At 35.3% G+C, this 57,671-nt stretch carries 55 protein-coding genes, 1 pseudogene and 1 other annotated feature (1 of these 57 running past the window's edge); of the genes and pseudogenes, 32 read left to right on the forward strand and 24 right to left on the reverse strand.

From position 1 onward, the window contains the following. Positions 1-386 precede the first annotated feature (386 nt). From croR to RV15_RS14850, 4 genes are all read left to right on the forward strand, one after another. Entirely contained in the window at positions 387-1,076 is a 690-nt protein-coding gene (gene croR, locus RV15_RS14835) for a response regulator transcription factor CroR (protein ID WP_083429209.1), read from the forward strand. Continuing rightward, complete coding sequence (gene croS / locus RV15_RS14840; protein ID WP_071878798.1) at positions 1,066-2,217, forward strand: sensor histidine kinase CroS; 1,152 nt, start codon at positions 1,066-1,068, stop codon at positions 2,215-2,217. The genes croR and croS overlap by 11 nt, the downstream gene beginning before the upstream one ends. A 37-nt stretch (positions 2,218-2,254) precedes the next feature. Further along, positions 2,255-2,467 (forward strand) — a binding site (T-box leader). A 92-nt stretch (positions 2,468-2,559) separates the two neighbouring features. After that, positions 2,560-3,831: a serine--tRNA ligase gene (serS, locus tag RV15_RS14845; protein WP_071878799.1), complete on the forward strand. Its 1,272-nt coding sequence runs from the start codon at positions 2,560-2,562 to the stop codon at positions 3,829-3,831. 108 nt (positions 3,832-3,939) lie between these two features. Beyond that, positions 3,940-5,430 (forward strand): polysaccharide deacetylase family protein, encoded by a 1,491-nt coding sequence (locus tag RV15_RS14850; RefSeq protein WP_071878800.1) that lies wholly within the window; start codon positions 3,940-3,942, stop codon positions 5,428-5,430. A gap of 48 nt (positions 5,431-5,478) precedes the next feature. Here RV15_RS14850 and guaB read toward each other — a convergent pair whose 3' ends face one another. From guaB to RV15_RS18655, 5 genes are all read right to left on the reverse strand, one after another. After that, a complete protein-coding gene (guaB, locus tag RV15_RS14855) occupies positions 5,479-6,963 on the reverse strand; it encodes an IMP dehydrogenase (protein WP_071878801.1) in 1,485 nt (494 codons plus the stop codon). A gap of 152 nt (positions 6,964-7,115) precedes the next feature. Next, a complete protein-coding gene (locus RV15_RS14860; RefSeq protein WP_071878802.1) occupies positions 7,116-8,798 on the reverse strand; it encodes a 6-pyruvoyl-tetrahydropterin synthase-related protein in 1,683 nt (560 codons plus the stop codon). Between the two features lie 224 nt (positions 8,799-9,022). After that, positions 9,023-9,706 carry a DUF1129 domain-containing protein gene (locus tag RV15_RS14865; RefSeq protein WP_071878803.1) on the reverse strand — a complete coding sequence of 228 codons (684 nt, stop codon included), beginning with the start codon at positions 9,704-9,706 and terminating at the stop codon, positions 9,023-9,025. Between the two features lie 101 nt (positions 9,707-9,807). Next, the gene (gene ychF, locus RV15_RS14870; RefSeq protein WP_071878804.1) at positions 9,808-10,908 is read right to left on the reverse strand and encodes a redox-regulated ATPase YchF; all 1,101 of its coding nucleotides are present in this window, start codon (positions 10,906-10,908) and stop codon (positions 9,808-9,810) included. Between the two features lie 3 nt (positions 10,909-10,911). Further along, on the reverse strand, positions 10,912-11,109 hold the full coding sequence (locus tag RV15_RS18655) for a DUF951 domain-containing protein (protein WP_025870734.1): 198 nt from the start codon (positions 11,107-11,109) through the stop codon (positions 10,912-10,914). 341 nt (positions 11,110-11,450) lie between these two features. On the opposite strand from RV15_RS18655, the gene RV15_RS14880 reads away from it, so the two are divergent. Continuing rightward, on the forward strand, positions 11,451-12,962 hold the full coding sequence (locus tag RV15_RS14880) for an AcpB/EbpR/MafR family transcriptional regulator (protein ID WP_071878805.1): 1,512 nt from the start codon (positions 11,451-11,453) through the stop codon (positions 12,960-12,962). Positions 12,963-13,088: 126 nt separating this feature from the next. Here the strand turns inward: RV15_RS14880 and RV15_RS14885 are convergent, their stop codons facing one another. The 14 genes from RV15_RS14885 to RV15_RS14950 all read right to left on the reverse strand — a co-directional run bounded on the left by RV15_RS14885 (position 13,089) and on the right by RV15_RS14950 (position 27,128). Continuing rightward, entirely contained in the window at positions 13,089-14,192 is a 1,104-nt protein-coding gene (locus tag RV15_RS14885; RefSeq protein ID WP_071878847.1) for a tyrosine-type recombinase/integrase, read from the reverse strand. 378 nt (positions 14,193-14,570) lie between these two features. Beyond that, on the reverse strand, positions 14,571-15,806 hold the full coding sequence (locus tag RV15_RS14890; RefSeq protein ID WP_071878806.1) for a hypothetical protein: 1,236 nt from the start codon (positions 15,804-15,806) through the stop codon (positions 14,571-14,573). A gap of 106 nt (positions 15,807-15,912) precedes the next feature. Then, complete coding sequence (locus RV15_RS14895) at positions 15,913-17,100, reverse strand: WxLIP family cell surface protein (protein ID WP_071878807.1); 1,188 nt, start codon at positions 17,098-17,100, stop codon at positions 15,913-15,915. Between the two features lie 235 nt (positions 17,101-17,335). Next, positions 17,336-18,445 (reverse strand): hypothetical protein, encoded by a 1,110-nt coding sequence (locus tag RV15_RS14900; protein ID WP_245791392.1) that lies wholly within the window; start codon positions 18,443-18,445, stop codon positions 17,336-17,338. 35 nt (positions 18,446-18,480) lie between these two features. After that, positions 18,481-19,269, reverse strand: coding sequence for a hypothetical protein (locus RV15_RS14905; protein WP_071878809.1), 789 nt, complete (start codon positions 19,267-19,269; stop codon positions 18,481-18,483). Between the two features lie 39 nt (positions 19,270-19,308). Further along, positions 19,309-20,136: a helix-turn-helix domain-containing protein gene (locus tag RV15_RS14910; protein WP_071878810.1), complete on the reverse strand. Its 828-nt coding sequence runs from the start codon at positions 20,134-20,136 to the stop codon at positions 19,309-19,311. Between the two features lie 1,034 nt (positions 20,137-21,170). Beyond that, a complete protein-coding gene (locus tag RV15_RS14915) occupies positions 21,171-22,064 on the reverse strand; it encodes a ParB/RepB/Spo0J family partition protein (protein ID WP_071878811.1) in 894 nt (297 codons plus the stop codon). Further along, positions 22,057-22,818 carry a ParA family protein gene (locus RV15_RS14920; RefSeq protein ID WP_010762166.1) on the reverse strand — a complete coding sequence of 254 codons (762 nt, stop codon included), beginning with the start codon at positions 22,816-22,818 and terminating at the stop codon, positions 22,057-22,059. Before RV15_RS14920 ends, RV15_RS14915 begins: the two co-directional genes overlap by 8 nt. A gap of 15 nt (positions 22,819-22,833) precedes the next feature. Next, the gene (gene rsmG / locus RV15_RS14925) at positions 22,834-23,550 is read right to left on the reverse strand and encodes a 16S rRNA (guanine(527)-N(7))-methyltransferase RsmG (RefSeq protein WP_071878812.1); all 717 of its coding nucleotides are present in this window, start codon (positions 23,548-23,550) and stop codon (positions 22,834-22,836) included. Positions 23,551-23,857: 307 nt separating this feature from the next. Next, positions 23,858-24,616 carry a class II aldolase/adducin family protein gene (locus tag RV15_RS14930; RefSeq protein WP_071878813.1) on the reverse strand — a complete coding sequence of 253 codons (759 nt, stop codon included), beginning with the start codon at positions 24,614-24,616 and terminating at the stop codon, positions 23,858-23,860. Positions 24,617-24,622: 6 nt separating this feature from the next. Next, positions 24,623-24,925, reverse strand: a complete 303-nt coding sequence (locus tag RV15_RS14935; protein WP_245791393.1) for a hypothetical protein — start codon at positions 24,923-24,925, stop codon at positions 24,623-24,625. Next, entirely contained in the window at positions 24,906-26,261 is a 1,356-nt protein-coding gene (locus RV15_RS14940; protein WP_071878814.1) for a PTS galactitol transporter subunit IIC, read from the reverse strand. Before RV15_RS14940 ends, RV15_RS14935 begins: the two co-directional genes overlap by 20 nt. A 95-nt stretch (positions 26,262-26,356) precedes the next feature. Beyond that, complete coding sequence (locus RV15_RS14945) at positions 26,357-26,659, reverse strand: PTS sugar transporter subunit IIB (protein ID WP_071878815.1); 303 nt, start codon at positions 26,657-26,659, stop codon at positions 26,357-26,359. Next, positions 26,652-27,128: a PTS sugar transporter subunit IIA gene (locus tag RV15_RS14950; RefSeq protein WP_071878816.1), complete on the reverse strand. Its 477-nt coding sequence runs from the start codon at positions 27,126-27,128 to the stop codon at positions 26,652-26,654. Before RV15_RS14950 ends, RV15_RS14945 begins: the two co-directional genes overlap by 8 nt. Before the next feature lie 193 nt (positions 27,129-27,321). Between RV15_RS14950 and RV15_RS14955 the strand changes: the two genes are divergently transcribed. Next, a complete protein-coding gene (locus RV15_RS14955) occupies positions 27,322-28,080 on the forward strand; it encodes a DeoR/GlpR family DNA-binding transcription regulator (RefSeq protein ID WP_071878817.1) in 759 nt (252 codons plus the stop codon). Positions 28,081-28,142: 62 nt separating this feature from the next. Beyond that, entirely contained in the window at positions 28,143-29,108 is a 966-nt protein-coding gene (locus RV15_RS14960) for a 1-phosphofructokinase family hexose kinase (RefSeq protein WP_071878818.1), read from the forward strand. A gap of 77 nt (positions 29,109-29,185) precedes the next feature. Here the strand turns inward: RV15_RS14960 and RV15_RS14965 are convergent, their stop codons facing one another. Both RV15_RS14965 and RV15_RS14970 read right to left on the reverse strand, forming a co-directional pair. Continuing rightward, a complete protein-coding gene (locus RV15_RS14965) occupies positions 29,186-30,580 on the reverse strand; it encodes a M24 family metallopeptidase (RefSeq protein WP_071878819.1) in 1,395 nt (464 codons plus the stop codon). Between the two features lie 24 nt (positions 30,581-30,604). Then, on the reverse strand, positions 30,605-31,324 hold the full coding sequence (locus tag RV15_RS14970; protein WP_071878820.1) for a GNAT family N-acetyltransferase: 720 nt from the start codon (positions 31,322-31,324) through the stop codon (positions 30,605-30,607). Between the two features lie 259 nt (positions 31,325-31,583). Here RV15_RS14970 and RV15_RS14975 point away from each other — a divergent pair, with 259 nt between their 5' ends. From RV15_RS14975 to RV15_RS15065, 19 genes are all read left to right on the forward strand, one after another. Further along, positions 31,584-32,324 (forward strand): LytR/AlgR family response regulator transcription factor, encoded by a 741-nt coding sequence (locus RV15_RS14975; protein WP_083429210.1) that lies wholly within the window; start codon positions 31,584-31,586, stop codon positions 32,322-32,324. Positions 32,325-32,617: 293 nt separating this feature from the next. Further along, entirely contained in the window at positions 32,618-32,920 is a 303-nt protein-coding gene (locus RV15_RS14980) for a WXG100 family type VII secretion target (protein WP_025870697.1), read from the forward strand. Between the two features lie 70 nt (positions 32,921-32,990). Then, positions 32,991-36,314: a type VII secretion protein EsaA gene (esaA, locus tag RV15_RS14985; protein WP_071878821.1), complete on the forward strand. Its 3,324-nt coding sequence runs from the start codon at positions 32,991-32,993 to the stop codon at positions 36,312-36,314. Further along, the gene (locus RV15_RS14990; RefSeq protein WP_071878822.1) at positions 36,311-36,781 is read left to right on the forward strand and encodes a type VII secretion EssA family protein; all 471 of its coding nucleotides are present in this window, start codon (positions 36,311-36,313) and stop codon (positions 36,779-36,781) included. The genes esaA and RV15_RS14990 overlap by 4 nt, the downstream gene beginning before the upstream one ends. Next, positions 36,771-37,028 (forward strand): EsaB/YukD family protein, encoded by a 258-nt coding sequence (locus RV15_RS14995; RefSeq protein WP_071878823.1) that lies wholly within the window; start codon positions 36,771-36,773, stop codon positions 37,026-37,028. The genes RV15_RS14990 and RV15_RS14995 overlap by 11 nt, the downstream gene beginning before the upstream one ends. Before the next feature lie 3 nt (positions 37,029-37,031). Beyond that, complete coding sequence (essB, locus tag RV15_RS15000) at positions 37,032-38,264, forward strand: type VII secretion protein EssB (RefSeq protein WP_071878850.1); 1,233 nt, start codon at positions 37,032-37,034, stop codon at positions 38,262-38,264. Beyond that, positions 38,265-42,719, forward strand: coding sequence for a type VII secretion protein EssC (gene essC / locus RV15_RS15005; RefSeq protein ID WP_071878824.1), 4,455 nt, complete (start codon positions 38,265-38,267; stop codon positions 42,717-42,719). Between the two features lie 72 nt (positions 42,720-42,791). Then, positions 42,792-43,199 (forward strand): hypothetical protein, encoded by a 408-nt coding sequence (locus tag RV15_RS15010; protein ID WP_071878825.1) that lies wholly within the window; start codon positions 42,792-42,794, stop codon positions 43,197-43,199. Beyond that, complete coding sequence (locus RV15_RS15015) at positions 43,177-43,479, forward strand: WXG100 family type VII secretion target (RefSeq protein ID WP_071878826.1); 303 nt, start codon at positions 43,177-43,179, stop codon at positions 43,477-43,479. The genes RV15_RS15010 and RV15_RS15015 overlap by 23 nt, the downstream gene beginning before the upstream one ends. Before the next feature lie 5 nt (positions 43,480-43,484). After that, on the forward strand, positions 43,485-44,156 hold the full coding sequence (locus RV15_RS15020; RefSeq protein WP_071878827.1) for a DUF5081 family protein: 672 nt from the start codon (positions 43,485-43,487) through the stop codon (positions 44,154-44,156). Beyond that, complete coding sequence (locus RV15_RS15025) at positions 44,149-44,475, forward strand: hypothetical protein (protein WP_071878828.1); 327 nt, start codon at positions 44,149-44,151, stop codon at positions 44,473-44,475. Before RV15_RS15020 ends, RV15_RS15025 begins: the two co-directional genes overlap by 8 nt. Then, entirely contained in the window at positions 44,475-45,737 is a 1,263-nt protein-coding gene (locus tag RV15_RS15030; protein ID WP_071878829.1) for a hypothetical protein, read from the forward strand. The genes RV15_RS15025 and RV15_RS15030 overlap by 1 nt, the downstream gene beginning before the upstream one ends. Continuing rightward, positions 45,722-46,036 carry a hypothetical protein gene (locus RV15_RS15035; protein WP_071878830.1) on the forward strand — a complete coding sequence of 105 codons (315 nt, stop codon included), beginning with the start codon at positions 45,722-45,724 and terminating at the stop codon, positions 46,034-46,036. Before RV15_RS15030 ends, RV15_RS15035 begins: the two co-directional genes overlap by 16 nt. Continuing rightward, entirely contained in the window at positions 46,033-46,755 is a 723-nt protein-coding gene (locus RV15_RS15040) for an enhanced serine sensitivity protein SseB (RefSeq protein ID WP_071878831.1), read from the forward strand. Before RV15_RS15035 ends, RV15_RS15040 begins: the two co-directional genes overlap by 4 nt. A 411-nt stretch (positions 46,756-47,166) precedes the next feature. Then, positions 47,167-47,409, forward strand: a complete 243-nt coding sequence (locus RV15_RS15045; protein WP_071878832.1) for a hypothetical protein — start codon at positions 47,167-47,169, stop codon at positions 47,407-47,409. A 15-nt stretch (positions 47,410-47,424) separates the two neighbouring features. Further along, entirely contained in the window at positions 47,425-47,730 is a 306-nt protein-coding gene (locus RV15_RS15050) for a hypothetical protein (RefSeq protein ID WP_071878833.1), read from the forward strand. Between the two features lie 385 nt (positions 47,731-48,115). Beyond that, positions 48,116-48,442, forward strand: coding sequence for a hypothetical protein (locus RV15_RS15055; RefSeq protein ID WP_139243048.1), 327 nt, complete (start codon positions 48,116-48,118; stop codon positions 48,440-48,442). A gap of 297 nt (positions 48,443-48,739) precedes the next feature. Beyond that, positions 48,740-49,381 (forward strand): hypothetical protein, encoded by a 642-nt coding sequence (locus RV15_RS15060; protein WP_071878835.1) that lies wholly within the window; start codon positions 48,740-48,742, stop codon positions 49,379-49,381. Positions 49,382-49,539: 158 nt separating this feature from the next. Beyond that, complete coding sequence (locus RV15_RS15065) at positions 49,540-50,079, forward strand: hypothetical protein (RefSeq protein ID WP_071878836.1); 540 nt, start codon at positions 49,540-49,542, stop codon at positions 50,077-50,079. Between the two features lie 68 nt (positions 50,080-50,147). Here the strand turns inward: RV15_RS15065 and RV15_RS15070 are convergent, their stop codons facing one another. Beyond that, a complete protein-coding gene (locus RV15_RS15070; RefSeq protein ID WP_083429212.1) occupies positions 50,148-50,630 on the reverse strand; it encodes a helix-turn-helix domain-containing protein in 483 nt (160 codons plus the stop codon). Positions 50,631-50,997: 367 nt separating this feature from the next. Here RV15_RS15070 and RV15_RS15075 point away from each other — a divergent pair, with 367 nt between their 5' ends. The 6 genes and pseudogenes from RV15_RS15075 (at position 50,998) to RV15_RS15100 (ending at position 56,195) form a co-directional block, all read left to right on the forward strand. Next, positions 50,998-51,303 carry a hypothetical protein gene (locus RV15_RS15075; protein WP_071878838.1) on the forward strand — a complete coding sequence of 102 codons (306 nt, stop codon included), beginning with the start codon at positions 50,998-51,000 and terminating at the stop codon, positions 51,301-51,303. 228 nt (positions 51,304-51,531) lie between these two features. Next, positions 51,532-51,822: pseudogene (locus RV15_RS15080) on the forward strand (T7SS effector LXG polymorphic toxin); the annotation flags it as partial. A gap of 174 nt (positions 51,823-51,996) precedes the next feature. After that, positions 51,997-52,776, forward strand: a complete 780-nt coding sequence (locus RV15_RS15085) for a hypothetical protein (protein WP_071878840.1) — start codon at positions 51,997-51,999, stop codon at positions 52,774-52,776. A 102-nt stretch (positions 52,777-52,878) separates the two neighbouring features. Next, on the forward strand, positions 52,879-53,556 hold the full coding sequence (locus RV15_RS15090) for a hypothetical protein (protein ID WP_071878841.1): 678 nt from the start codon (positions 52,879-52,881) through the stop codon (positions 53,554-53,556). 31 nt (positions 53,557-53,587) lie between these two features. Further along, the gene (locus tag RV15_RS15095) at positions 53,588-54,352 is read left to right on the forward strand and encodes a hypothetical protein (protein ID WP_071878842.1); all 765 of its coding nucleotides are present in this window, start codon (positions 53,588-53,590) and stop codon (positions 54,350-54,352) included. 214 nt (positions 54,353-54,566) lie between these two features. After that, positions 54,567-56,195 (forward strand): TPM domain-containing protein, encoded by a 1,629-nt coding sequence (locus RV15_RS15100; protein WP_071878843.1) that lies wholly within the window; start codon positions 54,567-54,569, stop codon positions 56,193-56,195. 65 nt (positions 56,196-56,260) lie between these two features. Here RV15_RS15100 and RV15_RS15105 read toward each other — a convergent pair whose 3' ends face one another. Both RV15_RS15105 and RV15_RS15110 read right to left on the reverse strand, forming a co-directional pair. Continuing rightward, complete coding sequence (locus RV15_RS15105; RefSeq protein ID WP_071878844.1) at positions 56,261-57,310, reverse strand: bifunctional transcriptional activator/DNA repair enzyme AdaA; 1,050 nt, start codon at positions 57,308-57,310, stop codon at positions 56,261-56,263. Positions 57,311-57,325: 15 nt separating this feature from the next. Further along, on the reverse strand, positions 57,326-57,671 hold the end of the coding sequence (locus RV15_RS15110; protein WP_071878845.1) for an isocitrate lyase/PEP mutase family protein. 482 nt of this gene lie beyond the right edge of the window; 346 of the gene's 828 nt are visible here — the last part of the coding sequence; its start codon lies off the right edge, out of view; it ends in the stop codon at positions 57,326-57,328.

Raw genomic sequence — 57,671 nt, forward strand, 5'->3', positions numbered from 1 at the left:
CTAGTTTATCAGGATAGTCATTGTTTGTCAATAACTTTTTTCTGATTTCCAAAGTTTTTTTCAACCATTGGATTGTTATCTTATGCTTGTCGTTCAGCGTGTTCCATCAGTGCCTTGCGACAAGATATAATATACCAAGATTCTGGGCTTAGGTCAACTAAAATTTGCACTTTTTTTGAAGTTTTTTTCGTTACCGATTGTTTCGTTACTTTTGTTCTTTATTGTTCGTTTTTAAGCGAAAATCAGAACTTTTTCATCCTATTTCTTAATTTTTAGTAACATATTCTAAATTTCCCGTAACTTCTCTTTGTTTTTGTCAATTTTTCCATTTTTTTGTTAGAATAAAGAAGAAGAATTCTACTATATATATGGAGGAAATGAATGATATGAAAATTTTAGTTGCTGATGATGATAAAGAAATCGTAGAACTACTGAGTATTTATATTCATAATGAAGGCTATGAAGTGATTAAAGCTTATGATGGAAAAGAGGCGTTATCAAAGATTCGGACAATATCAGATATTGATTTACTTATCTTAGATATTATGATGCCAATTATGGATGGGATGCAAGTCGTTAAAGAATTAAGGAAAGAGTCTCAAATTCCCATTATTATGCTGACTGCTAAAACAACTGATATGGATAAAATCAAAGGTTTAGTTGCTGGAGCTGATGATTATGTTACAAAACCATTTAATCCATTAGAAGTCATGGCTCGTGTAAAATCAATTTTAAGACGTAGCCAAATGCAGCTTAAAGCAGATGAACCTGATGTACTTGAAATTGGCTCATTGATTATTAACAAAGATTCACATGAAGTTAAAACTGTTGACGGAAAAGAAATTCAACTAACTGCCTTGGAATTTGGTATCTTATACCTGCTGGCTAGCCATCCTAATCGTGTGTTTAGTGCTGACGAAATTTTTGAACGGGTCTGGCAACAAGAAAGTATTGTTTCAGCAAAAACTGTCATGGTTCACGTCAGTCACTTAAGAGATAAGATAGAAGAAGCAACTGGTGGAGAAAAAGTCATTCAAACAGTTTGGGGAGTTGGATATAAAATCGATGCTCGTTAGACAAAAGAAAATCGAAAAGCAAAAACGAATTACCTTAACATCTAAAGAAATCAGTGAATTACTTGCTGAGGGAATTGTGACAATTATCCTGTTACTTCTATTAAATGTCTCAATTACGGTTTTACTTAGCGGCAGCCAGACACTCCAAGGAATCATTTGGGCAACTAAGGGTGCTTTCGCCAAAGAATTGAATACGGATTTATTTTGGAGCTTGAGTAAGTTTGTCATTCCAATATTTTTTATAGTTGATGTTGGTGTGTTGTACTGGCGCTTGATTCGTCGTTATCGTCAAATGCAGCTACGTCATATCATTAGTGAACTTCATTATATCGCTAATGGAAACTACGACCATCGTATTCCCTTCGAATTAAGTGGTGATTTAGCAAGAGTTGTTACCAGTATCAATGGTTTGGTTGATAGTACAGTTGCAGCGATTGAAGACGAACGCAAAATAGAAAAATCGAAAGATGAGCTGATTACAAATGTCAGTCACGATATTAGAACTCCTTTAACTTCTATTATAGGTTATTTAGGTTTGATTGAAGATCGGCAATTTCATAATCAGGAAGATTTGTTGAAATACACGCATACGGCTTATGTAAAAGCTAAACAAATGAAACTACTTGTTGATGACCTTTTTGAATATACAAAGGTTCGCCAACCAGCTGTCCCTGTCAATACTATCAGTTTCGATATGACCCAGTTGATTGAGCAACTTGCTGCTGATTTTGAACTAGAAGCAACTAAAAATGATATGACGATCCAAGTCAATGCTAATCCAGCATCAATCAAGATGGATGGAGATACTGAAAAACTAGTGCGTGTTTTCAATAATCTATTATCAAATGCACTAAAATACGGCAAAGGCGGTAAAAATATCGTCATCGACGTGGAAAAAGTTGGAACTGAAGTTGTAATCGCTGTTAGAAATGATGGCCCGTCGATCCCTAAAAAATCTTTAGATCAACTATTTGATCGATTCTATCGTGTGGAAGAATCTCGTTCACAGGAAACAGGTGGAACAGGTCTTGGTTTAGCTATCGCACAGAGTATCATTGCTTTGCATGGTGGTTATATCTATGCAACTTCTGATAATCATTGGACATCTTTTATTATTCATCTGCCTTTAAAGAGAAATTGATTGGGCAAGGTTGACATCCAGACAAAAGTTTTGTATCCTAATGACAAGCAAAGAGAAAAAGTATTTATAGTGCCGAATCTAAGAGAGTTTGCGTTGGTGAGAGCAAATATTCTACTATAAAGAAATCCATCTCTAGTACATGCGTTTGACGAAATAAGTCAAACCGGTGGCAGCCGTTATCTGCATTACAAGTGCAGCGTTACGCTGAACTTGGGTGGTACCGCGAAATCCAAGTCATTTCGTCCCAAGATTTTTTTCTGGGGATGGAGTGGCTTTTTATTTTGCCCCAATGTTATTTAGCTTCAAGAGCTCTTTCAGCTTTTAAAATAAGGAGGAATAATTATGTTAGATGTAAAAATGATCCGTCAAAATTTCGATGAAGTTCAAGCAAAATTGAAAACACGTGGTGTAAAAGAAGAAGTATTAGTAGAGTTTTTACGCTTAGATGAAAGTCGCCGGAACTTATTAGTGAAGTCAGAAGAACTGAAAAAATATCGTAATGATGTTTCAGCAGAAATTGCACAACTAAAACGGGCTAAAGAAGATGCTGCTGACAAGATCGCTGAAATGAAAGAAGTTGGCGGCAATATCAAAGCAATGGACACTGAAATTGAAGCCATCGACGCTAAACTTCAAGAAATTTCTACAACCTTACCAAATCTCCCTCATGACTCAGTGCCAGTAGGAGCAGATGAAGATGATAATGTTGAGGTCCGCCGTTGGAGTGAACCTAGAAATTTTGCTTTTGAGCCAAAACCACATTGGGATGTAGCTGAAAATCTTGATATTCTTGATTTTGAACGCGGAGCAAAAGTTTCTGGTAGTCGTTTTGTTTATTACAAAGGGTTAGGTGCTCGATTAGAACGAGCATTATACAACTTTATGCTTGATATGCATGTTTATGATCATGGTTATACTGAGATGATGACACCTTATATCGTCAACAGTAATTCTATGTTCGGAACGGGTCAATTCCCTAAATTCAAAGAAGATGTTTTTCAATTGGAAGGAACAGATATGACGCTGATCCCAACTGCAGAGGTGCCTTTAACAAATTATTACAACAATGAAATCTTGGATAGCAAAGATTTACCGATCTATTTTACAGCACTTAGCCCTTCTTTCCGTTCTGAAGCTGGCAGTGCTGGTCGTGATACCCGTGGATTGATTCGCCTACATCAATTCAACAAAGTAGAAATGGTGAAATTTAGTGATGCGGAGCATTCTTATGAAGAATTAGAAAAAATGACAGCCAATGCGGAAGATATTTTGCAAAAACTAAATCTTCCTTATCGTGTCATGTCACTAGCTACAGGCGATATGGGCTTCTCAGCTGCTAAAACATATGACTTGGAAGTCTGGATCCCAGCACAAAATGCTTATCGTGAAATCAGTTCTTGTTCAAACTGTGAAGATTTCCAGGCCCGCCGTGCAATGATTCGTTACCGTGATGACAATGACAAAGTCCAATATGCTCATACATTAAACGGATCTGGCCTTGCTGTTGGGCGGACTGTTGCTGCAGTTTTGGAAAACTATCAAAATGAAGACGGAACTGTGACCATTCCAGAAGTTTTAGTTCCTTACATGGGTAATTTGAAATTAATTAAATAAATAGAAAGAATCACTAATTTAGCAGGATGTTTGTTGAAAGTGCTATTTAACCATGATACATTTGGGTTACCGTACACAATCAAATTTATAAATTAGAGGGATAATGTTATGAACAGAAAGAATCACCCACGGGGAACCCGAAACAGCCGGCGAGAAAAAAAACAGCATCGCTTTTCCAGAAAATTAACTTTTGCAGCACTCTTTGCTATTTCTTTTATCTTGATCTGTGGAAGTGTCTACGCAACCTACGCTATGCAGCACCCACCAAAAGAAGCAAGCAACTTGGAAGATGATGATTACCAGCAAAAAGAAATAGCTTTGTTGGAGCAGATTCGAGAATCACAAAAGCAAGCGAAACTTGAGAATACTGAGCAAGAAAAAACGGACGGCAATGTTCAGACCCTACTTTATGAACCAACCGTAACTAACTCTATCCCTCAATTTCAAGCATTAAAAGTGGCCTTAACAGCTTTAATAGATACTGCTCAAAAAAATAGCCCGAAAGAGACACCCCTCAAACTCGTTGGTTATATAAAAATAATTAAAGCCAATGAACAGGTGATTGGGTACCAACCTGTTGTTGAAAGCTATACTTGGAATCAAACAAACGAAGAGTGGACTGAACAAACCGAAGTGAGTAAAGATACAGCATTCGTCAATCAAAAAACAAACCAGCCCTTGACTCTTCAAGATCTTTTCACGAGTGAAGCAAATATTCTAGCCATTCAACAAGTTATTCAGCAAAAATTACTTGCTGAGAGTCCTGATGCTAACACTATCATTGACAATGTCCTAAACATGCCTAGTATTTCTTTGGACCAAACAGCCTTCACCTATTATTCAGATAAAATCAGTTTAGGTCTACCAGACAACGCAACTGGGAAAAAAGAAATCACGTTATCTTATAAAGAGATTGCCGGCTACGTGAATCCTGAATATATTGACCCTGATTCTATCAAAGATGCGTTACCTGCTCCACTGGATCCAAACAAAAAATACATCTCACTGACTTTTGATGATGGACCGAATCCTGAAACAACGCCAAGACTTTTGAACATCTTAAAGGAAAAAAACGTCAAGGCCACATTCTTTATGTTGGGTCAAAATGTTGTCAAAAATGAAGCTTTGGTAAAACGGGTAGCTGATGAAGGACACGAGGTAGCGAGTCATTCTTATTCACATCCTCAATTAACCGGAGTTGATCTACAACGAGTAAAAGACGAGGTTCAAAAAACAGATAAAGCCATATATCATGCAATCGGGAAGCTACCAACTGATTTCAGACCGCCTTATGGCGCTGTAAACAAGGACGTAGCGACAATTATTGGTAAACCGATCATACAATGGTCTGTAGATTCTCAAGACTGGCAAAGTCATAATGCACAAGCGATCATCAAGCGGATTGACGAAACTGCCTATAATGACACGATCGTTTTAATGCATGATATCCATCCGGAAACTGTTGATGCTGTAGCTACCGTAATCGATCGGTTACGTGGGGAAGGTTATGAAATTCTACCTTCTAAAGAATTATTAGGTAACAAGGCTAAACCTTTGCATATGTATTACGGTTCTAAAGATGAGCGTCCTGTACAATAAAGATAAAGAAACTCCGAGGTCATAATCGACTTCGGAGTTTCTTTATCTTTATTGTTCTACAGAATAATTAGGTGCTTCTTTCGTAATTTGAACATCATGAGGGTGAGATTCTTTTAAACCATTCCCGCTCATTTGAATAAATTGCGCTTCGTCACGTAATTGTTTTAAGTTTGCCGCACCGACATAGCCCATACCTGATTTTAAACCACCGATCATTTGGAATACGATGTCTGATACACTGCCTTTATAAGCAACACGACCTTCAATACCTTCTGGAACTAATTTATTTGCTTCGTTGACTCCGCCTTGGAAATAACGATCACTTGACCCTTTTTCCATGGCACCTAGTGAACCCATACCACGATATGTTTTAAAGCGACGGCCTTGATAGATTTCAAATTCGCCTGGTGATTCATCTGTACCAGCTAGCATACTGCCTAACATAACGGCATGTCCACCAGCTGCTAAAGCCTTGACGATATCTCCTGAATACTTGATTCCACCATCAGCAATAATAGCCTTACCGTATTTACGGGCCACGGAAGCTGCATCATAAATTGCTGTTAATTGAGGCACACCAACTCCAGCTACAACACGAGTTGTACAAATAGAACCAGGTCCGATCCCAACTTTAACCACATCCACACCTACATCGTAAAGAGCTTTAGCTCCTTCTGCTGTTGCGATATTTCCAGCAATAAGCGTTGCTTCCGGGAAGGTATCACGAATTTCTTTGATTTTACGAATCACACCAGCACTATGACCATGTGCCGTATCGATAATGATCGCATCTACTCCTGCTTCTAATAAAGCTTCGGCACGTTCAAAGGTATCACTGGTAACACCCACAGCCGCAGCTGCTAGTAAACGACCATGTTCATCTTTTGCTGCATTCGGAAATTCAATTACTTTTTCAATATCTTTGATTGTAATCAACCCACTCAAACGGTTGTTTTCATCAACGATTGGTAATTTTTCAATTTTATGTTTTTGTAAAATCTTTTCAGCGTCTTTTAGAGAAGTACCAACTGGGGCAGTGACTAAATTATCTTTTGTCATGACTTCGTCAATCTTCATTTGATAATCTGTTACAAAACGCATGTCGCGGTTCGTAATGATACCAACCAATTTACGATTATCCATCGTTTCTACGATTGGCACTCCACTGATACGGTATTTACTCATCAGATTTTCTGCATCTGCTACTAAATTCGTTGGTGTTAAGAAAAATGGGTCAATGATTACGCCACTTTCAGAACGTTTTACTTTACGAACTTCATCTGCTTGTTGCGCGATGCTCATATTTTTATGAATAACACCTAAACCACCTTGACGAGCCATTGAAATGGCCATTTTACTATCCGTTACTGTGTCCATACTTGCACTGATCAGAGGGATATTCAACTTAATATTTTTTGCTAGTTGGATACTCATATCCACTTCATTAGGCAACACGTGACTTTCTGCTGGAATCAATAAAACATCATCAAATGTAAGACCTTTTTTCACGAATTTTGTTTCCCAGTTAGACATTTTTCAGACCACTCCTCTATTTAATTTTATATAAGAAAATAACAGATAATAAAAGGTAAGTCAACCGCATTTCCTTGTTTGCAGAGATTTTCTCTTATTTTTCCAAAACATGAGTATTTTCTCATCCGCTTCTTATCATTTTGAAAGGGTAACTAAGGGTTCTTCTTTGATTTCAACCTAGTTGAGATCATCGGTACTACTTGCCATACGACACAGATCAAAAAGGTAAAAACTGAGACACACGCTGAAATTTTTTGAGCCCATGTGGCCTGATAAGAAATAGATACACTTCCTTTTTCTGATAACTGAATATCTACTAATCCGTTATGCTCATTTAATGAAGCTGGAACAACTGTTTCTTTTCCGTTGCTTACGATCTTAGCTTTATAGCCATAATAATAAATAAATGGAATTGTCACCGTCGCTTTTTGCGTATTTTTAGTATGATAGTCAAATGACACTGAGTCAAACGTCATTTTAACAGCCTTTATTACTATTTCATCATGGCTATAAACTACTGTGCGTTTTTTATTTTTCTTAATAGTGGAATAGTCCACTTTATCCGGCAAATATTCATGCCCAGCGCCAATGTAATAACTATTCGTTCGATCATAAGACTGGTGGGATAAAATCCGTTTTCCTTCAGTATCGATACTTTCCTTTTCATACAGCCCTACACCAAGTAAAACAACCATAGCTAAGATTATCTGACTACTTGGAAATTTTTTAAATAATCCCAGATCATCATTTGCGATAAGAAACGCTAGCAACAAAGTCACAATCGATAAAAAGCGCCAAGGAAACTGAATTGTATTAAGCGGCGTATTGTCAAAAAGCTTCCAAGGAAATAGGTCTGTCGTCATAAACATAAATAGCAAAGCAAGAATGACCCACTCACGATTGGACGAATTTCGCTTAAAAAACATTACTGTGTAAATCACCAAACCAAATAACAGGATGACACCTATATTCGCTGAGGATGCATGAAATACGCTATTTTTAAAGCTGTTGGCTACTAGTTCACTCAAAAAGTAGCTCCGATCTGAAATCAACGTCAATGGATTGGACGTCACCTGAAACGTAACATGCCTCATCTGCTCAAAAACGGGGACTAAATAGAAAGCCAGCAGCAAAATAGTAACTCCTGCGGCCTTTAATATCGCAACAAGAACTTTTTTCTTTAAAAAGTGCTTCATATTTAAAAGAATATACAGCCCTATAAAAATGCTGACGATTTCCAATGAAATAAAATGAGCTAATCCAATCCCTGTCATAGCGACTGTCAACAATAGCCATTTCTTCTCTTTCCCATTTTTCAATAAATATAAACTTGCTAGAACTAATGGAAAAAAGCCCATTGCTAAAAGTTCTCCAATAGCTTGGCGGTTAAAAAAGTCCTGTAAACGATAAATCGATAACGTATACAATAATGAAAATAAGTAACTTTTTACTTTCGTTAACGCCATGTACCTTCCAGATACATATGATAAAATAAATGTAGCAAAGTTGATCCCAATAGAAAAAATAACAAAACTAGACGCTAATGAAAAACCGAAAACACGTAGAATTGCCGGAAAATACAGGTAAAAATCTGGATAAAACAAACTAGATGCATACCCATATCCTCCAATAAAAAAGTAACTCACTTTTGGCAACAATATACCATGCCTTAAAGATTCAGCTAGGCCTTCGATCCGATTTTGATGGAAATGATAATCGTCACCAATCATGATATGACCGTTTTGAAGATAAACGATATATAAAGACAGTATACTTAATATAAAAAAACTCAAAAAAATCAGGAAATGACTCTGTTGTTTGATCCATGTTTTCATTGATCCACCTCCTCATAATGAAAATTAATTGTAAATTTCATTCTTAGTTTCTATCGTAGCGCGCTGAGGCTTTTCTTTCAAACATGAACCCTTTTAGTTTGAATTTATTTATCAATATTTAACGATCCTATATTAGCTGAATTTTTGACTTCGTTCATTGGTAAAAAAAGAGACTTAAACAAAACTATTGTTAGCTTTGTTTAAGTCTCTTTTGCTTTTATTTCTTAACGCGCCAAACTACTGCGCATATTGTACTTTTTCTTCAATAAGTAACGAGTACCCAAGCCAATCCCACCAATAATGATAACGACCACTGGATCAAACACAGGGTTGATAACCACTGGCAACATTGCAGAACCTGCAAAGACGATTAGCCATAACAGCATCGAACCAACTAAGATCAAACCAGTTTTAAACCAGCCTGGGCGTTTTGATTTATCTACACCTGGGCGATCATACTGATAGACATATTTATACATTAGATAGAACACATAACCACCAGCCATTGATGCTAGTACTAAGGTTAATAACCCCAAAGGCTGTGTCTTTCCTTTAGACCACAGCATCATCACTGAAAACATGATTGTCATCACACCGAATAACAGCAATGTATTATCCAACCACATCAAAAAAGGAGTTGACTCAGGCAGTTCTTCTGGTTTATTTAAAATAGACTCCGTACGTTCAGCCACTGTTCCGAAAAGCTGACGCGCAGTCTTCCCACTTTTTTGACCTTCTACTAAATGAGGTAGAATTTCATGTAAAGCAAGCGTCTGTGCTTCTTCTGAAAGATTAGCAGCAACTAGTGATTTTTTTAAGTCAAAGATGTATTGTTCATTTCTCTTTGTCAATTTTTGTTCAAGTTCACGATTTTCTGAAACAATATCTCGCAGTGCTTCTGATTCCATGTTTTGCGTCCTCCTCGCCCGTGGCCAACGGGGCAGTCTTTACCTAAAAAGTATTCTAACACATTTTTTAGGGAGAAAAACAGTTTTTAGCAATTTTTTTCTTATACATTAAAACGGAAAAGCATAACATCGCCATCTTGTACAATATATTCTTTTCCTTCTAAGCGAACTTTGCCCGCCTCTTTTGCTGCTTGCATGTTGCCATACGTATTCAAATCTTCAAATGAAACCGTCTCTGCACGAATAAAACCGCGTTCAAAATCTGTATGGATGATCCCAGCTGCTTGAGGTGCTTTGATTCCTTTACGAAACGTCCACGCACGTACTTCTTGCTCTCCAGCAGTAAAGTAAGTTGCTAGTCCTAATAAATCATAGGCAGCACGAATCAATTGATCTAAGCCTGATTCTTCGATACCTAGTGCTTCTAAAAACTCAGCTTTATCTTCATCATCCAATTCAGCTATTTCTTCTTCTGCACGTGCACAAACAACGATTACTTCTGCCTGCTCATTTGCCGCAAAAGTCCGAACTTGTTGAACATATGGATTATTATCTGAATCAGCTACTTCATCTTCTGACACATTTGCTACATATAAAATAGGTTTTGCTGTTAATAAGAATAAACTCTTAACGATTTTTTGCTCGTCTTCCGTAAATTCGATCGTTCTTGCAGATAATCCCTCTTCTAAAACTGGTTTAAGTTTGTCTAAAACAGCTAATTCCGCTACTGCATCTTTATCTTTCGTCTTAGCGATCTTAGCCACTCGTGTATAACGTTTTGTAATAGAGTCTAAGTCAGCTAACACTAATTCTAAGTTGATCGTATCAATATCTGCTAACGGATCTACACGTCCTTCAACGTGGGTAATATTATCATCATCAAAACAACGTACCACATGACAAATAGCGTCCACTTGGCGAATATGGCTTAAAAATTGATTCCCTAAACCTTCACCTTTGCTTGCGCCTTTTACGATTCCGGCGATATCTGTAAACTCAAACGTAGTTGGTACGGTTTTTTTAGGTTTCACTAACTCTGTTAAACGCTGCAAGCGCTCATCTGGTACTTCAACCATTCCCACATTTGGGTCAATTGTTGCAAACGGATAATTCGCCGCCTCTGCACCTGCTTTTGTAATTGCGTTAAAAAGGGTAGATTTTCCTACGTTAGGTAAACCTACGATTCCAGCTGTTAATGCCATCGATTATTCACTATCCTTTATCAGTTTTTTTTCCAAAATTTTCTTCATTTTTTTTTCAAAATCACGGCGTGTCATCATCACGATATGACCGCAGTTCGTACATTTTATTTTAATATCGGCGCCCATTCGAATAATTTCCCAACGATTTGCCTGACAAGCATGGGGCTTCTTCATTTCTACAATATCACCAAGATCATACATAACAGACATATCCCTTCTAAAAATAGTCATCAATCTTCATAAAATCAGACATAAACATACAAAGATACAATACCATTTTTTAGACGATCAAGCAAAACTATTTTATTGATTCTACTTTTTTATATATTTACTAATAAAATACAAGTAGTAAATAAAGGTATTTCTCAAAAAATGAAAAATAAATCAGCTTAAATAAGATTGTATTTACTTTATAGATGTTAGATAATAATCACAATGTCAACGTAAGAATACAGTTGAGCTTTTAGAAGAAAAATATTGACTATAACCTCTCTAGTTTCGCTATACCTTACTTCAATACTGACATTTAAAGGAGTTTTGCTATGAGAAAATTTGACTTATTAGAAAAATTAGAAGTTTATCAAATTGACTTATTAATACATTTAAGCAATGTTGGTGGTACTGCAACAAAAAAAGACCTTTTGCACCACTTAGATATTGGAAATTATTTTTTGTCAAAGCTGATTGAAGGGTTGATAACATCAGCCAAACATTCGAATAACCGATTTGCTATCGAAGTAAACAAACATACCATTACTTTTCACACAAAGCCTGATTACTCCCTTCACACTTTATATAATGAGTTGATTTGCCACGCCCCAAAATACAAAATTCTAGAAGAATTGCTGCTTTGCGGCACGATTGATGTCACCCGTTTATGTGAAAAAATTGGAATTAGTCACTCAACTTATTTTAGAAAAATCAACGAATTGAATGCCTTATTAAATGAATTCGACTTATCCATCCAAAACGGCCATTTGCTAGGTTCCGAATTGCAAGTTCGTTTTTTTTATGTCTCTCTTTACTTAGTCACAGATCCTAAGCACCAATTAAAAAGCCCTCATATCGACCCCAGAATTTATGAAACAGTCAATCGCATTCAGCAAAGCTTAGGCAGCTCAATTTCTATTTTTGCTCGAAAAAAACTTATCATCTACTTAAGCCTATTAAAAAGGAGAAATGCTCAAAAAAATGTCCAAGATTATAGTGATCAGGAGCCCTTCTTCAACAACCAATCAGACATTAGCGGCCAAAAGAAATTTATAAATGCGCTTAAAAACACTCGCCTTTTCAAAAAAGTCAATAAAATACTTGGGGCATTTCTAGTTTATTACTCCTTTAAAATGCCTCCTAATGAAACCATCCTTTTGCTCCTCTTCATGTTTGGCGAAGAAATCATCCCTAGTCATTCTCACTGCTTAAAAGAAATTGATTTAGTTGAACGATACAGTAAGTTTTTTATTAGGAGATTGAATACAGAGTTTTTAAATTTTATGAATAACTGTTATCCAGCTTCTTACCTAAACGAAGCACAACGTGCAACGCTCCATTATTATTTAAATTCTATCGGATATCGCCATTTAATATTCAAAGGAACAATTGATTACTATTGGGAACTCCATTATCCTGAGTGGAAAAAAAGCGAACACGCTGAAATTGTTAACGCTTTTGCTAACTATTTAAAAGGGTGTTTTCCAGGAATTTTTGTAGATGATACGCACGACATCATGCTTATTACAAAATATGCTCATGCGATAAGTTTTTACGAGGAATGCATCAAAACAAAAGTATCTGTCGGTATATTTATTGAAAGTGACCTCTTACGCAAAAAAAAATTTACGGACTGGTGGATCAAATATATTGAGTCGTCTACATTTGCACAAGCAGAACCTTTAGCCGATAACCAACTCTATGATTTAATCATTAGTAATGTAGACTGCGCTCATTTGAAAAAGAGGGGAAAACACTTTTTCGTTATGACCAATTACAAAGAAAAAAAAGATATCTCTGATCTTGACCAATTGTTATATGATATTTATTCTTCTAATCGTTGAATACTACTAAAACATGCTGCTAACAAAACCATGTTTAATCTGAGAAGCGGCTTTTCGAGCTACTTCTCAGACCTTACAACATATGTCAATCGTCTACCACAACAAGGTTAGTCGTAATTTTTTGAATCAAACAAATTCGAGCTTTTCCATCAATTGACGCTCTTCTGTAAAAAATGAGTTTGTATAACAATCCAGCGTCATTTTTGTTGAAGAATGACCTAATAGAGAACTTATTGTTGCAATATTTCCTCCCGCTTCCAAGCATCGCGTAGCAAAGGTATGTCTCAAAGAATGGAAAGAAAATTTTTCTAAGCCAATCTTTTTTCGAATTATTTGAAAACGATAGGCGATTGTACGAGGTTCCAACGCTTTATGTTTATTGGAAATAACATACTCGCTAGTTGACGTTTTTTGAAGCTCTAACAAATTTTCCTTTAACGCGTTAGTAATCGGGATTTTTCGTTGTGAGTTGTTGCTCTTTGGAGTAACCTCCACGATTTCTGTCTTTCTTCCAGCATTATCTTCCGTCTGAATTCTCAGCACAGTTCGATTGACACCTAATGTGTTGTTGTCAAAATCAATGTCTTCCCATTTTAAACCGCAAATCTCTCCAATTCGTAGTCCCGTCTGCAAAGCGAGCATGATAGAAAAAAATTTCTGACTACTGTTTACTTCTTTCACCAATCTTGCTTGGTCTTTGACCGATAATGCTTGCACTGTTTTTCTTCTTGTTTTTGGAAGTTCCACTCCTATACAGGGATTTTCTGACAATAAATTTAAAGAGATGGCCTTACTCAAGCAATTTTTTAAGACTGAAAAGATTGATCTAATCGAACTGGCTTTAAGCGTCTCATCCATTTTTTTAAGTAAAGTATCAACATCTGATTGTTTTAGCTTTTGCAGCTTGATCGAACCTATTGTTGATAAAACGTGTACTTCCATTTTATTTTTATAGCTAGCATACGTACTGCTTTTCACTTTAGGACGGACAAATGTATCCAACCAATAATTCGTCCAATCCGTTAAGTGACCCTCGTAAGGAAGAAGATCTTTGCTATTGCTTGTCTGTTTTTCGTATTTCACCAAGATAAGTTGATGCTTTACTTCTGTGTACTTGTATCCATAAATATAACCATAATGGATTTTTCCATTCTTTTGTCTACCTTTTATGTATCGGCCTTCCCAACGCCCATCTTTTCTTTTATAGATATTTTCTCCTCTTCTTGCCATAACTAAGATCCTTTCTAAAATATTATTTTTATTCATTCAATAAAAAAGAAATGTCTCCAAACGTTTAAATACATTTATGTTATTTTTAGATTTTGGAAAATCATTTTATTAAAAATTAATGTATTTAAATCCACTTTTTATTTACTCCCAACTAAACTAAGCGACAATCTTACAATACGTTTAGTTTTCTTAACCAAGTATGAATGATTATCTTTTTTAATTCGTTTCAAAAATTTTAGAAATAAAGAAAATATTTGGAAGTCTGATATCCATTTTTTTTGTTATACAAATACTATTTGTATAATATTAAAAGCAAAAGAAAAAGGCATGATACATCTGAAACTGTTCTAGTTTCTTGCACACTACCCCTTTTTCAAATCATCTTGCTTCACTAACTAGTAGATTGTTGCTTAGCCTTAAGGAACTGCTTAAAAAATCTTTTAGTGCTGCATATCCTTCTAATTTGACCAAGAGCTCTTGCGAACAATATACCCAGTAACTAAAAATTGTTGGACCTGTTGCAACTTTTTCTACACTATCCATAAATTGACCTAACTCTTCAATCAACTCTCTACAACTTAGTTTACCAGCAATGATGATTTCTTCTTTTCCTTCTAACTCCAACAACATCCATAAATAATCGATAAATTCTACTTTAGCTTTTAAATCCAAAAATTGTTTTTTGGGTACCATTCGTTTTTTATTTACTTCTTCGCTTCGTGTAAAACAAGCTAAAACTTCCAACTCAACCTTAGACACATACCTTTTTAATTCGTTTTTTTTCGTTGGTTTTCTGTTAATTCTTTTTTTTTGCTGGAGCCAATTTGATGGCCAGACTTTCACTTGTAAAGCCACAGAACCTTGTTTGGCTCGATCAAGTTTGTACTTACTTACTATAATTTTTTCTGAACTTATGATTTTTTTATTTGAATGATTTTTATTTATACTACTTAATTTTATTTTTGTTCCTGCTTGTTCTTTTTTTTCAGAATAATTTGGAATACTTTTTAACTTGTATTCTCCTTGACCCAACTGTTCTTTGATTGTTTGGCTGACTTTTGTAAGTTCTGTTTTCAACTGCTCCCCAGAGTCTAAAACAATTGATTCATTTTTTGTAAGTCGATCTTCTAACCCGTCCATTTTCTCAGTCAACTGACTGAATTTTTCTAATACTCCAGAAATTTCAGCTTCTTTTCTTTTATACTCAGCTTCTTTTTCTTGCTTGAGTATATTGTCATAGGTTTCAATAATTTCTTTAGCACATTCTTTTAGTTCCCGTAAACGTTTTACCTGAGTCTCTTCATAAAAACCTATGGTAAAGGTCAAAACAATGTACGCTGTAGATGTAAAAACATTGATTTTTTTTATAATTAATTCATCGTTTTTTTCGGTCCATGTTTCATATATCTTGTTAGCCATCCGCTCAAGTTCCATTAATGATCGAACATCTTTTTTAAAAATCAATTTACATGATAGATACGCCTCGTTTGGAGTATCTAAATGCTTATTGTAAAGTTCTACTCCTAAAAGTCTAGGATTGACTTTTTGATGGAGAATATATTTTTTGATTATTCTTTTTTCCTGTTTTTGGGTGTGTTGCTCTGATTCATTCATATCCTCCAACTCCTAAAGTCTCTATACTGATAAACCTGTTGTTTATGCTCTAAAGACATTGTTTGATCAATTTCTGGTCCTCAATTCTATCACCCAAGCTTAGTCACTACTTGTTAGGAGTTGACTTTCTTTGTCTTTTAGACTCCGCAGAGCGTCTTCTCCTCACACTGTCACTCTTATTTCCTTCAGATTTTCTTTTTCTTTTAGGATTTTTATTATTAGGCTCCCGCTCTTTGTTTTTGTGATACAACGCTTCGGCATAACGCTTTTCTTTACGCTTTCTTAAGATCAGTAAAATTAACAAGAGTAACAATAATGCCACAAATGTACTTACAAAAATAATCGTGTAAAACATGATGCTCTCTTTACTCATTGCAAGATTGTCCTTTTCTTTATCTTCAGCTTGCGTAATTCTCAGTTCCTCATCCCATTGCCATTCCTGATTAGTCGCTTTAGATTTCGCAGCTATCGCAATCTGATAGTTTCCAGGTTGAAGCACCTGATTCTCCTTATTGATAATAAAAGTCAGACTTGAATTAGGTGCCATACGATACCCTGTTAATTTGGTTTGAAAAGATAGCTTATCTGAGTTTTCTTCATAGACTTTCGCTGTAAGTTCGATATCTTCCAAATTGATAGCTTGATCATTTTGGATCGTTGCTTTTATACTATTTTTTTTTGACTCTTTCACAGAAAAAACACCTAGTAAATTCAAATTTGCCGTAATAGGTGTATCTGTTTCTGTTAATTTTACAGCGACGATATATGTCTTTGGCGCGTGATCTTGCTGATTAGTAGACGTCTGCTCCCCATTACTTTTTTCTGATGAAACAACTTTGATTCCCCCTAAAATCATGCCATTGAATTGATTAGGAGGCATTTTTAGATGTACTATTGTTGTCATTGTTTCATGAGCTGGTATTGTAATTTCTGACTCAGAGCTTGCAATGTCTTTCAACCCAAACTTGAGGCTTTTATCTCTCACAACGATTTTTGAGCGATCTGAATAATCGATATCCCCTATCTCATTGGTTGTAGCGTCATTGATTTGCAAAGTAACCTGTTGTTTTTTATCAGAGGTGTTGATTAATTCCAGCGCCAAATCTTGTTCTTGATTTGGTTCCATTCTAAGATCATAATACGTTGCCTCTGGATTATGCTGATTGTTTGGTAAAATAGGCTTCACTGAAACAGCCAATCCGACTTTCATGTTGACTATCATAAATGTCAACAGTAAAAGAAAAGATCCTATTATTGCAATAATCAGGCGAAGTATTTTCCGTTTATTAATCATTGAATTTTAAGCTCCCTGCATAATGAAATCATATGTATGTATTTGAAAAAAATCAGACTTAACAACTACGAAAACGAAATGAAAATTCTGGTCAACCGATTACTTTCAAACCATTACTCCGATTGATTTTCTTTTTAATCTTCTTGATAGTGTCTTTTTGTATGTAGTGATGGATGGGAAAAGCCGACTATTCCCAATCCACTTTGTTCTTTTAGTCAATTAAGAAAGGCATATGTCAATCATCAATAATTGACTCATCATTTAACACGATTTGTTCAAGTAAATAATTTTCTCCCTGTATAAGATCGAAGTATGCTGCTTTATTCAAGATACTGTCATAATCCATTTTCATGATTCGAACATGAGGTTGACGAAACCAAGATTTTTTTTTGATTTTCACTCTTGACTCAATCAGCTTACATTCATCTAAAATCAAGTAAATCTCATTTGTAGAAACTGAATCTTTGAAACTTCTTACCTGTTCTCTTTCATATGTCAGTTGGTTATCAGAAATCGTCATTTTTTCAGATTTTGTCATTAGTTCTTTGTTCATCATCCAAGACTGCTCTAAGAACTTGGCTTTTTGTAACAATTGGGAATACTCTCTCAGATCGACCTTTACTATATGGTCCCAATTCTCATTTTCATCACTATCTGATTTACTTAATGCTTTCATAGCTCTAGATAAATTTTGCCGTTCCATTTGATCGATTACGACTTCTAATTTTTTATTGGCAAGTCGCATCCGCTCTTTTGCATACCGTTCTCTGCTGACTGCTTCTTCCACCTTCAACAAATAGCTAGCATCATTGTTGTCCTCATACTCCACCACTTCGGCTTGTTCTACAGTTGATTTGCTGTCTACCTTAAGAGGTTTGATAAATTTAGCGACAAGCTGCTCGATTTCATAAACAAAGGATTCTAGTACATCGTCTCCACCTTCAAATAGTTGCTGATCCAACGACTGTAAAAGATTAACCATGAAAGGAAAGCCAGTTTCTCTATATGCGATGGGAACAAAATCAATATAGTAAACGACACGAGTATCTTCTTTTTCTTTGGAGCCACCTATCCAGGCAATCTGAGGAAATGTATGGATCAGCTCATCCAACACAGCTGACCAATCAAGATCTACAAAATCTAAAGTAATCTCGACATGCTTGAAAAAAGAAATTATGGTATGAAATTCTTCAAAATATTCTTCCACTTCTTTTTGTGGATAGGGGATTCTTTTATTTCTTTTTTGGAAAATCTCTTCGCAAATATAATAGATATCCCGCAGCATATCATCATCAAAAAGACGCTCGCCTACTGCTGGAGAAGCGGCTTGGTAAATGTCGACCATAATATTTTGATAAACCACTCCTTAATCCCCTTCCCTTAGTCCAGTGACTGGTCTGCTAATCGGCTGGATTTGCTTAATAGGTCTTCCATCAATACACTCGTTTCACTTTGTAGTCGAAGTATTCGTGTATGGTAATTTGCAGCTTCCTGGTTAATCATTTTTAACTCGGTTGAAGCTTCTGAAACAGCTTTTTTAGTTTCGTGTCTGGCAGTTTCTACTGCTCGATCAGCTTCGATAGTTGCCCGTTCAATGATTTGTTGTGCTTTTTCTTTGGCTTCCATCAAGACTTCTGCAATTTGATTTTTCATTAAATCTTGCTGACGTAGTTGCTTTTCAGTCTCTATGCTTTTGTTTCGTTCCTCTAATAATTGTTCATCTAGTTGTATTCTCAACTCTTCTAATCGGTTCACTTGATCTTCTAGAGCAAGAATTCTTTCTTTAGACTTAGATGAACTTGTTAAACGCATCGTTAATTGATCGATTTCTTGTTGCTTGTTCTCGACTTCTGCTTTCAGGCGTTCCGCCATGGTTTTTTGACGCTGCATTTCTTTTTGAAATTGTTGATTCTCATTATTTAAATGGTCAATTACAGCGGCTTGCTCTTGTTGTATCTCTTGCTCTTGTTTTCTCATATTATTTTCTGCGCGCTCTCTTTTAGTTGAAGTTTCTGGACGACTTTTTTTAGGAGGCTCATATACTTCCTCTTCAAATTCATCGTCATCGTATTCGTCGTAATCATCATACTCGTCATACTCATCGTAGTATTCCTCATAATCATCATCGCGATCTCTTTTCTTTTTACCTTTTTTGTTAAATATCGCCAATACTCCCGCTCCCCTTCTTACTGATCATTTTCCTCATAATTACACGCTGCCTACCAGCAGTTCTCTTGTTTTCCCATCATTTTGTTCATCTATTGCTATGAACTCTTGATTTAAGTAATAACCGATCCCTTTTTTATTTAAAATAAATGGTTCAAAAATCGAGGTTTTTTCCATAATTTTTTGTTTGATACGATTAATCAGATTACTCAACAATGCCTGTTTGTTTTTTTGTTGGGCATTGGCCCAGATTGCCTCACAGAGTGCCTGACTAGAAAAAACTCTTTGATCTGACTCAATAAAATGCTCTAATACTTGATGTTCTTTTTTCGTCAATGGAATCAACCAATTATCAATAATCAACGTTCTGTCCTTTAATTGGAATGAGTACTGTCTTTTAGCTTTAACCACATTTGAAAAAGATGAAGCATTTTTAGAAGAGGCTTCATTATCCCCAGAAGAATCAACTGTTCTTTCCTGACTATTTTTCCCTACACGACTAGCTGTTTCTTCAAAGATCGCTGCTAGTTTGCTTGCTAGATCAGTGACGGATATCGGATAGCGGACAAAGCTCACATTAGCATCAGTCAAATACTTAGAGCTATTGACCTGCTCTGATTCAAATGTTAAAACAACAATTGGCTTGTTCAGTAATACTAAATTATCCAGAAATGACTCTTTTAATCCGCTATACATGGACTGTTGATAAATAATAAGATCAAAATTTTGCAGAAAATAGAACTCTTTATCTTTAGGTTGAGTCAATATATCTTTTGAAACCATTATTTCATAGTCCATATTTAACAAACTATTTTGCAACAGTCCATTTGCACTTAATGTGTCGGTCAATATAATAATTTTTTTCCTCATAAATAGAAAATCCTCCTCTTAATTTTTATATAGTAAGTTCCAACCATTTATGTTTGATGCGATTCCTCAGGCTGATGACTGTGACACACGTTTTAACTCGTGCACCGCATAAAACTGCAAATATTAGTATAATAGGAATTTCCTATTCTTATATAAAATAAGAAAAATTTGACACGTGAGCTGATTTAATAATTCTTTATGTTGAATGCTGACGGCTGTATGACGGTTAACCCAACTATTTTAAATAAATATTTATTCTAAAAAATAATATTTTAATAAAATAAATAGAGCGTGTTTATTCATGCACGAATATTGATATTCTGAACGGATTGACTAAAAACACCGTTAGATTTAGTATTCTTTTTTATATTTAAAAAACCGAGAATGTACAACCACAATATATATTTCTTACGTTAATTATCTTCTTTTTTCCTCATAATCAATTAATAAACTATTGTTTATATTACGTATAGTAATAGCTAAAACCATTAATTTCTTTTACTACGATCAAGATTTTTGCTGATTTATTTGACGGTTCATTTGACGGCGTATGAAAATAAGTAAATTTACTATAAGTTGTATTACATGTTAAACTATAGAAATACTGTCAGAATTCACGATATGTTTTAGCTGGTCACATAGCTGCTTAGCAAGGTCTTATTGTTAAATATATGATTTGATCCCCTCAGCCAGCCATAATATAGATAAATTAAATATATTGTTATTTTTCATTCCTCATTGACATGTCCAAATTATTTATTGTATACTCGATGTATAAGTATTTAACTATTAGGTATCTATTTAGCAATATCTATAAGGGCTAATTTAAACAATTATAGATTTTTCTTATTTTATATAAAAACAAGAAAAATAGTAGTTATTTTATATATAATGTTTTTTATAAAAAAACCATTACAAAAATAGCTATTTTAATAACTAGTAAGACCTATACCATTTAAAATTCTTAACACAAAAAAAGAGTACAGGGTAAAACTAAAAAATTAGTTTTACCCTGTACTCTTTTTCTTCTCTAACTACGCTTCATCAAAATGAATTTCTAAAATATCTAAAATTCTGGCCAAATCTGACTGTGATAGGTATTCAATCTCGATTTTTCCTTTACCTTCTTTTTCTTGAATAGCGACAGTCGTACCAAATTTATCCATTAGACGGTCTTCGCTTTCACGAATGTAGTAAGGTTTATCTTTGATATTTTTCTTTTCTTTCCTAGGCGCTTTCTTGCCTTGATTTTCATTTAAGTCATTGACGATTTGCTCTAACTGACGAACAGTCAAATTTTCTTCTACCACACGTTTTGCCAAGATCAAAATCAAGTCTTTATCTTTTAAACCCAACAGTGTTCTAGCTTGTCCCATTGATAATGTTTCACCTTGAACCATTTCTTTAACTTGGGTCGGCAACGTCAACAAACGTAAATAGTTTGCAATATACGGACGGCTTTTTCCTAGACGTTCTGCTACTTCAACTTGTGTTAGCTTCAAGTTTTTCATCAGCATATCGTAGGCTTCTGCTTCTTCTAACGGGTTTAAATCCTCACGCTGCAAGTTTTCTAATACGGCGACTTGCATCATCGCTTCTTCATCGAACTCACGAACAATTGCCGGAATCGTTTCTTTATCCGCTAATTTTGACGCACGGAAACGTCGTTCACCTGCAATGATTTCGTATCCTTTAACGGCAGACTTTCTAACAATGATTGGTTGAAAAACACCAGATTGCTGAATCGAGTTTGCCAATTCCTGAAGGGATGCTTCGTCAAATGTTTTTCTTGGCTGGTAAGGATTTGGACGAAGTTCATTTAAAGGAATTTCAATTACTTCTTCTTTTTGAACATCTACATCTTCCAAACTAGCAAAATCTTGAAACAATGCATCAATACCTCTACCTAAACCTTTTCCTTTACTCATTATCCAACACTTCCTTTGCTAGTGCTTGGTACACTTCGGCACCACGTGAACGGGGATCATAATCAATAATCGACAAACCGTGACTTGGTGCTTCTGACAGACGGACATTTCTAGGAATGATCGTGTCATAAACTTTTTCACGGAAGTACTTACGAACTTCTTCAACCACTTCAGCACCTAAGTTTGTCCGAGCATCATACATTGTCAACAATACACCTTCAATACGTAGCTCAGGGTTAAAATGCTTTTGAACTAAACGAATAGTGTTTAATAGCTGACTTAATCCTTCTAGTGCGTAATATTCACATTGCACAGGAATCAAAATCGAATCACTTGCTGTAAAAGCATTGATCGTTAAATGTCCTAATGAAGGTGGACAGTCAATCAAAACAAAATCATAGATATCATTTATTTCTTCTATAGCCGCTTTTAAACGGGATTCTCTTGCCATCATTGACGTCAGTTCAATTTCTGCTCCGGCAAGCTGAATCGTTGCTGGTACGATATCTAAATTTTCTCTAGAAGTTTGCTGAATCACGTTTTTGATTGGTTCTTCATTCACTAATACATCATAAACATCCGTTGCAACATCTGGCTTACGGACGCCGATACCACTCGTTGCATTTCCTTGAGCATCAATATCGATCAGCAACACTTTCTTGCCGTAATAGGCAAGGCAAGCACCTAGATTCACAGTGGTCGTTGTCTTACCAACACCGCCTTTTTGATTCGCTACAGAAATTATTCGTGCCATTTGTGTCCCTCCATCTTATTTGATTGGTTGTTTATTTGGTAACCCTGGTTTTCTTGGGTATTTTTTGGGTGTTTCCTTTTTCTTTTGGATCACAACGATATGTCGTTCATCTTCTGTGATTGGTAATTCAAATGACACTTCTTTTTGAAATTTACCGCCTAAAGTAGCAATCGCAGGTTTGGCTTCTGTGATTTCTTCCTCACTTTTGGCTGCTTTCAATGCTAAGAAAAAACCATCCTTTTTCACTAATGGCAGACAGAGCTCACTCAATACATTCAAACGGGCAACTGCACGAGCAGTTACATAGTCAAAAGCCGCACGAAAGTCTTCTTTTTGTCCAAAGGTTTCCGCACGATCGTGATACAAAGAAACGTCTTCCAACTTCAACTCATTGACTAATTCAGTTAAAAATGTGATTCGCTTATTCAATGAATCCACAATCGTCACTTGTAATGTGGGAAAAACGATTTTTAGCGGAATACTAGGAAATCCAGCACCAGCGCCAACATCACAAATCGATTTATTTGTTGAAAAGTCTTCAAAAAATGCCAGAGAAATAGAATCATAAAAATGCTTTAAATAGACTTCTTTTTTTTCGGTGATCGCAGTTAGGTTCATTTTTTCGTTCCATTCAACGAGTAATTCAAAATAACGGGCAAATTGTTCCATCTGATGATCCGATAGTTGGACCTCTTTTTGGCTTAATAGTTGTTTAAATTCTTCTGGAGTCATACGTTTCCTTCCTTGCGTGAAACAGAAAATGTTTCACAGTTGTCTTTTCTTACTTTAACGCAAATAGCAATTTCTTGCAATGTTTTTAGTAAGTTTTTTAGCAGTTATAATAAAATGTTTCTTTCTATTATATAGCAGAAAAAAAATCCTTTTTTCACGGAAACATTTTTTGAAAAATAAAAGGACTGAACGCTAACTCAAAGAGTTAGCACTCAGTCCTTTCAAACCCGAATAAACGATGATAAAAATGTCACTTACTTCAAGTAAGCGAAACACTTTCATTTCAACCTTTTGATCGTTTATTTTCTTAGTCTCCGCCAGCTGTTGCTTTGATCATTTGATTGTAAATCGGTTCATGGTTTATTAAATCTTCGATCGTACCAATTTTAACCCCTTTAGAATAATAACCATCTAAAAGACCTAATTTTTGAAAAATCGTTTGTTTATAGGCAATTTCCGCATTCCACTCCACTGTATCCAGAATCGCTAAAGCAGAATGGATCGCTTCCAGCCCAGTTTCGCCGCCTGTGGTAATTAATACACCATGACTGTCCAATAAAAATTCATGCGGTAAAGCTTGGCGGGCCATCGTTTTGATATGATTGCTAACGATTTCCGCTAACTCTTCTGAGCAATTCGGCTCAAATTCCAACACTTCAATATATTCCACCTTCTGAGTTGCTTCTGTCAAATTAGGCATATCCAAGCCACTGGTAGCCCAAAACATACTATTGGGTGCATGAGCATGTAATACTGCCTTGATTTCAGGATTTGCGTCATAAACTGCTTCGTGCATATTGATCTCTCTTGTCAATCCACCCTCACCTGCAATCACTTTTCTCGTATGGGGCTCCACCACTAAAATCTGTGAAGGAGAAACATGTCCTAAATACGCTTGTGACATCATCGTTGGTGTCATAATGATAAATTCTTTGCCCTTGTTATCTGTTGTTTTAAATGAAAAATTACCGCCCGCAACATTGGTGTTTTTACGTTCAAAAATCAACTGTACGATCTTTGCCATATCTTCTCTTTCACGTTCAAATAAGATTCTTCCGTCTGCCATGATTTACTACAGCTCCTTCTTCTTTTTTAATATTTTTCCAGTACGAATCGATTCCTTCGCTGCTTCTTGAACTACTTTATAGTCTTCATATTTTTGTCTTTTTCTGTCATCATATTCTTTAAAAAGAACTGCATTACCATTTCTATAGATGAAAAAAGAGAGGAGTATGACTAAAAAATACAGCGCTATGATATTGAGTGATAGCGCACATATAAAAAGCAGGATATCTATGAATAACAGCAACAACCATTTGCCTTTTTGTTCCATGTCGGCCCAGCCTTTCTTAGCTCTACTTAACGCTTTCTTCATAACGTGCGCTTGGTACTGGTTCTTTTGCCATATACTTATATAACCAAACGAACATTGAAATAAAAATGATAAAGCCGATGATCGCCATAACATTTAAATTAGCTGCTTCTGCAAATAAGATTCTAAATTCTGGCCCTTCGATCGATGACCAGGTAATACTGCCACCTTTTAAGTCTACTGCTCCAGTTTTTTTCGCTAAACCAGTCAATACAGGAGCCAGGTATGTTGCGCCGTACAAGTAAAGCGGCGTGTAAATAACACCTAGCGTGATCATTCGGTACAAATTGCCACCGGTCAATAATAAACCGCCGACTGCAATCGAGTAGTTGATGATCCCAGCGAGCGGCAATACTTGATTACCAGGTAAAATCATTGCATAGCCAATAAAAACTGGCACTAAAATAATCGCTGTTACCCAAATTTCAGAGCGTCCTGCCAAAATCGGCCAGTCTAAACCAATGTAAACCTCGCGATCTTTAAACCGTTTTTTCATCATTTCTGACATGGCATCAGCCAAAGGAGAAAGTGATTGCATAAACATCTTACTGATCATCGGAAACAACGCCATCGCTGTCGCCACTTGGATTCCTAAATTTAACGAACCAGAAATGCCATATGCTGCGCCAAAACCAAGTAGTACTCCAATGATAAAGCCCATCACACTATTCTCAGAAAAGATCCCGATCTTCGCTTTTAAAGCTGAAGTGTCGGCTTTTTTATTAAAGAACGGAATTTTATCCATCACAATATTGACCGGCAGCATCAGTACTGCTGAAATATTCATCAAATGAGTTACGGTTACTAAAGGAATTCCCGTCAGATCTTGAATATGACGCTGGAACATATCCCCCATTTTCAGCTCCAAAACTACTTGTACAACAGCGGCAATAAATCCTGCAACTAGTGAGCCGCTAATGAAGTACACGAGGTAGGCGGTCAAAGCTTTCCCCCAGACATTCCACATATCGACATTTAATGTTTTGGTTAAATTCAATAAAAGCATAATGAAATTCACACCTAAAACAACAGCGAAAAAGACAAATGCATAGGACCAAGACCAGGTAATACTTGCAGCTCCTGTCCAGCCCAGATCAAGAGCTGGCAAACTGATTCCAGTATTTTTAGCCATTGCAACGGACGCTGGACTTACGGCATCTGACATAAATCCGATAACCATGCTCATTCCAGTAAAAGCTACACCTAAAGTAATTGCCGACATAAACGCTTTTTTCAACGGCATGCGAGCGATTAGCCCAATAATCAGGATAATCAAAGGAACAAAAATTGCTGAACCTAGATTTAATATATAATCAATCACAGATTGAAAAATTTCCATCTCTTCTACCTACCTATCTTTTTGATTTTTTGGTATGATTAGTTTGTATTATTATTTACGTGGAGTTCGGATTCGTCATAATCCGAGCTCCTTTTTCATTTCCTTGTATCCTTAACGATTCCTTCATAGATTTCGTCAACGCCCATGCCTGTTAAAAATGGAACACCCGCATAAACAGAAATTCCTAGTTTTTCTGCTTCTTGCAGTACTTCTTCATCTGGTTTTGCGATATAAACATAAATATCCGCATTCGGTAACTCCTGTAAAATAGACTTATAATCCACCGCTTCTACAGGATAATCAATATGATCCGTATCAAACTTACTTTTGATTTTTTCCGCAACTGTCGTACTCGTTGCTACGCCACTACCGCATGCCACAATTAATTTTCTAGCCATTTTTTACTTCCTCCCATTGGTTCATGAATAATTTGAACATGTCCTCAATTTCTGTTGTCATTTGTAATTCAGAAACAAATGCTTCATTTTGAAATAAGACCATTAACTCTTGTAGTAAGCCAACCTGTTTCGAGGGTTCCTTGATTCCTAAAAAAAATAAATCTCTCACCTCCATCTCTTGATTATCTCCCATTTGTTTGACCTTGATCGGCTTTGTTGTTCTTATAATATATATGAAAGGCCTTTCAATATATTTCGTGTCAGAATGCGGCAGCGCAATATTAAGATATTCAGTAATCAATCCTGTTGGAAATACTTTTTCCCTAGACTTGATTCCCTCCAAATATCCATCATTTACATATCCTACCTGCTTTAAACGCTTTGCAATAAGCTCGAATAGCTCTTCTTCATCTTGCACCGTAACTTTTAAATCGATCAATTCTGGTTGAAACATTTGCTGTGTATTCATGATTTCCCCTCCATTTTAATCCTTAATCAAACTTTTTGTGTTCAACTTTGTAAACATATGTTAAACTTTGTTTATACAAAAAGAATACAACTTGTATAAAGGTTTGTCAACGCTTTCTTTTGATTGTTTTTTGTTCGTTTTACGTTTAAAATGTAATAGATAAACATTCCCGAACAAAAAAGGAGAACTTTTTATGTTAAAAAGAGAGCGACATGCACATATTTTAGAATTACTGGAAAAAAATACATTTATGACTGTGTCCGATATAGCAACAGAATTACACGTTTCTGAAATGACGATTCGTAGAGATATCAATGAACTGAGCGATTCTAATCAATTAGTTCGTCTATATGGTGGCGCGCAAAAAATCGATCGAAAAGATAAAGAACTAGCTACCCACGAAAAAATCAATCTACATATCGAGCAAAAAGAATATATCGGAAAAATCATGAATTCTTTGATCCAGGATCATCAGGTTGTTTTTGTAGGAGCAGGAACAACTATTTTATATGCGTTACCTTTTATCAAGAAGCAAAATTTAATGATCGTTACCAATAGTTTGTTAGCGTTCAACTATATCATTGAACACACAGACTACCGGATCTTGTTGACTGGAGGGGATTTTACACCGATTACAGAAGAATTTATCGGAGAGCACGCAGAGCAGACATTTGAAACGATCAACATTGATATTGCGTTTGCTGCAACAAACGGCATCTATAACAATAATGTGACCACTTCTAACTATTTAGAAGGCGGTGTGCAGCGGGCCGCGTTTAAAAATGCCAAGAAAAAAGTTGTTGTGGCGGACAGCACAAAATTCAATGTTAGTGATGTGTATACGTTTTACAAATTATCCGATTTAGACTATGTGATTACTGACGACAGAATGGATGAGCAAACATTTAATTTTTATCAATCTTATGGAAAATTATTAAACAAGAAAAGCTAACTGGGTTTGTCTGAACTTTCAAAAGCCCAGATTAGCAGGCTTTTGAAGGAGAGGAAACTACAATGATTTTAACCGTGACACTTAACCCATCGATAGATTCTATTTATTTTACCGACACATTTGTTTTAGGAGAAATGAACCGCTGTAACAATCCCATCAAAGCGATTGGTGGAAAAGGCATCAATGCCGGAAGAACTGCGGCGATTTTAGGCGGAGACGTAACTACCACTGGAGTTTTAGCTGGAATCAACGGAAAATTTATTCAAGCTGAACTTGAGCAGGAGCCATTTAAATCAGCCTTCTTCCCCATCTCTGGCGAATCAAGAAACGCGGTGACTGTGATGGACCAAGAGAAAAACCAAACGGAAATCGTAGAGCTCGGCCCTGAGATTACCGATACAACTGCAAAAAAAATAATCGATACTGTGATCGACTTTTCCTTTAAACAAAAAGAGGCGCCCGTCATTGCCTTATGTGGTTCTGCTAATACTAAAAACGAGCATTTGTACCAAGATTATTTACAACAACTACAGGATCAGCTTGGTCCAACGGTAAAAATTCTAACGGATATTTCAGGAAAACAGCTTCAAAATGTCGTAAACGGCACAATTAAACCTTATTTTATCAAACCTAATATTCATGAATTTGCAGAACTAGTGAATAGGCCGCTGACAAGCAAACAAGACGTTATCGAACAGCTAAATCATCCGCTATTAGTAGGAATTCCGTTTATTCTAGTTTCTTGTGGCGGAGAGGGTGCCGTAGCAAAATATCATGAACGAATCTTTGATGTTGGCATACCTGCTATCGATATCATTAATCCTACAGGATCAGGCGATGCTACCGTGGGCGGTGTTGCATTTGCTATAGACCAAGGTCTTTCTATAGAAGAAACTTTGCGCTACGGGATGGCTTGCGGTATGAGTAATGCTCTTGAACAAGCGGTTGGTTATGTTTCAGTTGAAATTGTTGACACATTGAAACATAACATTGTTATACATGAAATAGAACAAATGTTTCACGTGTAACAATGAGCGCACAAAATAAAATAAGGAGCTCTTCATCATTTTAAAGAAGAGCTCCTTATTCTATCTATATGATTAAACTACCTATCCCAGCTGAAAGCTTGATCTTTTGCTAAATAAAACGGTCGTAAATATCCCACAGTATTAGACAACGGAATAATATCTTCACTTAAATCGATCTTTAATATTTCCTTGATATACTTTCTCCGCGTGATGATTCGCTCCCATAACGCAGGATACTCTTCTCTAATTTGCTTTTGTAATTTGTCATCAGCCAACGCAACACACTCTTCCGCACTCACTCCTGCATAGCCTGCCACAGATGGAATAATGTCGATTTGTAAAATCATGCCACTCTTCAATCGTTCTTCAGATTCAGCATAAATCGGCGAAGACATCCATTCTTCATCTGATACTAAATGTCCAGGATTTAAATGCCAATGATAGTCAGCTTTAGGAAAAACGGTTTCGATCGCTTGATAAAGCTCTTTTCCTTGCATTCCGATTTTTATCGTTTCCAACCAAGTAGTCACTGCCTGATAGTAAGGTTTGGCAACTCGCTCTAAGTAATCTTGCTGGTTTTCAGGAAGCTGCTCTGCATTTTCTATGACAAAACCAGTTCGACTAGACAAACCACCTTTGTATGCCGTTGTTAAAGACAGCGGATCTCCTAGCGCTACTTTTTTGTGTGTGGGATAAACATTTCCGTATTCAAATCGCTTCCCGGTTGCTGCAATCGTAACAACCGTATTTGTTTGCCCTTCAGCTGTCAACTCGTTCCCTAAGACAGCCTCCGTTTGGCCTATAGCCACTGCATCCATTGCATTTAAAATACAACTAGAAGCTAAGTTAGCACCGTACTCATAATGGGCGATTTCATTCACATTATGAGTCGTGCGAGCGCCTTTATCTCCTCCAATAAATAAATGAGCCGCATTTTTGACAACAGCCTGTTCATGTTTACTTGTTAAAAGTGCCTGAATAATAAAATAAGGAAGATCAAAGTAGGCTTTATTGTCCGACTCAGCTGTAGTAAACATTTTCCAGCCGACAACACCGATTTGGCGTTTTTCAGACAAGCCAATCGTTTCAAAAATAGTTTCCAGTCTCGCTTCATTATCCACTGGCTGATTTGGTAAAGAAAACAATGGACAATGGATCAACTGATTTTCGACCCGAGCAACCTGGGCCATTTTTAAGTTTTCATTTCCAAGAATCAGTGTACATTTACCTGTATCCTCCAAAACCAATAAGCCTTCTTCAAAACGAGGAATAAAGCCAGTCAAATATTCAAAGTTGCCCCCATGCTCTTTATCCGCATAAATCACTAGAGCATCGTAACCTTCTGATTTCATATTGTCCAAAACCTTTTGTTTCCGCTCATTCATCGTTGCATCCGATAAAAAGACTGGCGCTACACCTGGAAAAATCGTAGGTTTAGAAAGCTTTGCTAATTGAATGTTTGATTCTTTCATGTTAATGACTTCCTTTCAAATAAACTATTTTTGTACTAAAAACTCATGTAAACGTCTTTTTTGCTCTCCTTCAGCTGTAAAATTGGTTGGTTCCAACCACGATTCCACCCGCATTTTTACTTGCGGCCATTCACTATCAATGATAGAAAACCAAGCGGTATCCCTATTTCGCCCCTTGTACACTAAAGCATTGCGGAAAATCCCTTCAAATGTAAAACCTAAACGTAGTGCAGCTTTTCTAGAAGGTTCATTCAACGCATCACATTTCCACTCGTACCGTCGATAGCCTAAATCGTCCAACGCATAACAGGCTAAAAGATACTGCGCTTCTGTCGCTATTCGTGTTTTTTTTAATGCATCAGAATAAATCACAAAACCAACTTCGATTGACCCTTGTTCTGCATTTATCCGCATCAGTGCTAGCGTACCCAGTGCTTTCCCGCTAGCCTTATCAATAATTGCATAATGAAAAGGATCTTGAGAGCGACTGATTGTTTCTAAATAGGACAAAAAAGCTACTTTGCTTTCAAACGGATTCAATGGTAAATAGGTCCAATTTTTAGCCTTACTTTCCGGTCCATATACTTGATATAACGCTTCAACATGTTTGCTTGACTCTACCTTTTCTAAGCGACAATACATTCCTTCTAACATGTTTTTTGACGGATACTCTCTTGTTGACCAGTCTGACACTGGAGAACCGATTGGCTGATTGTATGAATTGTAGTTCAGTTGTACCTTCATTTCATTTCCTCCTGTCACTTCCTTTAGTTTAACAAAAAAAGGAAGCCAATTATAGAGAGAGGTTCCTGGTATTTTCCATTAAAATAAATATTTTTTTAATCATTATAATAATTATCTAAAAACTATGTTTTTAGTACAATTTTTGAGAATTTCTGTACTAAAAATATGCTATAATTAAAATCTATAAAAATATATTGTTAAAAAAAATAATTACCACATACCATACATTATTGATCTTACACTCAAGGGAGATGAGCCATTGAAGATTGCATTGTGTGATAATAACCAGAGAGAAATGGGAAAAATCGAAAAAACGATAGCACTACGCTATTCTCACAAATATGAGTTTGATTTCTTCAGTAATGGGGAAAAATTACTAAGACATCTTAAAGAAAAAGGCAAAAGAAACTATAGCATCTACTTTATTTCTATGGAAATCAACGAAATGGACGGTATCGCATTAGCGCAGCAAATACGCACACTTGATTTAGAAGCACTGATTATTTTTGTTTCTGACGATATTCAGCGCATGCCTGAGGTTTTTAAAGTACAGGCTTTTGATTATCTATTGAAGCCAATTTCTCAAGAATATCTGCTAGAAATAATCGATCGATCTAATCGCTATTTTAACGCCATTCATGCCTACTTTGAATTTTCTTTTAACCGAAAACTTGTTGTCTTAGCGATGGACGACATCATCTATATCGTCAAAAGCGGACGAATCGCGTACATTCATACAACAGAAAAAGTGTATAAAACATATTTAACAATGGCTGAAATTATAGATAAATTAAATAAAGATTTATTTGCCCGAATACACGGCAGCTATGTTGTGAATTTAAATTATATCGTTGAAGTCATGAAAAATGAAGTATTCGTCAAACAGTTTAAAAATAATATCCAGCAAGAGAACACTGTTTCTTTACCAATGAGTAGAACCTTTAAAGATGAACTAAAGCAAACGTATACTATTTTTCTAAAATCAGGACAATCATTGTAAATCTACAGTTTTGACCATATTTTCAAAATAAGAATGATAAATACTTTTCTCTATTGAGGGACTTATCATTCTTATTTTTTTGTTTTTCAGACTAATAGAACACTATAAAATCCAGATGAAGATAAAAAACAATCCTAAAGATAATTTATAATTCTATTATTTTCGTTATTTTTTACTTAAAACATGCAAGTTTTTACATTAAGTCTTTGCCAACTCTTATTTTATGGTAACGTTTAGGTAACTAGCGGGCATTATCAATGCCCTCTAACAATAACGATTTGGAGGAATGACAAATGGCAGGCGATAGAATTAAATTATCCCCACAAGAACTAAGAACATCTTCAACAAAATATACGGATGGTTCGCAACAAGTTCAAGATATTTTACAAAAATTACAAGCAGAGCAAGATACAATTCAAGGTAACTGGGAAGGTAGCGGTTTTGATAGCTTTAACGATCAATTTACTGCTTTAAAACCAAAAGTAACTGAGTTCGCTGAGTTATTAGATCAAATCAATAAACAATTGAACGAAGTTGCCAACATTGTAGAAGAAACAGATCAAAATATCTCTTCAGCAATCGGAAGAGGTCTATAAGAACCACATAACTGAGGAATAGGGAGGGCACTTGCTCCTCACTGTTCCTCTTTTTTTAGGAGAATGATAAATGAACAGTAAAAAACTATATTATCTGTTGAAGTCTGTTTGGATGGTCGTAATATTACTTATTATGCTGATATTTATGAATCGAGATTTTACCGATATCTCTGCAAATAAAGCAAAAGAAGAACAAGATATGCGGTTAAATATTGCTTTAGTAAATGAAGATAACGGGATTAACAAAAATAACATAGACTATAACCTCGGCGCAGATTATGTAAAGAAAATAGAAAAAGATGCGGCCTATAACTGGTTCACCGTTAGTCGAGGAATTGCAGAAAATGGGTTAAAAAACGGCACTTATAACTTACTTGTTACGATTCCAAGCAATTTTTCAAGCAAGCTTTTAGAACTAGATAGTGAAGCACCTGAAAAAGTTCAGGTCAATTATAAAATCAATGCAAATGGAAATGCTACTTTGGAAAATGAATCTAGAAGTGTTGGCCGAAAAATCGTCAATGATCTGAACCAGCAACTCGTGGATTTATATGTAGTCAGTATCGTGGACAATTTGTATACCGCTCAAAGAAACATTGAAAAAGTCTATACAAATCAAACCGATTCAGTTGGCAAGTTTCAAGATATTCTTTACCAGCCAACAATCAGCTTTAAGGAGTATTTGCCTTCTATTACATCACAGTCAAAAAATGCATTAGAAACAAACAATCTTTTAACTGATACATTGACTAATTATACGAAAAGTACTGAATCGCTAGTATCTAGCCATGGTGATCAGGCAACAACACTCGAAGAATTATTAAAACAACGAGCGGATGGCAAAATTACCTATGAAGAATTTTTGGCTATTTTAGTGGCCATGGATGACAGTATCTTAAGTTCAGAAACAGACGAACTATATCGAACGATCAAAAGTGTCAATGATGCTATGCAAAACGACTTCGGTGCTGTTGGAGCAGATGGAGAATATGTTCAAAAAACCAAAGAATTACAAGAACAGTTAGCCGCTTCACAAGAAGAAGTTGATGCTCAGCTGGAGAATTTAAAACAAATCAATTTAAATTATTTTAAAACGTATAAAGAATATTTTTATTCCTATTTTGGCTATCGAAACCTTGAAGAAGATGACTATCCTGAAATTAGTTTAAGTGATGCTTTAAAGAAAAAAGGAAATGAGCATTTAGCAAGTGTTAAAAATATTGAAACATTCAACAAAAATCATTTAAAAATAATGCAAAAACGACTAGGTTCATTACCTTATACAGGGATTTCTCTAAATTTAGATCCAATCTATACTTACCCTAGAGTCCCTTATGGTGATCAACAACCTTTGGATCAAATCATCGCAATGCAGACGGGGATTTCTGAAAAAGTAGATGCTATTAACGAAACAATTAATGAAATCAACCAAAGAAATCAATACCCTGAAGGGCAAGAAATCAAAACATTGAATTTCGTAGATGAGCCTACCAACGGTTACTATAGAGACTTAAAATATGCCTATGATCGTCTGGAAAACGAATGGGATAGACTTCCAAGAAGAGGAGAGTTCACAATATCCTTTACTGAAATGGAAGAAGGTCAATTAGCAGTTACCATTCCAGAGTATGTTGAAGTAACGTCAATCTATGGAGTAAAAGATGGCGGTAGATTTGATTCACCTCTTCAAACAGGTACGTACACTTTTAATCTAACAAAATATCAAAAAGATATCACAATATCTTACAACATCAAAGAAGATTATGACGAGACAACCAATGGAAGTCCGCAGTTTGATCTACAGATTAGTAAAGTGATGGACATCAACCGGATGCTTCCAGCAACTACAACTACAAAAATCGTTAAAGAAGAAACAGTCGATGAAGAAAAACAAGAAACGACCGAATCGAGTACACCTGAAAAGAGAGAAGCCGACGATACTGACGTCCCTCTAGTTCCTATAGAACCAGAGACACCTACTACAGGCACAGCAGTTAGCGTAACATTCCCTTATAAAGTCGATGTATCTGGTTTCCTCAATCAAGACTATCAAGGAGCAAAACGAAAATACTCTGAAGAAGTCGGTAAAGTTTTAGAATTATACAAATCAGTTGATGCCGAATTAAAAGAATTTCAAGATTATCCTTTTGAAGAATTTCATGATTTACTGTCAATGCCGCTAACAGATGTGCTGCAAGGATTAATCAATGAAACCTTTGATCGCGGTCATTACAGGAAACAATCAGAAGAACTGATAGACTTACAACGAAAAGCAACTGATATGGAAAGACAAGCAGAAGATGCTAGTACTAGATTAGGAAAAATTCAAGAAAACAGTCTCACATTAAATGAAACCGTCGCAGGTCAATTAGTGAAAATGGAGGACTGGCGTAAAACGTCTCAGGAAATGACAGCCGGAGAAAAACTCGTTGACTCTACTAATAAAGAGACTGATTCACGAATAGAGAGTCTTAAAGCTTCTTTAGAGGCTTTAAATGAACAAACTAAAATGGTAAAAGACGCTTCCGAAACGAATGTAAAAGAAGCTTCTGATGTACGTAATGTGTTTGATTCATTTGATAAAGACGTACAAACTGCTCAAAAAAATGGTGAGGACCTATCTGCAAATGCGGATGTCATCATGGATAACCTAAATACAGAACTCGCAAACAACAATGATTTCGTCTCAGCGTTCATCAAAGTGTTGAACAATGCGCATAAAGATGGCGTACCAAATAACACCTTACTACAATTTATCGCAAACCCGGTTAACGGAAAATCAGAAGCAACAATCAAAACGACTGAAATCAATGAACCATTTACTTGGATTTTGATCATGTATACCTTGAGCTTATTTATCGCTTACCTGTTTGCAACGCAACCTGTCGCAAGAAAAGTCAAAAACAAGTTCAAACGAGAAAAAGTATGGCTGAAAGACAACATGCTAGAAACACTACTTCTCAGTCTTAGCGCAATCGGCATTGGTTTGATTTTAGGAATTCTAAGCATCAGTGAATTAGGCATCGTGAAAGAGTCTCAAATCGTTTGGGTCATGATGATCGTACTGTTTATGCTGATCTTCTCATTATTAAATCACTATGCATTGAAGCAATTCCATATCGCTGGTTTTGCCTTAAGTCTCTTCCTATTTATCAGCTACGTCTTTGTCACCAATGCGATCGGTAAAACCAAAGGCAATAATCCAATGGTCGACCTGATTCGCTCGGTCAATCCATTGTCGATCGGTGAAAATAACTTAGCAGATATTCTGGCAAAAAATGCATTGAATATTGTTCAGATCATTTTATATCTGTTGGCCATCGCAGCCTTGATTGCATGTAATATTTTCATTTGGAAACCAAAACGCAAAGCAAAGGAAGTGACTCCGAAATGAAAAAGCTGATGTTCTTACTTTTACTAGGAATATGTCTCTTTTCCTTTTCAGACACAGCCAAAGCTGATGAAACCTTACTTGATAACAACCTAGAATTAAAAACAGATCGTTTGAATAAAGAACAAGTCGATGATGGGAAAACTAAAAGCTTTGTCGCTGAAGACCGTTTATTCGAAGATGAAATGATCCAAAAAACAGCCAATGCTAAAGCGTTGGCAGAAAAACAAAAACAAGAAGACATGTCTAACCTATTCCTAACCAAAGCTGCAAAAGTAAAAGAATTAGATGCTACTCAGCTATTTGCAGCAAATGAAAATAATCACGCAGCAGTAAAAAGAGAAGAAACTAGCTCCACAGTTTCTTCTCCTCCTGCGTTATTCCCATTAATTTTAGGTTTAGCACTAGTGACAGTTGTTACCTTATTTTTGTATCACAACAGAAAACGAGGACAAAATCATGGCAGATAATACAGAACATATCAATGTCACCTTACTATATCAAAAAAACAAAGAAAAAATGGTCGATTTACGAATCCCAAACAACATTACTGTTTTTCGGTTTATTCGGGAATTAAACCAAATTTTCGGCAAAGAAAAAGACGTTAAAAAATACCAAATCAAAGTGTTGAATAAAGGAATTCTTTTAGATGAAGAACAAAAACTAAAAGATTTTCCAATTGCTGATGGCGATATAATCGAAGTGTTGGGGGAGTAAATGATGGAAAATATAAAAGAAACCACTGTAGCAGTCATAATTGAAAAACATACGTATGAGTTTAAGAAAACGGTAGAAAACTGGCAGCTTGCCTTAAGAAAATCAGAAGTCCAAGTTAGCGAGGAAAAGGATTTAGCTTTATTGAAAGTCGCACATCCTCTATTGATGGATACAAGCATCCACTGGGAAGAAGATGCGGTGACCTTCACTTATGAATTACCGAAAGAACGGATCACGTTTGGTGAATTAAAAGCTGGCTCAAAAGAAGATAAATTACGGGCGATGGCCAATATGGCTGCCGTTGAGCAATTATTAGATTTACCTCTTACCTTCTTTATCCATCCCGAAAATTTATTGTTTGATTACAACTTACAGCCAAAAATCGCTTATCGCGGACTTACTGGAAAAATGCCGCCTAAAGTGACAAACAATGACCTACTATTAAGACAATACAAAAGCTTGATCATCGCCTTATTTGAAAAGAAAGACGATTTTACCAAATTATACGAAGGCCAATTAGAAATCAAAAAAGGCTCAGAATTTGTCCAAACAATCTTGAAAAAAGAAAGCTTTGAAGACATCAGACAATACTTGGTGCAAATGTACGACCAAACAGTCGAGCACGCTGCAAAAACAACCAAAAAAGTCAGCAAAACGAAATTCCAAGTGATGAAACAATTATCAATTTGGATGACTGTACTTTCTGCTATCTTAGTGATCCCTCTAGTTTACTTACTATTTTTCCGTTTACCATTTTTGGATCGCATGCAAGACACAGATACAGCTTTCTTGAAAAATGACTATGAAGCTGTGATCACAACCTTAGAACCAGTTAAAACAACGAGCATTCCATTTACACAAAAATATGAATTAGCCTTTAGCTTTATTCAAGGTGAAGCCTTACAAGAGCAACAGAAAAAAGTCATCTTAAACAACGTAACCTTACGTTCTGATGAAAACTATCTAGACTACTGGATCGAAAATGGCCGTGGAAATCTGGACGAAGCGCTAGATGTAGCGAAAAACTTAGAAGATTCTGATTTGATTTTATATGGGATCACCCAAAAAATCGAACAAGTGAGAAAAGACACGAAAATGACTGGTACCGAAAAAGAAGAAACCATTGGCAAATTAGAAGCCGACTACAAAAAATACAAAGAAAAACGTGACGAAAGTGTGAACGCTGCTGAAGAAGCTGAACAAACACAAGGATCGACTGTTCAGGAGGGAAATTAGATGACCAAGACACAAGCCATCATCTACCTTCAAGGCTATCGCTATCAATTGATCCTTGATGAAGAGAAAACACAACAGATCGGTTCAGACAATCAAGCCGCTCTTCACTTACCATTATTAACAGAAGCAGATGAACTAACCATCGAAAAGCAAGACGAGTGGGTAGTGACACACCAAGGCCAAGAGCATGTTTTATCCCTTGGCTCGCCCCTTACCTTTTCATTATCAGATGACCAAGAAGCAACAGTTATTTTAGCACCTGTGACGAAATTACATGTATTCGATTTATTAGACAAAAAAGAAATCATCTTAAGTACGGACAAAGGCGCAACACTTGAATTGTCAAATGACAAAATAGCCGAGCCACTTTCCGCTATTTTGAAAAAACAAGACGAGCAATGGTTGTTAACGGTGCTTTCTGGTGAATTGATGATCAATAATCAGCTCTTTACTGGCACCGACTATTTACTTGGTAAAGGAGACGAACTGTCTTTCCTACACCACACCTTGAAAGTCTTTACGCATGAAATCCATGCTACAGAAGGCACGATCGTCAAATCTGACTTATGTGAAATTTATACGTCTCGTTATGATGTCTATGAAGATTACCCAGATTTCCACCGTTCACCACGAATCATTTACCGTGAACCAGAAGAAAAAATGATGATCAATGCACCAAGTGAACCAAACAGTAAACAACAAGACCAACTGATCAAAACGATCTTACCACCGATCGTGATGTTGATGGTAACTGTAGCAATGGCCTTTTTCAGACCGAATGGCTTATTCGTCTTAGCCAGTGCTGCAACGACCTTGATCACAATTATTTTCTCGATCACGAATTACTTTAAAACGAAAAAAGAACACAAACAAAGCTTGATCGACCGCACTGTCAGCTATAAGAAATACTTAGTGGATAAATCGGTAGAGTTACATCAACTGAATCAAGAACAAAAACAAGGACAACTCTACCACTATCCAAACGTTTCAGAATTATTGGATATGACGAAAACATACAGCCCAAGAATTTATGAAAAAACGCCGTTGCACTTTGACTTCCTGTTCTATCGTTTAGGATTGGGAACACTGCAATCATCAAGTGAAATTACCTATTCTAACAAAGAACGTGGCAAAGAAACGGATGATTTAGAAAAAAGTGGTTATGAGCTTTATACGAAGAGCTTAGAGCTTGAGGATATGCCAATCGTGGCGAATTTAGTCAATGGACCTGTTGGGTATATTGGACCTAGAAACTTAGTGCTAGAACAGCTTCATTTACTGGTTAATCAGTTATCAGTGTTCCATAGTTACCATGATTTACAATTTATCTCGATTTTCCCAGAAGCGGAAAAAGACCTGTGGGAATGGATGCGTTGGTTGCCTCATGCAACGATGCAGGATGTGAACGTGCGTGGGTTTGTCTATAACCAACGGAGCCGAGATCAAGTGTTAAATAGCTTGAATCAAATTTTGAAAAACCGTAAAAATTCGATGGAAGAAAACCGCAATAGTCGGGATAGTACGATCTTCTCCCCTCATTATGTGGTAATGATCACCGATGAAAAGTTGATTTTGGATCATGTCATTATGGAATTCTTCAATGAAGATCCGAGTGAGCTTGGTTGTAGCGTGATTTTCGTGGAAGATGTCATGAGTAGTTTATCGGATAATATCAAAACTGTTATCGATATCCGTGACCGTAACACAGGGGTTCTTTTATTAGAAGAAGGCAAATTGATGAACAAATCGTTCCAATTGGATCACTTCCCTGCAGCATTTAATAAAGAACAATTGCCAAGACTGCTTGCGCCATTGAATCACCTACAAAACTTGAAATCAAGTATTCCAGAAGCCGTGACGTTCTTAGAAATGTACGGTATCGAGAAATTTGATGAGTTTAATGTGACCCAACGTTGGGCGGAACATTCGCCACATAAAACCTTAGCTGTACCGCTTGGTTTACGTGGAAAAGACGATATTGTCTACTTGAACTTACATGAAAAAGCCCACGGACCTCATGGGTTAGTCGCTGGGACAACAGGTTCTGGTAAATCCGAAATCGTACAGAGTTATATCTTGAGTTTAGCCGTGAATTTCCATCCTTACGACGTAGCTTTCCTACTGATTGACTACAAAGGTGGGGGAATGGCAAACTTGTTCCGTAACCTCCCTCACTTATTAGGGAGTATTACCAACCTAGATGGCGCTCAAAGTATGCGCGCCTTAATCTCTATAAACGCCGAGCTAAAACGCCGTCAGCGCCTTTTCTCGGAGAATAACGTGAATCATATCAATCAGTATCAAAAATTATATAAAAGTGGCGATGTTGACGAGCCGATGCCTCACCTCTTCCTGATCAGTGATGAGTTTGCGGAGTTAAAATCAGAACAGCCTGAGTTTATGAAAGAACTTGTTTCTACTGCTCGTATTGGGCGTTCGTTAGGGATTCACTTGATTCTTGCGACACAAAAACCAAGTGGTGTGGTCAATGACCAAATCTGGAGTAACTCGAAATTTAAATTAGCATTGAAAGTGGCGGATAAAGCCGATTCAATGGAAATGTTGAAAACACCAGATGCGGCGGAAATCACCCAAGCTGGGCGTGCCTACTTGCAAGTTGGGAATAATGAGATTTATGAATTGTTCCAAAGTGCTTGGAGTGGTGCGGATTATCAGCCTGAGAAAGATGACCAACAGATTGAAGATCATACGATTTACTTGGTTAACGACCTTGGTCAGTATGAGATTTTGAGTGAAGATTTAAGTGGCTTGGAAAATGCGGATGATGTGAAGCAGATTCCGACAGAACTCGATGCCATTATTGATGGGATTCATGAAGTGGCGGAACGGGAAAACATTACCCCACTTCCTCGTCCTTGGTTACCGCCGTTGGAAGAACGGATTGCTTCTTCTACCCTTCATCCTGTGGACTTTAGAGAAGAATGGTTGACAGAGAAACAGCCGCTTGAGCCTGTTTTGGGTGTGGTGGATGTGCCGAGTATGCAGGCGCAGAATACCTTGCGTTTGAATATGACGCAAGAAGGTCATATGACCGTGTTTAGTAGTCCTGGGTATGGGAAAAGTACGTTTATGCAGACGGTTGTGATGGATTTAGCACGTGTGCATAGTCCAGAAAGACTAAATGTGTATCTATTGGACTTTGGGACAAATGGACTTCTGCCGTTGAAGAAATTACCGCATGTCGCAGATACGATGAGTATTGATGAAGAAGAGAAAATTGAGAAGTTTGCGAGACGGATTAATGATGAATTGAAACGACGTAAGAAGTTATTGAGTGAGTTTTCTGTGGCAAGTTTGGATATGTATGAACGAGCTAGTGGGAAAGAAGAACCGATTATCCTTATCTTGTTAGATGGTTTTGAAGGAATGAAGGATACAAAATTCAACGATATCCTTGAAAAAGTCATTACACAAGTGGCGCGTGAAGGTGCTGGTGTTGGACTTCATCTACTTCTATCTGCAGGTAGACAAAACTCTATCAGAGCAACACTTTCAAGTAATATCAAGACGCAAATTGTGTTGAAAATGATTGACGATTCAGAACCTAGAGCCATAGTTGGACGTACAACATTGACGATTGATGACTTGCCTGGTCGTGGCTTGATTAAGTTAGAAGAACCTGAATTATTCCAAGCAGCATTACCAGCTGATGGCGAAGATACGTTACAAATCATTGAAGCGATTCAAGAAGAAGTAGCGCAGATGGATGAACATTGGACTGGTGAAAGACCTGAACCGATTCCGATGGTTCCTGATATCCTTGATTTTGAAAGCTTCAAGCGGAAAAAATCAGTTCAATATGCTATGAATAATCAGCTAATCCCTCTAGGCGTTGATTATGAAGAAGTTGAAGCTGTCCCAATTGACCTAGCTAAAATGAAACATCTTGTAGCTTTCAGTGATCGTGAAGAAGTTCTAACATTATTGCAAAAACAAATGATCTCTACTGTTAGTCAAATGGATAATGTAAAATTATTAGCCATTGATACAGAAGGTGCATTAAATCAATATCAAGAACGCATTTCAACATATGTTTCTGGTGAACAAGTTGGACAATTCTCAGAAATGTTACTTGCTGAAATCGAGCGTAGACAAGAAAGTGGCAATACGGATGCATGGGTCGTCTTAATTGATAATATGGCGAATTTCGTGAAAGAGTCAGGGATTAAAGACGATGAATTTATTGCTATTTACGAACGTGCACCAAAAGTTGGTATTCACTTAGTGATGTACTCTTACTTGAATTTCTTAAGTGGTTACGAAGCAATTCCAAAATATATCAAAACAAATACCAAACAAGCAATTTTAGGATTAAGAAAAGCCGATCAAACAATCTTTGAAAAACCATATCAAGCGAATGAACCTTTGCTTGAAGTAGATGAAGCTTATTTCTATACCAATAATGTTTACTACAAAATGAAATGTTGTCGATGATATAAATAAGAAAATAGGAACCAAAATTACTTATTTTGGTTCCTGCTTAAAATAAAAATAAGGAGTTTTACTATGGCATTTCAAACTGGATTCTATAAAGAACAACGAGATAATTATAAAAAATTAGCATCAGAATTAAAATCACTTTTATCTGATCATCAAAAAAAATCTAAAAGTACTTCTACTATACTAACAACCTACAAATCCCAAGCGCCTGAAATGTCAGCAAGTGATTTACCGTCTAAACATTACGTGACTTCAGCAAAGTCGATCGCTGCAAACTTACAATCTTATATCAATAAGGTCAAACAAAACCAAGAAAGTCTAACTCAGGCTCAACAAAGAGCAAGCGAAGTCGCACAAGAGTATGCAGAAAAATACGAAGCTGAAAAACAGAGGGAAAAAGAACACAACGACGCTGTCAGAGCAGAAAAGAAACGAAAAGAGGATGAAGAACGTGAGCGACGTAAAAATAGATGATACAAAATTAGCAGATGCAATTACAAAAGCAACATTGATTCAAGAAAAAGTAGGTGATGCTTTGCAGAAAGCGCAACTTGTAAATAACAAATTACACGGTGGCGCTGTTTGGTCAGGTGAAGCAAAAGATTCTTGTGCCGCCTATTTGGATATTGTTGTTAAATATCACAAAGATATTGAAAAAGGACTTAAAAAACACGAAAAAGTATTAAAAGACTTGAAAAAAAATATCAAAAAATTTGAGGCTTCCGGAGAAGTTCAAGCAGTTAAAGGACTTTGATAATTATGACAATAAAAGAAAGCTTTACACCCGAAGAACTATTCATTTTACTCCAATCCATAGACAAAAGACTCTTAGTTGGATGTCCTGAAATTCAAGACTGCTCTTTATCCCCTACTGAATCCAGTAAAAAAGCAGAACAATCACTTAAAAAGAAAGAAATTATTGATGCACAAAATAATTTGACGAAACATGGCGCTGATGTCATCCGTTTTTTAGAATTATACAGCAAAAATCAAAAGTACATTTTCGTTAATAATTGCTTTATGACATTTTATGATACTAAAGGGATAGGAATTATTAAAGGAGAAGATGGCTATCTCTTCACCCAATTTACGAGACAACAATTTTTAGAAGAAGTCTATCTGACAAATGAACTTTTAAGAGGTGAATCAGGAAAAAATCCAGTTGTTCATAACGAAATAATCAACAACAAAGAAAAAGAAACACTTTTGGAAGCAGTGGATTCACAGCTCCTTTCAATCGGTGAAATAAAAGTTCATGATGCTAAAATCAGTACCGTAAAAGAATGGTTGTTTTTCATAAAAGAAGAAAAATTGATTGAAATAGATGTAACAACTAAGAAAATTTATCATACAAGTCAAGAATTATTGAATAAACGAGTGGTTGATACATTAGGTATCGAATATGAGAAAGGAGGAGGTTGGTTTGACTAAAACACAGGTTAGTGCAGACGAGATGTCTGACTTAGTATCGTTACTCCGTTCTACAAGTTCTATATTAAATGAAGCTGTAACAGCAGCCACAGAACTTCAACAAACTGGATTCTATGAATCAGGAATGGCATTAGACAAATTTGCGATATATCCTATGGCATTTGTAAAAATTAGTGATTTAGTTCAGCATTATGAAAGAATGGCTTCACTAGTAGAGTTTACAGCCAACGAATTTAAAGACACAGATAATTATATCGCAAGTAAAGTTGCTGAAAATGCTCAGAACAGTGCTAAAGTGAAAGGAGGGACGATTTATTAATGAGTAAAGTAAATTGTATTCAAGCAGATTGGCAACAGGACGTTAGTGCTATTGCTGGATTAAACGCTGGTGGTGGAGCAGCTGATTCTATCGCGACTTTAATCAAAGATAGTTTTGATATCATCACAGATGCAGAAGACACTATCAGTAGATATGATAGTGATGGAGAAATCAATTCTGTTTTTGATACGGATTCTGTAGGAAAATATCAATTAGCTTCTTTTCCTACTTTAACTGAAACACTTCACAAATATTCAAAAAATGCTCCTATATCTATTCAAAACGATATCGATCTCCCTTTCAATATGAAATTAGATGACTTTTTAGGTGCAATGAGTAACGTTGATATCAAAGGGTATAGTACAGCAGCTACTGGGTCTTTAGCAAAATCAGGTAATTTCTCTACTGGTCAATCGGGTATTGTGACACTAAAAGATTTACTAGAACCTGCAACTCCGTTAGGAAAACAGTTAAAGAGAGAATATATTGAGTTCAAAAAACAGATTGGTGATGATTTCACCTATGAAGAATACCAAATGATGGCGATGAATCTTGCTAGTTACGATTATGATTCCTTTTTAGAAGCATTAGCTAAAGGAACTGCCGCTTTTGCATTGACTGTAGCTGTAACAAGTATCCCTGTTATTGGACCGATTATTTCACTAGGTATGTCGGGTGTAGGTGCATTAGAAGGATTTTGGGGCGCTGCAACTGGTAACAGTCTTTTAACTGGAAGAAAGTTGTCAGGTGAAGAAAAGGTATTATCTGGATTATTTGGTGCAATGAACCTAGCTTTTGCTGGACTTACCGCTTATAATAGTTTCTTTAAGGGGAAAGTTAAAATTCCTTCTAAGAAGCCTAAAGAAGTTGGAACTAAATATTATCCAGGAAAAGCAGGTCCATTGGATGACGGTGTAGCCGATACTTTTACGGGTGGGACGTATACAGAAACAGTATTAACAACAGATACCACTATGTATAGGACTTCAGGAGGTTCTGCAGGTGAAGTAGGCAGATACATATCTAGAACTCCTCAAAATGGTGGATTACAGTCACAATTGGATTCTGCTTTGAATCCACAATGGGGGAACACGGCAACTACTGTTACTGAAGTGACAGTACCAAAGGGAACAGTTATCTACGAAGGAACTGCAGGACCTCAAATAATAAAGGATAGCCTTGGTAACAGAGTAGGTACATTACCCGGTGGGGGAAATCAAATATACATTCCGGAGGTGGATGCAAGTTGGTTCGGAAAATAAAATGTGATTGCAGTGAAAGAACTGGAACAAAGATAACATCACTTGATTGTTTTAATGAAATAAAGTCTTTTTTCTTAACACAAACTAAAAATAAAATATTCACATCAAAAAAAGTTACTCATCCATATTATGTTGGAGTAGGACAAAATGAAGTTATAGAATGGTTTGCTGATAAATGGTATGTTTGTAATTGTTGTGGTACTCTGTGGGAAGTAAATTATCCAGATTTTCCTGCACCAGGTTTTGTTAGAAAGTTTTCTGATGGAAAATATTATGCGAAAGATGAGAATGAATTATGAATATAAATGAACCTTTAAAAAATGAAAAGTTAAATAGTATTATTGAACAGTTAAAAGCTACAAATACTGACAAATCAGAAACTAATTTTTTTAAATATTTAAAGAAAAGTACTTTATTGATACCTATTGTTAAAGACAACAATGATGAAAATATCAAAATAAGCATCCTAGATCTACAACAAACAAATGGAGAAAAATATATCCCCTTATTTACAGAATGGGTAGACTTAAAAAGTTTTCCAAACTTTGAACATGTTGATGGCTGGCTAGTAAATTGGGAAGACTATCAAAAGTTACTACTCAGTAACCCTGTATGGAATGGAGTAGTGATTAATCCAAATTCGTATAATATCGTTTTGAACCGAGAACAGATGGGAATCGTTGAAAGTGATCAATTAAAAAAAGGTGAGAAAGTATATACTGGTATTCCAAAAGAAACCCCTACAGACTTAATAAAAAAATTAATTAAAGTATTCAAACGTCATCAATATATAAAAAAGGCCTATATTCTTCAAATTGTTCGTGAAAATGAATTGCCCAATTTGTTATTAATAATTGAATCAGATGTTGGAATAAATGTGTTTATAAATGATATAAATAGTGTTGTAAAAAAATATTTAGCCAAAGATATGGTTCTAGATATCATGCCCTTGGAAGATGATTTTAGTAAACAAGCTACACATGATGTATCTCCTTTCTATATAAAAAACAAGATATAAATAACTTTTGAAAATTAAAACCAATCATATTAAACACATTTTTTATAATAAAGTAGTTAAAGATTACAGACTTAAAAATAACAAATATTCAAATTATAGATAAAAAGTTAGATGTAAGCATAGTACAAATTAAGAGTGCAACATCTAAAAAATGACAAAAGAACAGAACTGACACTATCTCAAGTCAGTTCTGTTCTTTTTAAACTCTATCTGAAACAAATTTAGTTTCTAAATGCTTCTCTCTAGCAATTTCTAACTTTGTTTTCTGTTTCAATAAAATAAGTTCATACAATTTTTTGTTACTTAGATTGTCTATATCTAATTTCGAAAGAAGAAGTTTCCTCTCCAGGAAATGAAAAAAATGGGTTAAGACAATGGTTTACATCGAAATCACCGGAGTCAGTTGCAAAAGTGCGTATTGATACAGCTGTTAAACCGCAGTGGATTAATCCAAAAACTGGAGCTTTAGAAGGACAGTCTGTTGTTAATGCAATGTATAAAGTTAAAATTCCAAAAGGTACAGTAATCTATGAAGGTCCGGTAGGATTACAGGATGGTCTTTATGCTGGTGGTTTAGAGCAAACTCAAATTTTTGTATCTGAACCATGGAAAATTAAAGGTGTAGAGGTTATTAGTGAATCTATATTAAAATAAAAGAGGTTAATAAAAATGGAAAAAATCAGTATTTTAAAAACGCAGTATCATATACTCCTAGAAAGCTTAATTCTCTATGGAGATTATTCGAATACTCCACAAATATCAACTATTAGATTAATTTTAGACAAACTAGATAAATGTAAAAATATTGATGATCTAGAAGAAATACGTAAAATCAATGATTCTTTATATCCACCTAGAGGAGGATTAGGAGAATTTTATATTTGGGACAATGATTACGATAAAAGAATGTTATTAAACGAACCTATTGATAAAGCAAAAGACATAACATGGAATATTTTAAATACAGATTTATAAAGAAACGTAGTCTGATTTTTTGTTGCTTGACCTATTCAAAAAAATTAAGAAACATGCCAAATGAAGAAAAATGATACAAAAGCAGAACTGACATTATTTCAAATCAGTTCTGCTTTTATTTTTAAAAGCTTATTTCTTTTCTAAAACAAATTCCACGATGTCCCTTGCCTGACAATCAAGGGTTACACAAATCCTATCGATAACATCTGTTAAGGCTTGATTTACTAGAACCTGTAACTCCCTTAGGAAAACAGTTAAAAATGGAATACATTGAGTTCAAAAAACAGATTGGCGATGATTTCACCTACGATATGAAAAAATACAAGAGAAAAGAGATACTAACTTAGGGTGGTATAATAAACAAATCATGCGAATAGATTTTTGTGTGGAAGAGAATATTTTTAACGAAAAACTTACAGTATTAAATATAGATACTAAAATTGCTAACACGACAAATAATCAAATTTTTCTAGAAAAATTAAAATTTGTAAACGTAAGAAACTTATCTTTGAAAGAAATTAACTATTCTCCTATTAATAATTTAATTGTAGAGGATATGAAAGATGTAAGCAATGACTACTCTGAGGATATGCGATTCCACGTACACGATGATAGCGGGTATGGAGAAAAAGATGGATATAAATATATTAGTTTTTATTGTGAAAATATCGAAGCAATTGATTTAGAAGAATTTCCCTATTCAGATTTCTAACTGAGATATATTGATATTCCTGACTCAAAATTTTTTCTATCAGATACTAATCTTTATAAAATTAAGCCATGAAGCATTTTCTTGAAATGAGATAGCTTCATGGCTTATTAAAAATTTTTAACATTTATTCTTTTTCAGGAACAAATTTCAGAGTATCCATGGGTACTTTTCATTTGCAGAAAGTTTAGCTATACTAATTTTAAAATCCCAGATTTAAAAGGAAATATGGTAGAAGCAAATGTAGACAATCTTTTAAAATACGGTTATATTGTACCAATTAAATAAGGAGGTAACTGAATGTTATCACATGGAAATATTATAAAGCTACTAGCTGAGAAAGATATTTTAGTTGTTGAAGAAGATAATAAACTGTATGTTGATGATCGAAAAGATAAATCTATACCGTTAGAAAATCATTATGGAATTTCTATTGAACACGGAAAATGGAGTTATTTTCTTTATAAATTAGAAAAAAGAAATACAGCTGAAATAGAAGTTCTAAAACAGTTTGAGAATAAAGAAATTGCCGAAAATTATTTATTCTTTAAAGAACTTAATAACTATTTCTTATTTGAAATAGTTATACCAAACAGAAATTATGATATAGATAATTGGACTATTGAGACAGTTAAAGAAGATATGGCTAGACTAAAAATCCCACAATCTTACTTTTCCTATGTAAATAAAATAAATAGTAATTCTATTTATTTTTTTGAAGAGCACGGATTCTGGTACCAAGGATATATCAATAATGACAGAAAACTAATTTTTAAAACGGAGCCTGGTACAAGTGACTCAGAATGGCTGTTATCACTATATGCTAATGAAGTATACGTGTTGTATCTAGTTGACTTATATGAAAAAGAGCTTTTAGAAAGAAAGATTATTAGTGATCCATTTACAGATACAGAAAAATTAATTGTATTAGACTACAAATAATTCTTTGTATATGGATTAATATTATTTGTTGAACTCTATCCGTATTGCAATTGTGCTCAAATAGGTGGTATTAATTCAGATTCAAAAAATAGATATTCTAAAATAAACTAAACTTATAAAATAAATATTCCTTTTAGATAATAAAGGAGAAATTTATAATGGAAAATTTAATATACAGTAGTGAACTCATCTCTTGGACTTTTAACGAAGAAAAAATTGAAATTAAACTAAATAACGTATTCTTTGCCTCTTATAATGAAGAATCTAAATTAATTTATGCCGAAGTAGGTAAAAATTTTATAAAAACCTCTGTACATTACTTTGAGTTAGATGGAACTTGTAGAATGATATACAATCTTGAAACTGGAGAAATCAAATGGTTACACCAAGGGATTTCCAAATTTCTTAAGTTTGACGAACTAGTTCAAGTTGGCTATTTTCCTTTTAAAAATTTACTTTTAGTGATGTTAAATAAGTTAAGAAAAGATGTAATTGCATTAGATTTAGATGGTGAATTCCTATATGAAGTAGAAAAACCACTTGGCTACGAAATATTATATTTTCAAGAATTTCCCAGCTACATTGCAGTGGTGTGTGAAGGAGATAAAAACCATGAGGATCAATATGGTAGAAGTAGGTTTAATTTCAAGTTAAATTTAACAACTGGGATTTTAGAAAAAGAAGACCTAGCCTACTAACATCTAAAAAGTGACAAAAGAACAGAACTGGCATTATTCCAAGCCAGTTCTGTTCTTTTACCTCTGTATTAAACAAATTTTGTCTCTAAATATTTCTCTTGAGCAGTTTCTAATTCAGATTTCTGTTTCAATAGAATAAGTTGATATAATTTTTTGTTACTTAGATTGTCTATATCTAATTCTGAAAGAAGAAGTTTCCTCTCCTTCTCTAAATTTACTTTATCAAATTCATCGTCTTTACTGTCTTCCAAAATATTTCTATGTAGTTCATTAAATGAGGCTTGTTTCCTCAAAACATCCAAAACTATATTTTCAGAAGTCTGACTAAGCTCAATATTCTCACTAAAAAGAGTCTCAACAGTCGTGCCTAATGAAGATGCAATCGCGTAAAGAGTCGTACTCAGAGGAATTGTTTCTCCTTTTTCGATCTTTAAAATACTTTGCTTCGTTGTTTTAGCATTTTCTGCCAGTTCTTCCTGTGTCATACCTCTGACTTTACGTAATTTCCTAATATTGATTCCTAATTGCTCCAAAATAACACCTTCTTTCATGTATTACTATACTAGGTTTTACAATATTTTTCAAAAAAGTATTTAAATGTTTACTTCAACGCTTGATAAAGTAAATAGAAATATGTATAATGAGAGTGTAAAGTTAATAGAAACATTCTTTTGTATAGGAATAATTATTATCTTATATCCTAGACGTCTAAAAATACAGAAGGCTCTATTTAAAGGAGGTGATCTAACATGAACCTAAGTAAACAAGTTTATTTATTTTGAATTCATGAATTATTAAAACAAAAAGCAGAGCTCTAAAAATAAGAAACGAATTTCTTAAATTAAAACTCCACCATAGACAAGTTGAGTATATCATACATTTAAGAAATTCTCCAAAAAAATTTGAAGGAGAATCACAATGAATACAATAAAGCAGTTAACTATTAAAAATGACAGAAATCAACCAATTAAAAGTATCAGCCATCAAGATATCTACTCATTACATGACCTTTTAGAACAACTCAATTCTTGGCAAAATGCACTGAATCTACTAAATAATTTTTTTAGTGATAAACAAAGACCAGTAAACAAGAAAAAAATTGCAAGTAATTACTATGCATGCTCTCAAATTTTCTGTACATTTCATAAAGACTTTTCACAAGCATTGCAGGAAATGGAGAAACAAATTACAGAGTTGAGACAAAAAGAAAAAGTTAAATATTGAGTCATCCTTAAAGTAAAAAATTACTATTTTCAGTAGTTTTTTACTTTTTTCTTTTATCCACCTAATATTATTCTCTATTTTGTTAATATTAAACAGAATACAGCTAATAAAACCTTAGCTGTGCCGCTTGGTTTACGTGGAAAAGACGATATTGTCTACTTGAACTTACATAAAAAAGCCCACGGTCCCCATGGATTAAAATTATTAAAAGAAGATTTCACTAAAAATGCTGATAAAGAGACGTCAGCCATTTCAGAAACAAAGTCTGGATTGAGTATAATTAAAGATATGAGTTCATTTAAAGGCGATGGAGCGAAAGCTACAAAAAATTATATTTCACATACACATGACAATTTGATTGAAGTTTATGATAATATAATAGAAGACTTAAAGTCTAATTTTACCTACTCAATGGATCAATTTAGTAGTTTAGTAGACAATGATGCAAGTTGTATTATTGATAGTAGCTATAAGAGAGAAGTAACCAGTGCCACAAAAAGCATTTATTTCCTCTTCTAGTAATGAGGTATCACAGTCTAAGGAGTTTATTGGCACATTAAACTCTATGCAGAATCGTGTTTAGACGATATCAAAAAAATCAAAAATGGTGTGAATAATATTAAAAATAAAATTGGTAATGTAATGAATCCTGGAAATTGGTCTTTTGGTTAATGAGGAGGAAATGGTAAATACATGAATGCAAACAAAAAAAAATTAACAGGTGATGATTTTTTTTATTTTTCATTGACACTTAATTCTTCAGCTATAGATTTAAAATCTATGAAGTTCTTTTTATGGGTAGCTGTGTGTCAAATAATTGTGGTACCTGTCTATGTTATAAGCTATGGACAAGAAGTATTACCACAAACAGGTCCATTATTGTTAACGTACCTATTTTTAAGCTTTATCAGTCTCTTTTCTCTCTTGAATCTATTACTTTTTAAAACAAAAGTATATGAACCTATGGCTTATTTCATGGCTGGTCTGCTTTTCTTAGGAATTGCTTTTTTACTTATCATTGTAGGTTATACTGAGTTCTTTATGAATCATAATGATATGGAAGTATTTAATACACTAAATTTATCAATAATTGAGCATGAAAAAATTATACTTATTAATCGACTGATACTTATACCACCAATCAGTTTTATCCTTAGCTCATGTTTCCATCTATATGCGATCAAAACGGGAAAAACAAGTAGAAATCATAAAAAAGCAAAAAAATATGAACAAAACAGTCGGAATTTCAGTAAAATTTTACCGTTATTCTTTCCCTTGATACTCATGTTTGTTTTTTTAAATAATACTTTAAATATTATCCAAGGAAACTTAATGATCTTGTTATTCACACTTAGTTCTGTTATTTTGTCAGTTTTTGCACCTTCACTTATCGTAATTTCATACATGAAAAAAAAGTTTCCAACAATATATTGGGAAAAGAATATGAGAGAAGAGGGAAAAATTAATATATGAAAACTTTGCTTGAACTCTCAAAACATGAGGTGCTCTTTCACAACTATTATTTCATTATGGTAAGCACCACTCTGATCTATAACATAGCATAAGGAGAGAACTATGAGAAAAAGAATCACTTTTTTATTATTAGGAGTATGTATCCTTAATTTACAAGGATGCATTAGTTTCGGTGACAACGAAGGAAATAACACAACCCGAATTGAGCGAGTTACTGAAGGTGATCCTGATTTCAACGAAGAAGACCACATTAAAGCTTACTATCCAACTATCGCAGAAGCTATCAAAAATAATACTTTTTCAGAGGGAAAACCCGCAGACTTTACATGGGTAAAAACGCTTAAGCTTGTGGAAGATAATGATAGTTGCGTTTTTTATGGTATTATTCTTCAACCAGGTGGGGAAGAAATTTTTGCTCAGATGCGCTTCAGAACACAAAACAAAGATGGAAGAAAAGAATACTCTAATCTCTTATCATACGGACCAGTACCCGGCGATTTTATAAATAGTAGATTACATAAAAATAGTAGTGTTACCGAAGAGCAAGATCTGTCTCTAAATCTATACAGCAATACTTATGCTACAAAATCTCTTAAAAACCATCCTAACTTTGCGTGGTCATTATCCGTAAAAAAAGAAGTCAAAAAAATTAAAGTAAATAATCAAAAACCGACTGAAATCATTCCATTTAAATTAGGAAAAGAAGAATTTTATTTTTATTACTTTGATAACCTAGAAAACAACGACGAAAATGAGGAACTTGTTATAACAACACAATAATACTTATTTTTTAAACAATAAGGAGAAACAAGTGAAAAAAACAGCAGACGATTATTATTTTTTTATCGCACCAATAAAATACAGATTAGAATTTGCCGGAATCAAGGCTTCAAGAATGATAAGTCTTATTGCTGTGGCTTGCTTTCCAATCATGTATCTCTACATTGATAGTTTTGAGTACGAAGGGATTTACTTTCCTAACACAATGTTATTCCAAGTAATTGTGTTATTCTTTTTGGTTATAAATGTGTTGATTCTATTCTCACTATTACTAATAAAAACGAAAATATATGATCCAATTATCCATTTTCTAGTCAGTTGGGGATTTTTAGAAATTAGCTATGTTCTACTTATCGTTGAATATAGAAATTTTTTATCAAATTCTATCTCTAAAGAATACCAAGATCTCGCATTCGATATTCTATTGTTCCTACCTTTTGTATTTATACTTATCTCAATAGTATGGTACCTTTGGATGATTCTAACCGGAAAAACTCATAAAAAATACCCAAAAGTAATTGAGATGGAGAAAAAAGTCAAAGGTGATAGCGATGTAGATAGTGCAATTACTAAGAGTCAAGGGATTCTTTTGATTGGAACATCCGCTGGAATCGGGATAGGCGGACTTATGGAAGGTTCATTTGTATTATTTATACTACTAACTGCTCTCGCTTATTTTATAGCCTTTGTAGTAGGCAAATCCTTGTTTCTATCATTCGCCAAATTTAAATTTCCGAAACACTATTCCGAAAAAGCTTTAGAAGTAACATTAAAAAGAGACGGTTGGGAAAATTAATGAGAATAATACATTATCCTAAAAAAAATGCTATAACTTATCACTATTTAGAACGAAAAAACTTATCTGTTTACTAAATTAATGACTGAGAGTCTCAAAGTAATTGAATCCGTTTTGGCAGTTCTTTTTATAGCACCGATCGTATACTAGATATTTTCAAATGAACTGTCTGATCAAACACCTAAACTACAACAACACAATCAAAAGGAGCAACATGAACTCAAATCACACACATAAAAAACACACACACTTTACCAAACCAAACTTTTTTAAAACAATCCTTTTTCTCACCACAATCTTCCTCTTCACTCTCTCCACCCCTCAAACTAGCTCAGCCGAAAGTTTCTTCGTCGACGATCAAGCTGGTCTATTAAGCGAGGAAACAAAACAAGCCATCATCCAAGCAAACGAATCTGATTTCAAACAACTACCTGGCAGCCCGCAATTCGTTCTAAAAACCATCAAAAAATTACCCAAAAACGAAACGATCGAAACCTACGCCAATGAAACTTTCCAAACGTTAGGCATCGGCGATAAAGATCTAAACAACGGCTTTCTATTTGTTATTGCAGTCTCTGACCGAAAGTATCGTTTAGAAGTTGGCTATGGTGTAGAAGACGTGATTACAGATAGTATGAAGCGTGACATTGTGCCTACAAGTGTGGAACAGTTGTTTCGTGAGGAGAAGTATGATCAAGGCTTGACTATCATCAGCCACAACATCATATCGATAGTGAATGAACGTTACGGCAATTACGAAGCAGCGAAAAAAGAAGTTCAGGATCTAGAACAAGCAAGTAACGCTTATGATGACTCTCAATACCACTATGTAGAACCGAAAAAGAATTTTTGGGACTATCTTTGGATTGTTTTAGCTTTTATCATGGATCATTTTATCCTATCAATGTTCGTTGCTCTGGGTCTTTTTGTTGGCTCCTTTTACTTTAGGAGTTTCTTAGAAAAACGGATTTTAAAGATGCCTCTGTTTGATTCTATCCAAGAGTTACAGGTACGTTGGCTAGGTAAAGTAGCTGTGAGAGAAAGATCGATTACGATTTATTTTAGAGAAGCACCTATCTGGAGATTGATTCTAGCTAATTTTGGCAAGTATACATTTTTGCGTCGTTATTTATCCAAAATTTTATTTACAAGTGATGTCATAGATCATACAACACAACTGGGTAAATATCGTATGCATCACCTGACCGAAGCTAACAAGCTAACGTATTGCACCTTATGCTTGGAAATCAGTGAGCGCTACTATGAAGAGTATGCCCAAAGTTTAGGCGATTTCCTCACAGAGCCACAGAACATCACTCAAGCAACAAAACAACTACAAGCAAAACTGAAGCAATCAGATAATGACTACTTAGAAATTTTACAAAAAATCATTCAAGCTAGAGTTGCGTTCATGCAAACGAGAAATATTGTGCAAGTCTATGTAAAAGAGCATGTAGCAAAATCATTTTACACAAAACAAAAAGAAAAATTACTGGTTTTACTCGTTTCCTATCACCTGCTAAAAGGTCAAGATACCAGTAAAGAAGATTTTTTTAAAGAAGCTGGTAACTTTGAAAGCGAATTGCCTAAAGCTTTTAAAAAAGGTGAGAAGGATTTTAAAAAAATTGAATCGGACTATTATCAAAAAGCCATCATGGATCTTGATAAATGTTTATTTTTAGGAGCAATACCAGGAATCCATTTTGCTAGATATCAAACGTTACAGCATTTCAGTACCTCAAGCTATCACAGTAGCGATTCCGGTGGTTCATCCAGTGGCGGAGGAGGAAGTTCTGGTGGCGGTGGTTCATCAGGCGGTGGCGGTTTTTCTGGCGGTTGGTGAATACAGTTTATAGAAAAAGAGCGATACCCACATCTTAGCAGTGGTTATCGCTCTTTTTATGCCGCTCACAAATCATACTCCCGTTCATGCTTCAACAACCACTTCTTCCGTTCCACACCGCCGCCATAGCCGCCCAGACTACCATCTGTCTGAATCACTCGATGGCATGGAATAATGATCGCCAATTGATTCGCGCCATTCGCATTCCCAACTGCTCGCATCCCCTTCGGATTTCCGATTGCTTGCGCTAATGCTTTATAGGAAGAAGTTTCACCACGCTTGATTTCCGTCAACGCTTGCCAAACGCTTTTCTGAAAATCAGAACCTAAACACAGATACGGTGTTCTAAATTCATCCAGTTTCTTCTCAAAATACAAATCCAGCTCCTCTTTGATCTGCTCGTTGATCTTGGTTTTTCCTGGAACGATCGAAGCGTTCATTCGATTCCGTAATCGCTCAATTTCTCTTTCCAAGCCACGCCGATCGACAAATTCTAATAAATATAAATAGTCGTCATCCGCAATACTCATCATCGGTCCTAAAATCGTATCAATCCAATCTGCCGATAATATTTTGATCTCTTTTGACTGCTTCGGATTTCTCCCCATGATTTTTGAAAAGGCATCATAGAATCCACTGGGTGAATCGTAGCCGACATCTAGCTGGGTATCGATTCGCTTTTCCCCATTTTTGATTGATTTCAAGGCCATCCCCATCCTTCTTGAGCGCGCATATTGAACAAACGTCATACCATAGACTTTTTTAAATTGTCTTCTGGCAGTCATCGAGTGAATGCCCAATTCAGCGAAATCTTGGTCTTTCCAACGCTTTTCAGGATTTTCTTCTACTAACTCCACCATTTTTTGAACGAGTGGCGGGATTTCTCTTGGAAAAGATAATGGTTTGCATCGTTTGCATGGTCTATAGCCAGATAAAAGGGCTTCTTCTGCTGTTTCGTAAAAGGTGCAGTTTTCATACTTTGGTTTTCTTGCCGGACATGTAGCATGACAAAAAACACCGGTTGATTTGATGCCAACAAAGAAAATTCCGTCATAGGTGGAATCTTTTGCAAGCAGTGCTTGGTAGTAGTGCTTTTTTTCCTTTTCACCGATCATTGGGCATTCCCCTCTCTACTTTATTCTGAATAATTCTATACGCTCTTGTTTCTCATATTGAGCTAGATCTGCTAGTAAGGACGTATAAAATTCATCTAAATCGTTATTTTCACTTTCATTATAAAGCATATAGGTCGAAGGACCAAAGCTGATTCTTGAAATCCCAGTATGTAGATAGTCTGAGATTGAATCTTTTTGAATATCTAGCATTATATTGATCGGTAAATTGGTTTGTGCAGCTATTTGCTGGAGATGTTCTTGGTTTTTCAAACCTGGAATAAAAATACCATCAATCCCAGTTTTTTCATAGGCTTTGATTCGAGCAATGGTTTGATTTAACACTTGTTCATCTTGGTTATTT

It is taken from the genome of Enterococcus silesiacus, from assembly GCF_001886225.1.
GTDB classification, from domain to species: Bacteria; Bacillota; Bacilli; order Lactobacillales; family Enterococcaceae; genus Enterococcus_L; species Enterococcus_L silesiacus.

Coding starts and splice junctions, on each gene's coding strand:
- croR (WP_083429209.1), top strand. CDS start 387: ATGAAAATTTTAGTTGCTGATGATGATAAAGAAATCGTAGAACTACTG.
- RV15_RS14965 (WP_071878819.1), bottom strand. CDS start 30,580: ATGAAAGAATCAAACATTCAATTAGCAAAGCTTTCTAAACCTACGATT.
- RV15_RS14895 (WP_071878807.1), bottom strand. CDS start 17,100: ATGATTAATAAACGGAAAATACTTCGCCTGATTATTGCAATAATAGGA.
- RV15_RS15085 (WP_071878840.1), top strand. CDS start 51,997: ATGAATGCAAACAAAAAAAAATTAACAGGTGATGATTTTTTTTATTTT.
- RV15_RS14920 (WP_010762166.1), bottom strand. CDS start 22,818: ATGGCACGAATAATTTCTGTAGCGAATCAAAAAGGCGGTGTTGGTAAG.
- RV15_RS15050 (WP_071878833.1), top strand. CDS start 47,425: ATGGAAAAAATCAGTATTTTAAAAACGCAGTATCATATACTCCTAGAA.
- RV15_RS14880 (WP_071878805.1), top strand. CDS start 11,451: ATGAGAAAATTTGACTTATTAGAAAAATTAGAAGTTTATCAAATTGAC.
- essC (WP_071878824.1), top strand. CDS start 38,265: ATGACCAAGACACAAGCCATCATCTACCTTCAAGGCTATCGCTATCAA.
- guaB (WP_071878801.1), bottom strand. CDS start 6,963: ATGTCTAACTGGGAAACAAAATTCGTGAAAAAAGGTCTTACATTTGAT.
- RV15_RS15070 (WP_083429212.1), bottom strand. CDS start 50,630: ATGAAAGAAGGTGTTATTTTGGAGCAATTAGGAATCAATATTAGGAAA.
- RV15_RS14970 (WP_071878820.1), bottom strand. CDS start 31,324: ATGAAGGTACAACTGAACTACAATTCATACAATCAGCCAATCGGTTCT.
- esaA (WP_071878821.1), top strand. CDS start 32,991: ATGAACAGTAAAAAACTATATTATCTGTTGAAGTCTGTTTGGATGGTC.
- RV15_RS14860 (WP_071878802.1), bottom strand. CDS start 8,798: ATGAAAACATGGATCAAACAACAGAGTCATTTCCTGATTTTTTTGAGT.
- RV15_RS15020 (WP_071878827.1), top strand. CDS start 43,485: ATGACAATAAAAGAAAGCTTTACACCCGAAGAACTATTCATTTTACTC.
- RV15_RS14980 (WP_025870697.1), top strand. CDS start 32,618: ATGGCAGGCGATAGAATTAAATTATCCCCACAAGAACTAAGAACATCT.
- rsmG (WP_071878812.1), bottom strand. CDS start 23,550: ATGACTCCAGAAGAATTTAAACAACTATTAAGCCAAAAAGAGGTCCAA.
- RV15_RS14885 (WP_071878847.1), bottom strand. CDS start 14,192: ATGGCAAGAAGAGGAGAAAATATCTATAAAAGAAAAGATGGGCGTTGG.
- RV15_RS14950 (WP_071878816.1), bottom strand. CDS start 27,128: ATGAATACACAGCAAATGTTTCAACCAGAATTGATCGATTTAAAAGTT.
- RV15_RS14900 (WP_245791392.1), bottom strand. CDS start 18,445: ATGGTCGACATTTACCAAGCCGCTTCTCCAGCAGTAGGCGAGCGTCTT.
- RV15_RS15040 (WP_071878831.1), top strand. CDS start 46,033: ATGAATATAAATGAACCTTTAAAAAATGAAAAGTTAAATAGTATTATT.
- RV15_RS14990 (WP_071878822.1), top strand. CDS start 36,311: ATGAAAAAGCTGATGTTCTTACTTTTACTAGGAATATGTCTCTTTTCC.
- ychF (WP_071878804.1), bottom strand. CDS start 10,908: ATGGCATTAACAGCTGGAATCGTAGGTTTACCTAACGTAGGAAAATCT.
- RV15_RS14955 (WP_071878817.1), top strand. CDS start 27,322: ATGTTAAAAAGAGAGCGACATGCACATATTTTAGAATTACTGGAAAAA.
- RV15_RS14930 (WP_071878813.1), bottom strand. CDS start 24,616: ATGGCAGACGGAAGAATCTTATTTGAACGTGAAAGAGAAGATATGGCA.
- essB (WP_071878850.1), top strand. CDS start 37,032: ATGGAAAATATAAAAGAAACCACTGTAGCAGTCATAATTGAAAAACAT.
- RV15_RS15060 (WP_071878835.1), top strand. CDS start 48,740: ATGTTATCACATGGAAATATTATAAAGCTACTAGCTGAGAAAGATATT.
- RV15_RS18655 (WP_025870734.1), bottom strand. CDS start 11,109: ATGTATGATCTTGGTGATATTGTAGAAATGAAGAAGCCCCATGCTTGT.
- RV15_RS15065 (WP_071878836.1), top strand. CDS start 49,540: ATGGAAAATTTAATATACAGTAGTGAACTCATCTCTTGGACTTTTAAC.
- RV15_RS15090 (WP_071878841.1), top strand. CDS start 52,879: ATGAGAAAAAGAATCACTTTTTTATTATTAGGAGTATGTATCCTTAAT.
- RV15_RS14995 (WP_071878823.1), top strand. CDS start 36,771: ATGGCAGATAATACAGAACATATCAATGTCACCTTACTATATCAAAAA.
- RV15_RS15105 (WP_071878844.1), bottom strand. CDS start 57,310: ATGATCGGTGAAAAGGAAAAAAAGCACTACTACCAAGCACTGCTTGCA.
- RV15_RS15100 (WP_071878843.1), top strand. CDS start 54,567: ATGAACTCAAATCACACACATAAAAAACACACACACTTTACCAAACCA.
- RV15_RS14960 (WP_071878818.1), top strand. CDS start 28,143: ATGATTTTAACCGTGACACTTAACCCATCGATAGATTCTATTTATTTT.
- RV15_RS14915 (WP_071878811.1), bottom strand. CDS start 22,064: ATGAGTAAAGGAAAAGGTTTAGGTAGAGGTATTGATGCATTGTTTCAA.
- RV15_RS14940 (WP_071878814.1), bottom strand. CDS start 26,261: ATGGAAATTTTTCAATCTGTGATTGATTATATATTAAATCTAGGTTCA.
- RV15_RS14945 (WP_071878815.1), bottom strand. CDS start 26,659: ATGGCTAGAAAATTAATTGTGGCATGCGGTAGTGGCGTAGCAACGAGT.
- RV15_RS14890 (WP_071878806.1), bottom strand. CDS start 15,806: ATGAATGAATCAGAGCAACACACCCAAAAACAGGAAAAAAGAATAATC.
- serS (WP_071878799.1), top strand. CDS start 2,560: ATGTTAGATGTAAAAATGATCCGTCAAAATTTCGATGAAGTTCAAGCA.
- RV15_RS14865 (WP_071878803.1), bottom strand. CDS start 9,706: ATGGAATCAGAAGCACTGCGAGATATTGTTTCAGAAAATCGTGAACTT.
- RV15_RS15030 (WP_071878829.1), top strand. CDS start 44,475: ATGAGTAAAGTAAATTGTATTCAAGCAGATTGGCAACAGGACGTTAGT.
- RV15_RS14850 (WP_071878800.1), top strand. CDS start 3,940: ATGAACAGAAAGAATCACCCACGGGGAACCCGAAACAGCCGGCGAGAA.
- RV15_RS15075 (WP_071878838.1), top strand. CDS start 50,998: ATGAATACAATAAAGCAGTTAACTATTAAAAATGACAGAAATCAACCA.
- croS (WP_071878798.1), top strand. CDS start 1,066: ATGCTCGTTAGACAAAAGAAAATCGAAAAGCAAAAACGAATTACCTTA.
- RV15_RS14910 (WP_071878810.1), bottom strand. CDS start 20,136: ATGAGGAAAAAAATTATTATATTGACCGACACATTAAGTGCAAATGGA.
- RV15_RS14935 (WP_245791393.1), bottom strand. CDS start 24,925: ATGAAGAAAGCGTTAAGTAGAGCTAAGAAAGGCTGGGCCGACATGGAA.
- RV15_RS15010 (WP_071878825.1), top strand. CDS start 42,792: ATGGCATTTCAAACTGGATTCTATAAAGAACAACGAGATAATTATAAA.